Source organism: Rothia aerolata, assembly GCF_014635585.1.
GTDB classification, from domain to species: Bacteria; Actinomycetota; Actinomycetes; order Actinomycetales; family Micrococcaceae; genus Rothia; species Rothia aerolata.
Map to the genome: position 1 here is coordinate 229648 of NZ_BMDC01000003.1, position 57671 is coordinate 287318.

Here is a 57671-nt window from a genome sequence, read left to right on the forward strand (position 1 = left end):
ATGACCGCGATTTTCGTGGGAACCATTCTGGGTTTGATTCTGCAGCCGCTCCCCACCGCATCGGTGGCGCTGATTGGCCTGGCGGTTGCCATGATTACCGGCACCATGAACGTCAAGGACGAAGCGCTACAGGGCTTCTCTAGTTCATCGATTTGGCTGATTGTTGCCGCCTTCTTTATCGCCGATGGTTTCTTGATTACCGGCCTGGGCAGGCGCATTGCGCTGATTTTTGTGAGGATGCTCGGTAAGTCATCGCTGGGGCTCTCCTACGGCATGGCAATCACAGACCTGATTCTGGCACCTGCCACCCCCTCCAACACCGCCCGCGCCGGCGGCGTCGTCTACCCCATTATTAAATCGCTGGCGACCGTGAACGACTCCCACCCCGAGTCAGACGAGTCCCGTAAGCGCTTGGGCTCCTATCTCTCGCTGACCTCGGTACAGGTCAATACCATTACCTCGGCTATGTTTGTTACCGCTATGGCGGGTAACCCCATTGCGGTGGGTTTTGCCTCGGACGCCGGCGTTGAAATTTCCTGGGGCACCTGGGCAATTGCCGCTCTGGTACCGGGTCTGGTTGCGCTGGTGACCATGCCCTGGGTGATGAGCAAGGTCTACGCCCCCACCGTTAAGAAGACCCCCGAGGCTCCTTCACAGGCTGCCCAGCAACTGCACGAGATGGGCAAGATGAGCTCTAAGGAAATCATCATGCTCGTGACCTTCCTGCTGTTGCTGGTTCTCTGGATTTCCGGCTCTGCCCTGGGTGTGGACGCCACCGCTGCTGCTTTCGTGGGTATTGCGATTCTGCTCTGCACTAAGGTGCTGACCTGGAAAGACATGGCGGCTAACTCCGGTGCCTGGTCTACCCTGATTTTCTTCTCGGTACTGGTGGGCATGGCAACCCACCTCAACGACCTCGGCGTGATTGGCTGGATTGGCGATACCGCGGCAGCCGCGGTGGGCGGATTCTCCTGGCCGCTGGCCCTGCTGATTCTCGGCCTGGTCTACTTCTACGTTCACTATTTCTTCGCCTCCAACACCGCCCAGATCGTTGCCATGTACGCGGTCTTCCTGGGTACCGCTATCGCGGCGGGAGCCCCGGCTATACTCGCAGCCCTGGTACTGGGTTTCATCGGCAACCTGATTGGTGGTCTCACCCACTACGCCTCTGGCCCTGCCGGTGTTATCTACGGCTCCGGCTACGTGACCACCAGCGAGTGGTTCCGAGTAGGCTTCATCGCCTCGGTGGTGAACATTATCATCTGGGGCGTTGTGGGTACCGCCTGGTGGATGGTTCTCGGTTACGTCTAACCTGAAGATATGAAGAAGCAGAAAATTACGGTGATAACCGGTGGGGGCTCCCGCAACTCTGTCTCGGGCCTGTTGGCCGAGAAAATTCTCAAACAGACACTGGCAGAGTTAAACCAGCGGGGGATTGAGGCCCAGCACGTGACCCACCACCTGGGCGAATACGCCTATGACATGGCGGAGATGCTCTCTGACGACCTTCCCAGCACCACGCTGGCAGAGGTGTTTGAAGACGTGCGCTCAGCCACCGGAATCATCACCGTAGCCCCGGTTTTCAAGGCTAGCTACTCCGGTGTTTTCAAGCTCTTCTGGGACTTAACCGAAGACGGCGATGTAGAGAACACCCCGGTGCTCCTTGCAGCCACGGGAGGCTCAGCCCGCCACGCGCTCGTTCTTGACTATGCCCTGCGCCCGCTCTTTTCTTACCTGGGGGCAGACAGCATCTCGCGCGGGGTCTACGCCACCCCGGATCAGGTGAGCGACTACGATCGGCAGGGCCAACGAGTACAAGCTCGGCTGATGAAAGCATCAGCCGAGCTTGCACGGAAAGTTGCCGCGGCGGCGTCCTAGAAAATACCCTTATTCGGGTTTCCGAAATCGGTGAGGGTCGCCTGACGGGAATCAACCCGCTGGTCGTTGCCGCTGCTGGTGTCGCCGGCAATTCGGCCAACCTGGGTTACCTCGATGTAGTTGGTGAGGCGGCCCTCGCTGGTCAAACCGTCGCCAAAGCTCAGGCTACCGATCAACTGGCTCTCGCCCGCCTTGACGGGGTTAGAGAGGGTCACGATGAAGGTGCGGGTGGAGGTCTCGGTATTGAAACCCAGATCGCGCACGTAGGCACCGTTGTACCAGCTGGGGGTAATCAGGCGGTCAACACCCTTGGGGCCTGAAGCGGTTTTAACCTCAACCTTGAAACTGACCACCGGGAACTCGCCAAAGTAACGGTCGGTTCCCACGTTTTCTGCGTGAATCGCAACGGAGCCAGCGTAGCCCGGCGCCTTCAGAGCAGAGACGGTGTAGGCGGGCTTGAGGTCGTAGCGGGCGGTGGCTTCTGTTGAGGACGACGCCGTTGCGGCGGGTGCTTCAGCTGCTTGAGCGGGTGCCGCTACGGTCACCAGGGAAGCGGAAACAAAAAGAGCTGCGGCCGCCGCGCTCAGGAACTTCTTAGCCATAGGAGATTACCTCGCCGTCTTCGTCGTAGCTGGTGATGTAGGAGTCAGAGTTCTTGTCGTAGAGCTTGACTTGAACCTCGTTCTTGATGGGCACGTTGGCTCGCCAAGCGACGGGGTTAGACCAGGTGCCGTTGAGCTGGCAGTACTGCTGGGTGCCGGTAAGGTTCACCATCTTGAAGCCGTAGGTGGCTTCGCCAGTATAGCCTGCGGGAACATCGTAGGGACCAATGGTCTGGCCAGCTGACCAGGAGAGGCTGTAGGAGGCATCTCCGCCCACGGTCTTAGCCAGGGAGTAGGCAAGGCCGGCGTCAATGCTGCCCTTGCTGAGGTTGCCGGTTCCACCCAGGTTAACGTTGAGGCTCTCGGTGCGGGAGCCGTTGACGCTCAGGCTCACGGTCTGGGTCTTAGAAAGATCCTGGGTGAGAGGAATATCTTTCTGGGTCTGGTTCTTGGTGGAGATGGTACCTACCGGAGTAAACGATTCATCGGTCTGATAGACCACGGTGCGGTAGTCCTCCCAGGTATTGCAAACCGGGCGAGCGTTGAGAATGTTTGCCTTGAGGTGATCACTCTTGTGATAGGTGCTCACAATCGGCAGGGATTCGGTATTTTCAGGGGTCTCGGGAACCTGAGTTTGGAAAGTGTATGCGTTTGCGGGGGCTACTGTACCCAGAGCTAGCAGCGCTGAAGCGCCTGCTGCCGCACCAAGTTTCTTGGTCCACTTCATGGGAATACTCTTTTCGTGTGTATACCTGTTGTCTATTTTCCCAGGCATTTAGCCTAGTCAATAGGTTCTTGTGCGATTTGTTGGGTTATTTCGTTGTCTAACAGTCTGCTGTTGGACAGCAACAAGGTACTACTTCTTCTGCGGTATTTGAAGCTCGGAAAAATTTTTTTGTTAGCGGGGGTTAGTTTCGAGTGAAAGTTGTTCGGGTGAAAATTACCCTAACTGACTAGTAGCTTAACCAAACGTTTATCTTTTCTTTCACCGCTTTGGCACCGGAGAAAAAATTTTGTAAGAAATTTTTCTTTGATATGGCTCTTGTTTTGCCCTGTGGCGCCGTTGTATTTGCGCCGGAGGTTGAGCAACGATTTTCTCAGGGCCTGTAAGATAAGTGCTGGTTAGTATTGGCTTTGATTTCAGGCTCAGGGGAAATATGACGATTCGTAACGCGACCTCCATTACCGTTCTGGCTACGGGCGGAACCATCGATAAAGAGTACAACTTTGACTCTGAGATGGTGATTGGTGAGCCCTTTATTCGCTCGATTCTGGAGCGGGTAATCACTGAGGTATCTTTCGATATTCGCTCGGTGCTCAAACTGGACTCGCTGGATATGACCGATGCTGACCGCGATGTTTTAGTCTCTGCCGTGAATGCTGTGGAGGGGGATCGGATTCTCATTACTCACGGCACCGACACCATGCCGGAAACCGCCCGTTACCTACTGGAACACGCCTCAATCGAGGGCAAGACCATTGTTTTGTGCGGTTCTATTCAGCCGGCAATCATGCGCCACTCTGACGCCGACTTTAACGTGGGTGCCGCCGTCGCCGCCCTGAACCTGCTGGAACCCGGCGTCTACGTTTCTATGAGCGGCCAGATTTTTGACGGCGCCACCGTGCGCAAAGACCGTTCCCGCGGCCTGTTTGTGGAGCGATAGCTTCTTGGGAGCATGAGCGCTGACTAGCTTGCGGGCGGGTTTCGCTGAATCGCCGTTTCGGTTACATATCGCCGCTTCAGCGACATTTCGCCGGTTCGGAAACGGCGAAATGTCACTGAAGCGGCGACTCGGCGCAGTGAGGTGACAGGCAAGTTCGATAGGATGGTAAAAATGCCCCTCTTGTTGAGCTAGGAGTTCCCATGTCCGAGCAACCCTATGGATCCCAGAATCCCAACCCCAATGACCCGCGGTGGAAGTACGATCCCAACTCGGCGGGGCAGGCGGCAGAATCGGATACCGGTACTACTTCGGCTGGTCAGGATAATTATCAGGGAAGCTACCAGGGCAACTACCAAACCAACCCCACCAACTATCAACCCGGCTACTCTTCCCCCAACCAGCCGCCCGTTTATTCAGCTTACGCGCAGAATACCGGCTACGGAGTGCCTAGCCAGCCGGTAGATAAGCCTGCTACCCCTCAGGTTCTCAAGTATGCTGCGCTGGCTGTGTGCGGCATTGTTGGCGCCGGTCTGATTGGCTCGCTGGTGCAGTTGCTGAACCCGACGATTCTCAACGACCAGATCTTTAATGCTTTCGGTATGAATGCCAATGAGTTAGAGAGTGAGTTAGGCGCGGTGGAGAGTTCCACTCCCGAGCTTATCTTTGGCTTTGTATTTTCCCTGCTTCAGTATGCGGTCTATATTGTTTTCACCATCTTTATGTTGAAGGGCCATAACTGGGCGCGCATTGTGCTCACCGTGATTCTTGGCCTGACTATTGTGGGCGGTTTCTTTACCCTCGTTGCGATTATTTTCGTGGGCTTCCACTGGCTTTTCCTACTGAATCTGCTCGGTTCCGTGCTGTCGGCGGTGGCGCTGGTACTGCTATGGCTGAAGCCCGCTAATGATTTCTATTCAAAGATGAAGATGTATAACCAGTGGAAAGTGCATTCTCAGTACAGGTAGTACTATTTAAGTTTTAGATTCCCCCCCCCAACACACACATAATCCCCTCCCCACATGCACATTCTTCTTATCACTCATTACTACGCACCCGAAATCGGTGCGCCGCAGCGTAGGTTATCTGCGCTTGTTAGTCGTTGGCGCCAGCGGGGGTTTGATGTGACGGTGCTGTGCCCTCCTCCGCACTATCCTGAGAAGTTTTCAACCTGTCAGTTGCGAACCGAGAAGAATCGGGCTTTTGCCCGGGAGCATGGTGAGTTTGGCGAGACCATAGTGCGTATGCCCTATGTGCTACACGGTTATCGCGGTAGTTTTAGGGCACTCGATCAGCTGGTGACTGCCGCCGCGGCTACGGTCACGGCGCTGGTTTCCCGGGGTAAGAACTTTAATCTGGTGGTGAGCACGGTACCCGGGCTACCCAGTCTTTTTGCCGGGGTTCTTACCGCTAAGGTTTTGCAGGTTCCCCATATTGCTGAGATTCGCGATGCCTGGCCCGACGTCGTCACCGGCGACCTTAACGAGCACGTGAAGAAGATTTCCCCTCACAAGCTACTGGTTAAAAAGGCGATTTATCATGTGGTTACCGCCGGCCAAAAGGCTGCGGACTCGGTGGTGGTCACCACCCCGCGGTTTGCGCAGAAGCTCAAAGATCGCGGCGTGAAAAACGTGCAGTGGGTTCCCAACGGCGCCGAAGCGGAGTGTTTTGCTCGGTTGAAACCCCGCACCCCCGGCTTTATTCAGGAGCGGCAGAATCGGGCGGTGCGTCTTCAGTACCTGGGCACGGTGGGTAGGAGCCAGGGGTTGCAAGTGCTCGTTGAGGCGCTCGATCTTCTGAAAACCCAGGCTCCCGAGGTGCAGATTGAAACCCGGATTGTGGGGAGCGGTGCTGAGGTGCCGCGTCTGAAAGCTCTGGCGAAGCTGAAGAAAATCAGCATTGAGTTCCTGCCCAATATCCCTCGTTCTCAATTGGAAGATGCCTACGACTGGGCCGATATTGAGCTGGTTTCCCTGCGCCGCACCAGGCCCTTCCGCTGGACTGTTCCCTCGAAGATTTTTGAGCTGCTTGCTACCCGCCGGTTTGTTCTTGCGATGGTCGAGGGAAACGCTGCCGATTTGGTGCGTAGCTCCGGCGTGGGTTCGGTGGTGGAGCCCGAGAACGCTCAGGCGCTTGCCAACGAATTGAGGCGGCTTGCCGAAAATCCCGACCTGCTCACGGTGGGCAATTCTGGCGTGGAGCTACTCAAGAACTTTTATTCCTACGATTTGATGGAACAGCGCTACACCGAGGTGCTGGAGTCTTTAAGGTAGGGCTGTGGTCAAGATTCCGAACAAGGCATATCAGTCTCAAGACCTGCTGAAAAACCTGTTCTTGGCGGGGCAGGTAGCGGGTCGTCATCTTGCTGATGACCCCGTGCTACTGGCCCTTCAGATTACCCGCAAGCTGCCCTATCCGCTGGCGCAGCGGGTGGGCGCTTGTCTGGGTCGCCTGCCCGGTGCGGGTACTCGCGCTCTGGGGGCGCAGGTTCGTGGTGAGCGTGTGTTTCCGGACGACGCCGCCCGCCTCCTGCGCGAAAACCCCGCCGAGCGCGGGGCGGCGGGGGCTCATGGGGGCAGTCTGCTATCTATCTGGCAGGGCATTCAGCGCAGAATTGCGGCCGAGGTTGCGCTGGGTTTTGGTGTGCTCGACTGGCGCGATGAGAGCCTGCCGACCGTGACCCGGGCCAGGGCTGCTTGGGATGCAGGGTATGTCAGTGAGTCAATTGAACTTGCTGAGCGGGCTCGAAAGTCTGGTTACGCTAGCAGGCTCAGGGGAGAGGCTCTAATGCTGACCCCCGGCTGGCAGGTACCGCTGGAAAAACCGGGAACCAAAGCACCCCGGGCAAATCAAGACCGCGAAAACCCGAAACTTTCGGTTCTTCACCTGCTCACCAACTCCACTCCGGCAACCCAGTCGGGCTATACCTTGCGGAGCCAACGTCTCTTAGAAGCCCTGCTAAAAAAAGATATTTCCATTAAGGCATATACCCGCATCGGCTACCCCGTAATGATCGGCAACCTCACCGCGGGCGCTCAGGCCCAAGACGGCCCGGTGATTTATGAGAGGTTCCTCCCCGCCTCCCTGCGCGGCACCCAGCCGCAGCGACTGGCGCAGTGGGCAGGCGGCGTCCTGAAAAAACTGAGCGAATTACAGCCCCAGGAGCGGCCGCGACTGGTGCACACCACCACCAACTATCCCAACGGGCTGGTGGCGCAGGCGGTTGCCCGGCAGCTAGGTGTGCCCTGGGTTTATGAGGCGCGCGGGCTGATGGAAGAAACCTGGGTCAGCAACAAGAAAACCGAGGTCGCTCAGAGCGAGGCCGAGAGCAGTCAGCGGTTTAGCTTGATTCGCAACCGCGAAACGGAGCTGATGCAGCGGGCAGACCACGTGGTGACCCTGAGCGAGACCATGAAGGGGCTCTTTGTGGAACGCGGGGTAGCGCCTGAGAGCATTACGGTGATTCCCAACGCCGTTGACGAAAAGCTCTTTGACCAGAACCTTTCCCCCGAGCAGGCGAGGGCACAGCTGAACCTTCCTGCCGAGGGCTTCTGGGTTGGGTCGGTGAGCTCCCTGGTGGACTACGAGGGCTTCGATACCCTGTTGCGAGCCGTGGCTCAACTGCGCCGAAAGGGTGCGGACGTTCGCGTGCTTCTAGCCGGTGACGGCGTGGCGCGGGGCTCTCTTGAGACCCTGGCGCAGCGGTTTGCGGAGGATCCGGCGGTGGGGGAGTTTGCCGTCTTTTGCGGTAGGCTCAAGCCTGAGCAGGCATATATTGCCCACCAGGCATTGAATGTTTTTGCGGTGCCGCGGCGTAACGATCGGGTCTGCCGCTCAGTGACCCCGCTCAAGCCGATTGAGGCAATGGCGCTGGGGCGGCCGGTGCTGGCATCGGACATTCCTCCGCTGGCGGAGCTGGTGCACAACGGTATGACTGCCCCCACCGGCCTGCTGGCTAGGGCGGAAAGTCCAGAGAGTTTTGCTACCGCCCTTGAGGAGCTGATGCAGGACGACGCCGCTCGCGCCGCCTATGCGCGGGCGGGCAGGGAGTTTGCTCGGTCGAGAACCTGGGCGAAAAATGCTGAGAAACTAGAGAGCATCTACGAAAAACTGTGCGGTTTTTCGCACGAGGCCCCGAAATGAACAGATTAGACACCCCCTAATCTGTTCAAAATCTGCCCAAAACCGAAAAAGTGAACAGATTAGCTACCCCTTAATCTGTTCAAAAATTCTCTGTGAGCGAAAAAGTGAATAGATTAGACACCCCCTAATCTGTTCAATCTGAGGTTTTTAGATAGGTTCGTGGACGACAGTGTGTTGCGGGTTGTCGGCGCCGGTAGGTCGGCGCGCTATGTTGAGAAGGAGAACGGCTAGTGCCTGAAGAAGAAGGTGTAACTGAGTCCCAGGGTAGGCCCTGGTCTGGCAATACGCCGGCGGTGGCTGAGGGGGCTGTGGTGCGGTATAAGCCGGTGAGGCCCCTGGATACTCACCTGCTAGGTTACTCTAGCCATATCGAATCGGGCAGGCTCTACCCGGTGGGTGTTCGCACCTCTTTGCGTAAGTACCTGGCCGATACCTGGGAGAGGCGCTGGTATATCTGGAAGGAGTCTCGGGCGAAGGTCGAGACCCAGAATAGTGCGCACCGACTGGGTATGTGGTGGATGGTCATTAAGCCGCTTGCCGACGTCATTTTTTACTGGGTGCTCTTTGCCGTGGTGTTGAAAGCCTCGCGCGGGCTGCCCAACTACACCGCCTTCATTGTGATTGGTGTGCTGATGTTCCGCTACTTTTCGCAGGCACTAAACCAGGGGGCGTCGTCCCTGACACAGGGCAAAGCCATGATGCGCGCTTTTGCCTTTCCGCGGATTGCCATTCCCATTGCAACCCTGGTGCGGCAGACCATGAACATTGTGCCGGTGCTGATGGTGATGCTGCTGGGTATTATTTTTCTTCCGCCCCATGCTTGGCCGCACCTGAACTGGTTGCTCTTTATTCCGGCTTTTGCGCTGGCGATTATCTTTAACCTGGGCGTGATTCTGGTGGTATCCAGGGCAACTTTTAAGCTACCCGATGTTCAACCGGCACTGGGCGTGATTAACAGGGTGCTCATGTATAGCTCGGGCGTGATGTTCCCGATTGACCGCTTTCTCAACCACCCCGTCGTCCTGCACAGTATCCAGGCAAACCCCTACTACATTTTCCTAGATCTCTTCCGCGAGATTCTGATTTACGGGCACACCGGTACCTTCTACCACTGGGGCTCCTTGATGGTGTGGTCGGTTGGCCTTCTGCTAGTGGGCTTTATCTACTTCTACCGCGGCGAAGAGGAGTACGGTCGTGAACGAAACTAACCTGCACTTTCCCAATATCGTTGCCAGCAATATTTCTCTGGACTATAAGGTGCGCAACCGTGGCGGCTGGGGTAGTCGCACGCAAACCCACACGGTGCACGCCGTCAAACCCCTGTCTTTTGCCGCCCACGAGGGGGAGTTTATTGGACTGGTGGGGCGTAACGGCTCGGGTAAGAGCTCGCTACTGCGCGTGTTGGCGGGCTTGGAGACCCCTACCACCGGCGAGGTCTATGCGTCGTCAAAGCCCACTCTGATTGGTGTTTCTGCCGCTCTTAATCCGCAACTGACCGGTGCTGAGAACGTGGAGCTGGGCTGTTTGGCTATGGGGCTGAGCCCGGCCCAGGCCCGCGAGGCCTATGATCGAGTGGTGGAGCTTGCCGGTATTGGCGAGGCGATTGAGCGGCCCATGGCTACCTATTCTTCGGGCCAGGCTGCCCGTCTGCGGTTTTCGATTATGCTGGCTAACCGGCCCAAGATTATGCTGATTGACGAGGCGCTGGCTACCGGCGACGCCGCCACCAACGAGCGCTTTAGCCAGGCGATGAACGAGCTGCTGGATAACGCGGGCACCGTGTTTTTGGTGAATCACGCGGCGCAGACAATTGAGAACATGTGTAATCGCGCGATTTGGCTGGATGAGGGGGAGCTGATTATGGACGGCGACGCTCGGGAGGTCGCGCGTAAGTACCGCTGGTTCGCCCATCAGCTGGCGCTGGGCGACGAAGAAAAGGCGGCTGGCCTGCTGGCTGAGGCAAAGACCCTGGGAGCAGCGGGCTACGTGATAAACAGGGAAGGTTCGTAGTCAGAGTAGGACTCGAAAGGTTATGTGGGCTATTTAGGGTAAAATTTATTCGATTGCATGGCCTGTTAATAGACAAAAGGTGGTTCAAATGAAGCGGATTATGACCGTATATGGTACCCGGCCTGAGGCTATTAAGGTCGCACCCATCATTCGAGCCCTTGAGTGCTCTGAGAACTTTAAGTCTATCCCAGTGGTTACCGGACAACACAGGGAAATGCTTGACCAGGTCAATGAAGTTTTTGGGATTGAGCCCGAAGCCGATCTAAAAATTATGAAGCGGGGGCAGGGTCTTAACGGCATCCTCAGTAAAGTTATTGAGGGCGTTGACCAGGTAATTGACTCACATTACCCAGATGCTTTAATCGTACAAGGTGATACTTCAACAGCTATGGGAGCTGCGCTTGCTGCGTTTAATCGTGGAATTCCTGTTGTTCATGTTGAAGCTGGTCTACGTTCCGGTGACATGACCTCCCCTTTCCCAGAAGAAGCGAATCGCAGACTCGTCTCACAAGTTGCTAGTTTGCATTTAGCACCGACTAAGCGAGCCCAAAAGAACTTGTTAAAGGAAGGATTTAAACGTAAATCAATTATTATAACGGGGAACACTGTTATTGATGCTTTGATGAGTTCCCTTAATAATGATGCTCCTTTTGCTGACTATCGAATTCGGGAAGTCGTTGATTCCGGGCGGAAAGTAGTATTGGTTACTACCCATCGACGTGAAAACCTAGGAAAGAAAACTAGGAACATCGGCATGGCTGTAGCTGAGCTTTCACAGAAATATCCTGACCTTTTGTTTGTTCTTCCTTTGCACATGAACCCTTTGGTGAGAGAAACTCTGCAACCATATTTAAAGGCTGAGAATATTATTGCTACTGATCCTATTGCCTACGGTGACTTTACTCGATTGATGAGGCGCACCTTTCTGGTTCTAACAGATTCTGGAGGTATCCAGGAAGAAGCACCAGCACTTAATATACCTGTATTAGTTATGAGAAGTAATACCGAGCGTCAGGAAGGCATTAAAGCTGGAACTCTGAAACTTGTAGGAACAAAAACTTCAAAAATCGTGCGATCCGTTACGAATTTAATTGAAGATGAAAATGCATACCAGCAGATGGCGCAGGCAGAAAATCCTTATGGTGACGGAAATGCTGCGGCTCGTATTGTTGCAGAACTAGAAAACCTTCTACTCTAGCGCCAAATACCCTTGGTATCTACCACCTGCTTACCTGCCAGCGCAGTAGCCGGAACAGTCTTGAATTCATCGTGGTCAACCAGAAGAGCCACCACGTCTGCCCGCTCAATCGCTGACTCATAATCGGTGAACTCAATGTTGGTGTGGCCCTCAAGTTTCTTGGGCAGCTCCGAAACATTGGGCTCCACCGCAAGAATAGTGCCGTGGTTAAATTCCTCCGCCAACTTAGCGGTAATATCCATAGCCGGTGACTCGCGCAGGTCATCAATATTCGGCTTAAAAGCCAAACCGAGAGCCGCGACCACGGGCTCCGGAGCCGACCCAGCGGCGTCCTTCACCTTCTCAATAACCCACTCAGGCTTACCGTCGTTGACCTCACGCGCGGTGCGAATCAGGTTGGAGTTATCGCGGTCGGTAGAGACAATAAACCAGGGATCCACCGCAATGCAGTGGCCACCCACGCCGGGGCCGGGCTGCAGAATATTCACGCGGGGGTGCTTATTGGCAAGATTAATCAGCTCCCATACATCAATGCCCAGCCTGTCAGAAATCAGCGACAGCTCATTAGCAAACGCAATGTTGACATCGCGGAAAGAGTTCTCGGTCAGCTTTGCCATCTCAGCGGTAACATCGTCAGTCGGTGCCAGCTCACCGGTGCAGAAAGCACCGTAAATCTCAGAGGCAATTTCGGTTGCTTTGGGGGTCTGACCTCCGATAATGCGGGAGTTAGTAATGAGCTCTTCCATCGCCTTACCGGGCAGAATACGCTCGGGGCAGTAGGCAAAGTAGATAACCGGCTTACCCTCGGGGTTCTCGGTGCCGTCTGCCACCAGATCGGGGCGCAGTTCCAAAATCTTAGCAGCCAGCTTGCGGGTTGTGGTTGGGGGAGAAGTAGACTCCAAAATCACCAGCTCATCGCCCTGTAGCTGGGGAGCGATATTCTCAGCTGCGGACATGATGTAGGAGAGATCGCCCTCGTAGTTTTCCTTGAAGGGGGTGGGAACGGCAATCACGTAAACATCTGCGTGAACCATCTCGGTGGTTGCAGTCAGATTTCCTGAATCAATGGCTCGCTTGAGCTGTTCCTCAAGACCGGGCTCAACAATGGTAACTTCGCCGCGGTTAATGCGCTCAACGTTAGCGGCGTTAATATCAACGCCGGTTACCTTGAGGCCGTGGTTCGCCATAATAACAGCAGTTGGTAGGCCGATATAGCCAAGACCTACGAAAGCAACTGTACGGGAGATTTGCATAAGATAGCCCATCTAAATTGTGAGTTTAAAGATCTACAGTTATATTCCAGTAGTCAGTCTTAGGAATATCGTCACCGCTGTTTTTATACGGTGGATTTGTCAGAGACAGGTGAGGACGTTCCCATGCTATATTTCGTCTAACAATAGAAGCAGGAGTACCGGCAATAATACAATTGTTAGGAAAATCCTTCGTAACTACAGACCGTGCTCCTACTACAGAACCTTCACCGATACTAGAGCCACCGAACAGAATCGATTCAATTCCAAGCCAAACGTGATTTCCTACCGTAATATTCCTAGCTGGGTTAATCCGTTTATTGGTTCTTACATCAAAAATAGGGTGTCCATCATCCCCGCGTACTTTTACATCTCCTGCAATCATAACGTCATCGCCGATAGAAATTGTAGTTCCTTCAACGGCTGAAATCTGTACTGCATTTGTAGTAGAAACATTCATTCCTATACGAACGGTAGAATCTTGACCGATTCGAACGATGCCCTGAAAAGCTGCCACTTTTCCTTCGTTTTTATCGATTTCAAAGGTTCCGTTGTCTTGGTCAAAACGAATTGATAGCCTCTTAATACGGGCATTTTTGTTAACTATAAGAGTATTGTTTTTTCCTCTAAAAAGAACAGATATATTCTCTTCGATAGGTGTTCCGGAGAAAATAATTCTGTTACCATTTTTGTCTTCGTAAGTATCAATTTTGCGAATGTAAACCATTTCATAAATTTCTTGGTAATTTGATTTATTTAGCGGAACTAAGGATATTGAGCCGACGCTTCCTAATCCAGTTGCTGAATGGGCGTTTTGTGTAGTCTAAATCCTGAATTGGGTTTACCACGACAACCTGGAGATCAATCCAATCAGTTTTAACTAATTTTTTTAGATCTTCAGAACCCATTTTTTTAGAATGAACCACGATGCGAAGTTTTTGGCATTTCCCTACAATGACAGCTCGCAGCGCTAATAGGTGTGCGTAAGCGAATGAGTCCAGAGATTGCGTGACCATCAAAAATTTGGTGGGATAGGTTTGGACTGAAGAGGGGCGTACAAATGTAGAACGATTGATATCATCTACAACATGCACTTCCGCTGTAACACCATCAGGGTTGATAATTTCTGAACGGTATAAAAATCGTCCCAAAGAGTTTTCATCAACTATTGTGTAATGATTAATATTTTTTTTCTGTGTTGAGGCACAGCGGGGAGAACGATCGGTTAATTTGTTCCTGAGACTCAGAGTTATTCTCCAACTTATGTGGTAGCTTACCAATATAGGTAAGCCCGGTATCAAAGGAACCTATGATTTTATTAAAACTAGAAATCGGGTCGTAGCTGGGGAATATTGCCTGACTGGGGCTGGTATACTTTACGAAACCATAGGTATGGTTAGTCATAGCAACACGTAGAATAGTACCCCCGTCATTAGCTTCTAGATACCAGTTAGCAGGGTTGTTATTTTCAATATCATCTTGGATTCGTACTTGAGCGTAGAGTCTATCTTCGGTCTTGTAAGTAAGAGCATCTTCACAAATAATCTTTTTATTTGTTGCTTGGCCAAGAAACTCACGAATAATGTTTAACATAGTGGGCAAGGCAGCCTTAGCTACTTCTCCGTGTGTTCCATTAAACCTATATTTGGTTAGCCCCTTAACCCCGTGTGCTAGTTCGATAACTGAATGATTACTTAGCTCGTCGTTATTTGTGTAAAAATAGTCGATTCGGCGACCTTCAGTAAGATACTTTCTGAGGAGTTGCTCGGGCTGTATCATTTCGTGAAAAGCTTTAACTTCGAACAAGTTATAACGGAAGAATGGCTTGTTCATGTAATAGGGAAGGTTTAGCTGTGGAACGGCAATTAGCAAACGGGCGCGAGGAAATTCTTGGGCGTAATGTAGCGCGATAGATCCTCCCTTTGACGCTCCAAATAGCAGCATATTGTCGTCATCAATTGAATAAAGCCTCATGAAATGATCAATAACAGATTTCACCCTGGGGTACAGAGGACGCCGTGCACTATCGACCATCATGTATGATCCAGAAACTAGATAACGATCTTGAAAACAAATCATAAGAGTGTTCTGAAGATCATCCTCTGTTAGTGCTTTGAGGTAACTAATTGCATAAGAAATGCGGGTGGTTGAGGGGCCAAAACCTGGAAAAGTTATAAGAATTTTAGATGGATTGGTAGTATTACCTCGTAAAGAGTAGAAAACATCTCCATCTTGAATTATTTCGTATTTATCATCATAATTTCGTTGCTGAACGGTTGTAAATGACCCTTTACCAATTTTGATATCAAAATCAGCGTTGATATTAAGACGAAAATTATTTTTATTTAAAGAGCTGACCGGGATATTTCTATATTCAAGGGGAAATCCTTTAGCAGGAGCCTCTATCTGGTTTCCGTATACGAGCTTTCCATTTTGAAATAACTTAAATTTTTGATTCTTGAAATTTTCCCAATTGTGGATGGTTATTTTTGCGAAATATTTTCCATAGGGTAAATCTTCAGAAGCTATATTTTCAAGAATTCTTCTAAAATTTTTGTTTTCAAGGTATGTTGAATATTTTTCTGAAGTTCTTAAAAGATTAAGAGTCTTTCGAGCGGAGTTTCGACCCTGTGAAGAATAAAGAATGTTTTTAGCTTCATTCTTCAAACGACCTTTAACTGAATTGATGGATATAGCCATTAGAGAGCCAGCATCCTTTCTGCGATCGTTGAGTTAATTTTATCTGGATCTACACCTGCAAAAAATCTTTCCTTACGGAGTAGATATGTGCTATCTGAAATTTTATACTCTTCATTAAGAATATATTTGATAACTTCTTGATGTGTTGTTAAGACGGGACCAAGGCCATCTTCGATGTAATCCAATCTGCTACCGTAAGGCTGATCTTTAAAGAACTCTTCAAAATCCCAGGGGTAGTAAGCTATGGGTATATCAATAAAAGCAGCGTCAAGCACGACTGAACTATAGTCAGTTAAAACTATCTCAGATTTGGCTATTGCTTCAGCATATGTATAAGTTGAATTTACAACACGTTTGGAGAATTGGAAACAATCTGTGCGTTTTTTAAGATTGGGATGCAATTGGACAAGAAGTTTTTTATCTTTTTGTTCAAGATACTCTAGAAGCGCAGGGTCGGTAAGAAGATTATTGATTGTTTTGAAGTATTCGGACTCCATAAAATTTTCAGTTGAAGCTGTTTGCAAATTGAAGCGCCAGGTAGGCATGAACAATAGGTGTTCAGGATCAGAACTTTTATTTTTTGATAGAGCCTCAAGTCGAGGTATCCCGGAATTAAGAGTCTCTCGTGGCACTAATTTATGTAAATAATCAGATTCATTTCGTCCGGTGGCAACGAAAATATCGAATGGTTTTGAGAGAACCCAATCAGTCATATCGTTGAGTTGAATCCCATGCTGGAGATAGACAAAGCGAGAGTTTATAAGACTTTTACCCCGATATTCAAGATTGTATATTTGCGAGGCTACAACTAAATCTGATTTTAAGAACAGGTCATAAAATTCTTGACTGAAAAAGTGTACTAGATTGAATCCCTCAGTTTGAAGCCGACTCCAGTCCCTGGAATTTCGGTTAAGAGCAAAATATATATTGCTGTACTCAGGGTAGTTATTCATAAAATACCGATATAGATGTTCTGCATTATCGTCCGCCTGTAGAGGCCTATCAAAAAATAGAATTTTTGAATTAGGCGTAATGGGACGTTTGTAAAAATCGTAAGTTGCTGGTCTATAGTAGCCTGGGCGTTCTTTATTTGGTCGATATTCTTTCCCAATCTCTACATTTTCGTCTGAGAACTCTATAGTGTAGAGCGGGAAATAACTTTCTGTAACTTCATTTTCTGATGGAAAAACTAGGTAGCTATCTTCATCGGTGAGCTGTTTAAAGAGAAATAAATAGTCATTAGGGTCAAAAATCCAAGAAATGAACCCCACCTCAAATGTATTTGCTAGTTCAATCTTGGACTTGAGCTCGTTGAGCTCAAATAGTTTCGATATTTCACGAAGATGGGAAACAGAAATTTGTGTTTTTTTAGTTTCACGGAGTCCTCGTAAATATAGGACAACCAAACGAAGAACGTATAGACGAATTTCTTTGACCGAGCTTTGAATTTTTGGTAGTAAACGATTTGTAGATTCTTCAAGTATGCTACCAATCGCAACTTTCGTAACTGAGTTGACAGAGTAACCAGCTTCGAATATGGGTGCTGTGTCTACGGACCAGTAGAGTCGGTAAGCTATGTAGAGACTTTTGCGATCGAGGTCAGAAAACGTTTCTAATGCTTCTACAAGACGGCGAGTATTGAACGCCACTCCATAAATGTCTGTATCTCGCTTGTAGTAATAATCGTCTGTAAGTTTGGTTTTGGAAAGGTCTGCAGGGATATTCCCCATATATATTTTGGGTTCAAAAAGATACTGAGTGTCTTCGCTAAGACGTTGCAACAGGCCGCTCATGAAGTTGAGGGATAGCGAGTGGGTGTCCCGCATGAAGATTACATATTTAGTGTCCAAAGATGAACATATCTGGCGCATGGTTTCGCTGGTAAGAGGGCCACTGACTGGTCTGATTTCGTATCGATCTTCCCAATGCAAATTAGCAGCGATGAGACCGCGGTATAGTTCGGATTCGCGGTCAAGTGAACTTGACGATTCAACGACAACTGTGAGTAAATCTGGCGCTGACAAGGGCATAGGGGTGAAAATCCTTGGACGGTTGTGCGGTAGACCCGCTGTGCGGCATATGAATCTTTAGACAATACAATAGTAGTAGAGATTCAGTTATATCCACAAAAATATGGACAATTTACGACACGGAACCGCAAGTAGGTAACGGGAGAGGGTGGGGCACATTACTCAAACCGTGTCTCTAATATTAGGGAGACTAGTTTCTCACAGCTAGGTTCAGGAGGTAGGTCTGCAGGTTGTCTGAATCTAGTAACATCATCAGCCACTGCATGCTTCACTGCGCTGGGTAACTCAGCGAAATCATCGACTAGGATAAAGCCTGAATCTAGATATTTATCCCGTAACTTGAAAGAAAGAGGATCAGACTCCGGTGCTACCAGCACGCCTGGAACACCAATAAAATGGCCTTCATTAACTATCGATGATCGGTCAGTTACTACGACTGCTGCTCGGGCCAAGAACTCCTGAACCTGGTTCCCCCGTATAACTGGGATGGACGGGGTGATATTGGATTCTGCAAAAGCCTCCTCCATATTGGGGTGCAGAAAGAATACTGGTACCAGATTGAGCGTGCTGATATTCGCTACCCACTGAGTCCAATCGTTTATCCACGAATCAATAGTTGTACCAGGTATTTTGTGACGAATCTTTGGCGACCAAGTAGGGGCGATTAGTAGCACATCTTTTGGGGTAGACATCGCTCTTAGTTGTTTTAGAGCATCGTGTCTGGGTAGACCGGTTTGCCATACTTCGGGACTGCTTAGGGTGTAATGGGTCCCGTCGCCTATGATTTCAGCAGTCTCTCGATCAGTGCTGGTGAGAAGAACATCAATTCGACGGGAATTCAACCACCGCCATATTTGATTCCGTATGATGCCGTGTTGCAGAAATATAATCCTTTGTTGTAAAGAGACCTTGCTCAATAGTGGTGCGAGAGAGCTATCGCTGATATCGCTGACAAGTATTTCCTGCGCAGAAAGTAAGGTTTTCTCATAATCTGAAGATTCTGTTGAAACTAGCGTGAAGCCTTCTTTTTCTAGCCGATTCCAATCGGTTGAATCCGGCGAGAGGGCATATATATGGCGTATTTCTGGTAGTTTTTTTCCGCGTAACGGTAGAAAAATTCAGCATTATCTGAAGCACGGTGAGCACGATCCATGTAGAACCAAATGGGAGGTTCTTCTCCTGTTATGCCTGATAATCTAATTGTCGATTCTTTCTTTAAGAAATTATTATTAATTTGGAAAATATTTTTTCGAAGATGCCAGAGTTTTTTGCGTAAATTAGTTAAATTATTATTTTTCCTTATAACTTCTTTTGGTTTTTGAATAAAATTTTCTTTAGATTCTGAATGAGGAAGGCGAGGGTTTCCTCTAAAGGGTGCAACAATCTGGGGGTTATCATCTAATACAACTGGGGTTCCCTGCTGTGCCCAAAATATACGCTCTCGTACAAGTTCTACTCCAAAAAGCGTGTGGCTTACCCAGCGCATATGCTGAGGTTCTTTTTCTGTTGGAAAAGTTTCTAAGGGAAGCATCCCGGTAAAGAAATACGTATGCTTAACTAGTTTTTGCCAGGGCTTCTTATTGTAGATGATTATTTGGTTATTTAAAGGTGTAGCGACAAAGCCCGTTCCTGCTAGGAGCATCATGCGGCGGTCAAGGCTGAGCGGTGTAAGAGCGTACTCCTGGACTGCTTCTGGCCTGATACTTAGAAGAACCGTACGTATCAATTCGGTGCAACGTAATAATGTATCGGCAGCAACTAGTTGGCTAGGATGAATAACTTGGCGATCAGCCTCTATATACCAGGAGAGCTCATAGAGAAGCACATTTTCTAGCCACCGGGGAACATGCCCTAGTTTTTCTATCGCCAGCTGAATCCACGGTAGGTAGATTGCTGTGAAGGGTAGAACATATTTATCTGGATTTGCCCATGCGGTCGAAGTAGTTGAGTTAGAAGAGATGACATATCTGTAGGTGGCTTCAGCGCAGAATCCAACTTTGAAATCGGGGCGTAGCGCAGAAACTTCAATAAGATAACGCGATATGAAGTCAGCATCTTCGGACCAAGAGATCCCCTTAAGGAAACTAACTTCGGTTGCTTCTAAAAAACGTCTATTAAAGGCAGCTGCTGCTACGGATAGCCCAATCATATGAGGCTTTTCAAGTAAACTAACGACTTGGTTTCCACCATAGAATCGGTAGCGCAGTGGGTGATTATCCGTAACTTGTCCATTGACTTCACGAACAACGCAAGTGTGAATTAACGGTAACGAAACCGGTGCGGAGGAAACCATCTTCTCAAGCGCATCAAAATATCCTGGAGCGTATGTGTCATCGGCGTCAAGAAAGCATACCCAGTCAGCAGTAGCGTATGAAATTCCTATGTTACGGGCAACGCTCACTCCCGCCGGCAGGTCATGGTTGTTCTCAATAGAAGTAGTTTTTACTACTATCCGCTCGTCCTGCTCAGCGAGCTGTTGAGCTTTACTTAACGTACGGTCGCATGAATCTACTATTATAAAGACATTTTGCGTGAGTGGGGATAGCGCAGACTTCACGGCCCGAGCGAGAGTATGCTCAGCTTGATATGCAGGAATAATTACGTCAAAGCTAGTCACCCAAAACCTCCTGACGCCACCGAGTGCTAACTTGAGCGAAATCAAAACGGTAGGCGTATTGAGATGCTCTGTGGCTTTCTACTATCCAAGTGCGGTTTGTAACCGTTGAATAAATATAGTTAGCAATTTCCTGAGGGGAGTCAAAAAGCCACCGGTCAGTAAAAATCTCTTCGATTCCCTCGCGCGGTAGGAAAACCGGAACGGCGCCAGAAGCCATACCTTCTGCTGCTGCAAGATGAAAAGTTTCTCGCTCCGAAAGCGATAAAATCCAACCGATTTTGGAAAACCATCCCTCAACATTAGCGCCAGGCGATTCAAATACAACATGGGATCTTAAAATATCATCATTTGATACTAAGGAATAAAGATCTCGGTATGCATCGACCTCAGCTATATTCTGCTGCCATAACCAAGTATGATTCCAAGGATTTTCTCCCCGCAGGTGGAGCGTAAAACGCGTATCTTTCTTAACAAGTAAACGTAGAATCTCGACTGCTACTTGGGGACGTTTTAGCAGAGGGGTGAATCCCAACATGCCTAAATGAAACTCAGCAGAAGAGGTTTTTTTCCGATAAAAAGAACCGTGGTTAATTGAATTTCCTATTACTTCAATCTGGCTACTTTCCCAGCCATGACGCGCTAGTAGCTGATTCTTATAAAAGGCAGATACCGTAAGAACCTTCTCTACGGAATCCATATTGAGGTTATTAATCCATTCAGATTTACTTTCAAACCCGTGGAGTCGTATAAATAATCTTTTATCGCTTGATAAATGGTGTGAATACCACACTGCATTGCGACCTGCCCATTCACAAAGGATAGTATCTGCCCAAGTAATATCAGATTGGATATTTTCTGGTGGTGTCGCTGAAGCAAGCGGCCACTCCTGTAATCGTACTTCCACCCCTGGAAGCCTCTGAAACATATGAACCGTGTCTGCAATAAATCTAAAATCATGACTTGAAATCAGAATCTTCTGGTTTACGCCAGTGAGATTTCGGGACTCCTCAACGAGGTCTTCAAGCGCCTGGACTTGCTTAATCAGACGCACGCGCCCTGACATGCCTGCTACAAGGTATTCAAGTATAGACCTTGAAGGCTCATCAAGAACCATGACTAAGTCAGCGACAGCGGCAATTCCTTCGAGGTTCCTAAGTGCAGATTTATAAACAGTGCTGTAGTCTCCAGGAATATCTGGTAAAACCGCTACGAAAGGTATGTTTAAAGTGAAAGATTTTGATAAAAATACATTCGCACTATAACCAATGCACAAAACCACTCGTGGGCTATACCTATCGATAGAAGAGTTAAGCTCGCTTGTGATCTGTGAGTTAATACCTTTTTGCTTAACTATTTGAAAAGATAGAAGGGATTTTTCTAACCTGCCGATTAGCTTTGCTGTAGCGCGGTCAAGAACCTCCTCGTTCTGACCTTTTCCCTTGAACAGAAGAACATCACTGGCCATGAGTAATCTCCTCTGCTTCATAGCGAATCAGCGTTTGAATAAATGGTGAGAAAGGTGGAGAAAATGCATCACGCGAAAATTTATCTATTTCTCGTATATTCCCTGGTATAGCCTTGCGTAGCCGTGTCAAAGTACTTGTTATTGAGAAAGAGCGAGGGGCTTCGGAATCAGGGATTGTCGATTCTATCAAAATTGGGGTTACTAAATTTCGTTGTGCATTCTTAACCATTGCTAAAAGCTCATCAAAAAGATGTTCGCCTCCGGGCTCTAATGTGCCTGCCCAAGCTCCTTGTTCCAGAGCTGCGGTTTCGACGACAAAAAAACTTGCATCAATTTCTTGAGCTACTGCGTACCCCCATCCAGGCTCAAGCTGAACAAATGAGTTACCTGTATCGCAGAAGTTCTGGAGCCGTTCACTCACTACTCCGCAAGCATCGGCTTCACGCCACCAGCCAGGGAGTTTGGTCATGTGGCGACCAAAGAGTACTTTTGCTAAGGCTGAGGAACTTTCAGCTATTTTAGATTCTTCATATGATGTAATTACCCTACCTAAGGGAACAAGTAATGGTTCAGGAGCTACAGGGGTGGGTTTATTTGTGTTAAACTTGGGAAAGCGAAATTTACTTTTGTTCTCAGGCATCAGTGAGTTCTTTCTCTTGAGTGCTGAAAGAGTCCACTATGTCAGTAAGCTTGCGAGTCATTTCTTTATATACCTCGAGAGTGTAGTGGAAAGGCGCCAGTCCCCACTGATGCAGAGGCTCTGCATAGACTGGAAAGTCTGTGAGGTCAAGTATTTGTAGTCCTAGAGATTGCAAATAAGCGTAGTAACGTGCAAAGAGCTGATTCGCTTCAGAAGCGTTGAGCCCCATGCTTGAAGGAACAGTTTTTCCCTCTCTGGTGTGTTTAGCCCATGGAACTTTTACAACAACAGTTTTTTCAAAGAGGTCGTTCTGCCTAAGTCGAAAAGCAAATACATCGGCGGCGTGCTTCCAGGTTTTGAAATGAGGGCTAGTGCCAAACTTCAAGAATTGGCAGTTCTGAACTTCTTCTTCTAACGGGGTTCCAACAATTTCCGCTGTGCGTGTTACTACTTCGTTCCTGGTAAATCGATAGATACCGTGACGTTCATCGAAGAGGTCAACCAACAGTAAATCAATCTTATTCTTATAGGAGAAAATCTGACTCCAAGCATTGCCTGCCCAGTCCTCGTGCACCATTCTGTTCTGGAAATTTGATTTAAGACTGAAACCAGCAGGCCAATGTTTGCTCGCATCACGTCCCATCGAAGCCAACGATTGGCGCGCTTGGTACTTCAGAATAGGAAAGCTCTGACGAGGCAGGAGCTCAAACATGTCCCGTGATACGCAGGAACCGTAGATGAAGGTTTGTGTCGGTGAATTGATCAGTTTCGTTGCCGCCTCTCCAAGTTTAACTTGGTATCAGAACCACTTATCATAGTAGCTGAAACAAGTAGTGTAGAACTACTTGTTGCCGTGTACGGTAAGCGGACGAAAAAACTAGTCTTCTCGGATCCCATAAGGGAGTACGTCATTCCTGACGTGGAGGCTTGTTTTCTGCATTGTGTGGGATGATGTCAGCTAATATCTGGAAGCTTAATTTGTATCCGAGTAGCATGTACGAATGTAAAAGTGTTTGACGCTGTAGGTTTATATAGCTTGAAGCAGGCTATGCAGTATATAGATTTACTTTTGAGAATGTAATTTGAAAATGAGGATTTAAATAATGAGCAGTAACCGGTTCCGCGAGGTCATTTCCTATCTCCGTCGCGCTATGTGGCACTTGCGTGCCGGTGGTACCTCCCAACTCCGGACTTTTAGAACACGCCGAAATATGACTATTGGAGTTGACGCACGTGCCAATATAACTCAGGTTTCTCCTTTGCTTCGGCTCTTTAAACTAGGAAAAGCTGACTTGCAACTGGATTTCCCTGCAACGAACCCCGATGAAGCCAGCACCCCCGCCTACGGCCACCTCAAAGTCGCCACCATTCTTGATGACTTCTCAGCCGCCGCCTGGGGCCACGAATTCACCACCGTTCCGGTTACTCCTGGCAACTGGGAAAACGAAATTGCCGGCGGCATTGACATGCTCTTCGTAGAATCCGCCTGGGCAGGCAATAGCGGGGCCTGGCGCTACAAACTCACCGGCTCCAAAGCCCCCGCCCCCGAACTGCGCGCCCTGGTGGACTACTGCACAAACCACGGCATTCCCACACTCTTCTGGAACAAAGAAGACCCGCCCCACTTCGAGGATTTCCTGCCCACCGCAGTCCTCTTCGACCACGTCTTTACCTCAGACTCCAACAAAATCCCCGACTATAAACAGCGCCTAGGCCACGACCGCGTGCAGGCCCTCGCCTTCGCCGCCCAAACCGCAATCCACAACCCCATTCGCCCCCAGCACGGCTGGCACGAACGCGACGTTGCCTTCGCGGGCATGTACTTCGCCCACAAATACCCCGAACGCCGCGAACAGATGGACCTGCTGCTGGGAGCCGCCCACGCGGCGTCCTCAAAAATGGAGCACGGGTTAGAAATCTTCTCCCGCTTTCTCGGCGACGACCCCAACTACCAATTCCCCGCCCCCCTCGACACCCGCGTGGTCGGCTCCCTGCCCTACAGCAAAATGCTCACCGCCTACAAGGCATACAAGGTCTTTCTCAACGTCAACTCCGTGGTTGATTCCCCGAGCATGTGCGCCCGCCGCGTCTTTGAAATTACCGCCAGCGGCACCCCGGTGGTCTCCACCCGCTCCGAGGCAATCCCGCGCTACTTCAGCCAAGACCAGGTACCCGTAGTCGACACCGAAGCAGACGCTCAGGCAACCCTGCGCGCCCTCGTGCGCTCCCCCGAATACAACTCCCGCACCACCCACCTGGCCCAGCGCACCATCTGGGCAGAGCACACCTACACCCACCGCGCCGAACAGCTGCTTTCCGCCGCTCACCTGCTGCCCGCGCGTCCTGCAACTGCCCTGCCCACGGTCTCAGCGCTCGTCTCCACCAACCGCCCCAGCCAGCTCGAGCACGTGCTAAGAACCGTTGCCGGCTTTCGCGGCGTGGAGGTCGAACTCAACCTCCTCACCCACGGCCACACCGTCAACACCGCCGAGGTGCGGGCTTTCGCCCGCGATCTCGGCCTAGAGCACCTCAACCTGCTTTCCGCCGAGGACGACGTTCCCCTGGGTGAGTGCCTCAACCGCCTGGTTGCCGCCTCGGCTGGGCAGGTGCTGACCAAGGTCGATGACGATGACCTTTACGGCCCCGAGTACCTGCGCGATCTGCTCTACGCAAGGCGCTTTTCAGGTGCTGACCTGGTGGGTAAACAGGCCCACTACATGCACTTTGAATCATCGGGAGCAACTATGGTGCGCAACCCCGAGCGGGAACACCGCTGGACCCACTTCATTATGGGCCCCACTCTCACAGGCTCCCGTGATGTTTTTGAAGAAACCCCTTTCAGCGCCCTGGGCCGCGGCGAAGACACCGATTTTCTACAGCGGGTTATTGCCGCTGGCGGGCGTATTTATAGTGCCGACCGGTACAATTTCATGCAGGTTCGCTCAGCTTCAGCGGCTCACACCTGGGATATTAGCGACCGCGAGTTGATGGGTGGGGGAGTGATTTCTTTCTATGGAAAGGGCCTGGAGAACGTGATGATTTAGGCTCTCTGCTGCTGAGGTACTAGTTGAGCGCCGAGGTACTGGCTTGAAGCTAGTACCTCGGCGCTTTTCTAGTACCTAGATGCCCTATACATGCCTTGGCGAACCATAAATGCCACCCGCCCAGGATCTTGAACATCGCGCCACTCAACCCGAATAACTGTCCATCCCTCATTCTGAAGGGCGCGCTCGCGTTTACGTTCTGCTAAAACAGAACGTTCAGCATTGTCGCGGTACTTAACATCGCCATCAAATTCAAGCAACAGCTTGAAACCCTGAATCAAGAAATCAGCCCTAAAGGAGCCAGATGCAGTTTGAATCCACTGCTGCTCTACAAAATCTATCCCGGCTTGTATGAGCGCAATTCTGGTTAGAGTCTCGCCGGGAGACTCCGCCAGGGGACTCATGAGCTCAGCTACCCGCCTGCATGAACGTGCACCTCTTCCCGTAGCTTCGTTTAGGGCAGCAAAAGCCTGAGCGGGGGTTAGCTGTTTCAAATGCAAGGCACCGTCAGCAATGCAGAGAGCATCTGCCAGCGGCAATGATTTTGCGCAGTCAACCACGGTGTGCACTGCTGTGGTGAGCGTAATCCCCAGAATCTCTTGCGTTGCTGGTTGCTGGCTGTAGTAGTGCTTCTTTGCACCTTTGACCTGCCCCCTGCTGTGGGGGAGTGCCATGATATGTAATTCGCGAGGAACATGTAAAACCGGAAGACCCAATGCCAGCGCAGCAGACTCATGCGTAAAAACGTAATTGCACCGCTGGGATAATGCCTTCATCTGAAGCAGGTGTCGCTCTGACGGGTAGAGCCCCTCCCAGTGTTGCGTTTCAACATAGAGACCTTTTCGCAGCGGGAGCAGACGCTTTTGTTTTACCTCCTTGGCAATGAACTTTTTGCTGTATCCACGGTCTAAAAGAAGCTGCGTAGATAGTAACGGAATATCTTTCTTGTGATTCATGCACTCAGCTTGAGGCAATTTATGGCTAAAAGATATAGGTTAATTTTTATGACTGTGGATAACTTGCCTGAGGTACTAGAAAAGCGCCGAAATACTAGCTTGTAGCTAGTATTTCGGCGCTCAACTAGTACTTTGCGCTAGCCCTGCGCTACCTCACCAAAACGTGATGACAGCGCAGACGACCAGGATTCGCGCAGCTTATCCAGGGAGATTGAAGTCTCGCCCTGAATTTCAATAGCGTTAATCTCGTTATCGACCACACCCAGGCGGGCCACCGCCAGACCGCGGGCTGAAACCAGGTCCTTGAAACGTGCCTCAACATTGTGGGGCACAGAAACCAGCACGCGGCCCAGGGATTCGGAGAAGAGCAGGGTGAAGGTATCCAGACCATCACGCTCAGCAACCTCTGCCAGGCTCAAACGAGCGCCCACGCCAAAGCGCAGCGATGCCTCTGCCAGCGCGCCGGCAAGGCCACCGGCCGAAACGTCATGGGCTGAGGTAATCATCTGATCGCGGTTGAGAACATTGAGCACCGAAGCCAGAGTCTTCTCGTGCTGAAGGTCTACCTTGGGAGGCTGACCACCCAGGTGACCCTTGTAGCGGGCCCATTCGGAGCCATCGAGCTCATCGCGAGTAGTGCCCAGCAGGTAGATAGCCTGACCGTCCTCGGCAACCGACCAGCCCGAGGGAACCCGGGCGGCGACGTCGTCCATCACACCCAGCATCGCAACCACCGGGGTGGGGTTAATTGCCTTGCCCGAGGTCTGGTTGTAGAGCGAAACGTTACCGCCGGTCACGGGCACGCCCAGCTCCTGGCAGCCGTCGGCAATGCCGCGCACGGCCTCAACGAACTGCCACATCACATCGGGATCCTCGGGGGAGCCGAAGTTCAGGCAGTCAGAAACCGCCGCAGGACGAGCGCCCACGGTAGCCACGTTGCGGTAGGCTTCAGCCAATGACGCCCGCGCGCCTTCATAGGGGTCAAGGTAGGTAAAGCGCGGGTTGGCGTCGGTAGAAAGTGCCACGCCAGCGCCGGTTTCCTCGTCCACGCGAATCACGCCGGAGTCATCGGGCATAGACAGGGCGGTGTTGCCCTGTACGTAGCGGTCGTACTGGTTGGTAATCCAAGACTTATCGGCCATGTTTGCTGAGCCCATGAAGTCAATGATTGCCTGTCCCAGGTTGTCGCCGACGGGGCGCTCAGAGTCTGCCTCAGAGCCAACAAAGTGGTCTGCCTGTAGCCGATCCTGCCAGTCGGGGCGGGCGTAGGGGCGGTCATAGGTGGGGCCGTCGTGGGCAACGGTCTTGGGATCGACGTCCACAATCACCTGGCCGTCCCACTCAATCACCAGGCGGCCGGTATCGGTGACTTCACCCAGAATCGAGTACTCAACGTCCCACTTCTTCATGATGTCTTCAAAGCGGGAGAGGTTCTCGGGGGTGACCACGGCCATCATGCGCTCCTGGGATTCTGACATAAGAATCTCGCCGGGAGTCAGAGTGGGGTCGCGCAACAGAACCTTGGTGAGGTCAACGTGCATGCCGCCTTCACCGTTGGATGCCATCTCAGAGGTTGCGCAGGAGATACCGGCAGCGCCGAAGTCCTGAATACCCTCGATCACCTCGCCCTTGAAGAGCTCCAGGCAGCACTCAATCAAAACCTTCTCAGCGAAGGGGTCGCCTACCTGAACAGCAGGGCGCTTAGAGGGCTTGGAATCGTCGAAAGACTCAGAAGCCAGCACAGATGCGCCACCGATGCCGTCGCCACCGGTGCGGGCACCGAACATAATCACCTTGTTACCCACGCCAGAAGCGTTGGCCAGGCGAATATCCTCGTGGCGCATTACGCCCACGGCCAGGGCATTCACCAGCGGGTTAGCCTGGTAGGAATCATCGAACTCCACCTCGCCACCAATGTTGGGCAGGCCCAGCGAGTTACCGTAGCCGCCAATACCCGAGACAACACCGGGCAGCACACGCGCGGTATCGGGGTGGTCAATGTTGCCAAACCGCAGCGGATCCATTACCGCAACCGGGCGGGCACCCATCGAAATAATGTCACGCACGATACCGCCTACACCGGTGGCAGCGCCCTGGTAGGGCTCCACATAGGAGGGGTGGTTGTGCGACTCAATCTTGAAGGTCACAGCCCAGCCATTGCCAATGTTGAGCACACCGGCGTTCTCGCCAATGCCCACCATCAGATCTTTCTTCATCTCATCGGTGACCTTCTGGCCAAACTGCTTGAGATGAATCTTCGACGACTTGTAGGAGCAGTGCTCAGACCACATCACCGAGTACATGGCCAGCTCAGCTGCTGTAGGACGACGCCCCAGCAGCTTCTTAATGTCTTCAAACTCGTTCTCTTTCAGGCCGAGTTCAGCCCAGGGAAGTTCAGTCTCGGGAGTAGCCGCTGCGTTCTCAACGGTATCCAGATTAAACTGCTTGTCACTCATGTGTTTAGTCAATCCTTGCTTTCTGGCTACTTGTTGATAATCGCCTGTAGAGCCGAGGTGAATACACCCAGACCGTCGGCACCCGCTCGCAGAGCGACGTCCTCGCCCGAACCCACCGAAGAGGGGCCGAAGCCGGGCTCCACCGCGTGCTCGGGGTGGGGCATTAGACCCACCACGTTGCCGCGCTTGTTGGTGATACCGGCGATGTCGTTGCGGGAACCATTGGGGTTGAAGCCCACGTAGCGGAAAGCCACCCGGTTCTCCGCCTCAAGCTCCTCAAGGGTAGCCGGGTCGGCAACGTACTGGCCGTCCTGATTCTTCAGAGGAACAACAATCTCCTGGCCTTTCTCGTACTGAGAGGTCCAGGAGGTCTCGTTAGTATCAATGCGCAGCACCTGATCACGGCAGATGAACTTACGGTGATCGTTCTTAATCATGGAGCCGGGCAGCAGGTGAGATTCGGTCAGAATCTGAAAACCGTTGCAGATACCCAGCACCGGCAGAGCAGCCTCAGAATTAGCCGCATCGATGACCTTGCTCATCACCGCAGCCTTAGCGGCAATAGCACCGGCGCGCAGGTAGTCACCGTAGGAGAAACCGCCGGGGATAATCACGGCATCAACATTCTTTAGGTCAGCTTCATCGTGCCACAGAGACACCGGGGTGCCGCCGGCAAGTTTCACAGCCCGGGCTGCATCGCGGTCATCGAGAGTGCCGGGAAAAGTCACCACGCCCACACGAACATCTTTGAGGTCTGTCATCGACTAGTCCTCCAGCGCAGAAACGTTGACGACGTCTTCAATCACCGGGTTAGACAGCAGCTCCTCAGCTGCCTGGCGAGCCTGAGCAAGCAGCTCCTCAGTAACTTCGCCTTCAACAGTCAGCTCAAACCGCTTACCCTGGCGCACATCGGAGAAATTCTCCAAACCAATGCGGGGCAGTTCATTCGCGATTGCTTTACCCTGCGGGTCAAGAATCTCGGGCTTGAGCATAACATCAACTACAATACGGGCCATTTGGCAGGCACTCCTTGGTGTGCAGAAACTACAGTGAGCCGCTTATAAGTCTAACCTAGATCACCCTGGCCGTTGTCTGCTGGTGCTAGGTTATGCTGTCTAGTTCTGCTGAATACGTATTGACCACTTCAAGCAGGCGGTTTCTCAGCTGCACGCTGCGCTCGGCAAAGCCCCTTTGAATTCTGACGTATTCCGCCTTGCCCTCGGCGGTTTCAACCTTCACCGGCTCGTAACCCCAGTCTGTGAGGTCGTAGGGGGCGGCCTTCATATCGAGCTCGCGCACCTGCCAGGCAAGCTCGAAACAATCCATGAGCAGGTCAGAAGAAACCAGGGGAAGGAGCTTATAGGCCCACTTATAAACATCCATGTTGGCGTGCAGACAGGCAGGCTGCTCTAAGTCGCGCTGGGCCTGCCGGGTGGGCTGAAGCTCGTTCATGGGAGCCGCCTGCGGCATGAAGAAGCGGAAAGCATCAAAGTGAGAGCACCGAATACGGTTGCTCTCCACCACCCGGTCGGTACCACTGGCACCCAGCCGCAAATCGAGGTACTCGTGGCGGATGTTGTTCTCTTTGGACTTGTAAGCCATGGCCCACTCGTGCATGCCAAAGCAACCGAAAAAGCCCGGCTTAGCGGCGGTTTTGCCCAAAATTTCACGGGTGAAATTTAGGGCGGTAGCCCGGCGTTCTAGGAAGTCTTGCACATCTACAATTGCGGCGGTTTTTGCCCGGGCGTGCTCGCTTGCTTCTTCTTCGCTGAGCCCTGCCTGCCTCAACTCTGCCTCGGTTGCGGGGCGGTAGAACTTTTGTCGGGTCTGCTCCTCGGCATCGAGCAGAATCACTCCGGCACCGGGGTGCCAGCGCTTCATCTGGCCGGGTTTGAGCGTGTAGTAGGTAAAGAGGAAATCTTCAACCGGGTGCTTCTGGCCGCGGTGTCTTCTTTCCAAGAAAGGGTCTGCGTAACGGCCGGCCCGCTGCTCGTGTGCCTGGGCGAGGGGCTGCCACTGCTGGCGGGTAAGAAAAGTCATGGGCACCATTTTACGGTTGAGGGTTTCTGCCCACGAAACTTCTCCCTGGGGTTAGTGCCGTTTCCCTGGCGAAAATCGGCAGGGAAACGGCACTAACCCCAGGGAAAACCGGGCGGGTTTTCTGCCATCATGGTTTTTATGTTTGCTCTATCACCCATCTTGCCCGCCGGCCTGTCTTTCTCGGGTCCCTTTCGCCGTACCCGGGTACAGCTGCTAACCGACCTCACCTACCTCAGCGAAGGCAGCACGGTCACCGAGCAGAGCATCTTTGAGGCAATCTTTGAGGTGATCGAGGGTGCGCAGGCCTACCTTGTGCTTGATCTTTTTCTCTTCAACGGCGACTATCCTGCCGGCCGCGACTACCCGCAGCTCTCAAAGTCGGTGGTTGATACGCTGATAGCTCGCAAGCGCAGAAGCCCCGAGCTACCCATTCTCGTGATCACAGACCCCATTAACACCTTCTACGGTGCCTCAGTGCGGAGCCACTTTGCCCGGCTTGAAAAGGCAGGAATCGAGCTCGTTTTTACCGACCTCGACCGTTTGCCCGACTCCAACCCCGGCTATTCTTTTCTCTACCGGCGCCTGGCAGGCAGAAGCTCCGCGCTGAGCCGGTTCACCCTGCCCAACGTTCTGGCTCCCGGCAAAGAGCGCATGGGGCTTGACTCCTACGCCCGCCTGTTCAACTTCAAGGCCAACCACCGCAAGGTAGTGCTCAGCGAGCGCGAGGCGGTGGTTTCATCGGCTAATCCCCACGATGCTTCTGCGCCCAACGCCAATTTTGGTTTTCGCGTGGACGGCGCCGTGCTGGCCGACCTGCTCGCGAGCGAGAGAGCGGTCTACGAGTTCTCTGCGCCCGGAGGCACTTTCTTTACCGCCCTTTTGCCCGAGGACGGCGCTGTGGCAGGTACAGTGCCCGAGGTGGCGGCAGCGCCCGGAGCAGGGAACGGCGAAGGGCACCTGGCAGAGGTTTCCCTGCGCACCGAGGGCGGAATTAAAGAGGCTGTCCTGGAACTTCTTGCTCGCGCCCGCCCCGGCGACCTGCTGGTAATGGGCATGTTCTACCTGGCAGAGCAAGAGCTTCTGGCAACCCTGAAAGAAACCGCCAACCGCGGTGTTACGGTGCAGGTTATCCTCGATAAAAACAAGGATGCCTTTGGTCGCTCTAAAACCGGCCTGCCCAACCTGCCGGTGGCGTTTGAGCTGGCAGTGGCCAAGATTGAGGTGCGCTGGGCAGCAACCCACGGCGAGCAGTACCACCCCAAGTTCCTGGGCCTGATTGCAGAAAACCAGACCCAGATTCTGGCTGGATCGGGCAACTTTACCCGCCGCAACATCTCAAATTTCAACCTAGAAACCAGCCTGCTGGTGCGCTCAGAATCCCCCGAACTACAGCGGGAATTCCTGGACTACTGGCAGCGCCAGTGGAACAACCAAGATGCCCTCTTCACCGAGCCACTCAGCGCCTACAAGAAGCCCAAGCCCTGGGACTCTACCCTCTACAGGTTCCAAGAAAAAACAGGGCTGGGAACCTTCTAAAAGCGAAAGCGCGAGCACCCCAGCAGCGGGGTACTCGCGCTTTCGCTGTCAGCCGAGCCAGCGGCGTCCTAGCGGCCGGTGCCGCCGTAGACGGTGGCCTCGCCCTCGGTATCCAGCTCGAAGGCGGTGTGAACGGCGCGCACGGCTTCGTCGAGCTTCTCAAGCTCGGTGATGACCGAGATGCGGATTTCAGAGGTGGAGATCATCTGAATGTTCACGCCCGCATTAGAAAGTGCCTCAAAGAACTTGAAGGAAACCCCGGGGTTGGCCTTCATACCCGCGCCCACCAGGGAGAGCTTACCGATTTCCTCGGTGTACTTGATCTCTTCAAAGCCCAGCTTCTCCTTAGCCAGCGAGAGGGTAGCAACTGCCTTATCGCCCTGATCCTGGGGGAGGGTGAAGCTGATGTCGGTCACGTTGGGGCGGTCGGTTGAGATGTTCTGAACAATCATGTCCAGGTTAATGTTTGCCTCGTTCAAGAGGCCGAAAACCTGCGCTGCGGAGCCGGGAACGTCGGGCACACCAACAACGGTCACCTTTGCCTGGCTGCGGTCGTGGGCAACACCTGAGATGAGCGGCTGTTCCAAGGGAATCTCCTTCAAATTATTGGGCTTGAAATCCTCGGTGTTCTCCGGGATCACTACTGTTCCTTCAAGCTGTGAGAATGACGAGCGTACGTGCAGCTTCAGGTTGAACCTACGGGCATATTCTACGGAACGCAGGTGCAGAATCTTAGAGCCGTTAGCCGCCATTTCCAGCATCTCTTCGCTGGTAATGGTATCGAGCTTGTGGGCGCTGGGCACCACGCGGGGGTCGGCGGTAAAGACGCCGTCAACGTCTGAGTAAATCTCGCAGACGTCGGCATCCAGGGCAGCAGCCAGCGCCACGGCAGTGGTGTCTGAACCGCCACGGCCCAGGGTCGTAATATCGCCGGTCTGGCGGTTCATACCTTGGAAACCTGCAACAATCGCCACGTCTCCCTCTTCGAGGGCACGGCGAATTCGGCCGGGGTTTACCTCCACCAGGCGGGCAGAGCCGTGAATACCGTCTGTAATCATGCCAGCCTGAGAACCGGTAAAGGACTTAGCGGTTACACCCTCTTCAGCGTTTACGGCCATAGCCAGCACGGCCATAGAAATGCGCTCGCCGGCGGTCAGCAGCATATCCAGTTCGCGCGATGCGCCGGAATTCGGGGTCACTTCAGCAGCGAGGTCTAGCAGATCGTCGGTGGTGTCACCCATAGCGGAAACCACCACCACGACATCGTTGCCTGCCCTGCGAGTGTCCGCAACGCGGCGAGCAACGCGCTTAATGCCCTCGGCATCAGCAACGGAAGACCCACCGAACTTTTGGACAATCAGGCTCATTGAATTACTCCAGTCAAACGTTGTTGGCACCGGGCATGGGTTTTCCCGGCAATTTTTATAGTAGGGGCTGGGGCAAAGCGGGCGTTAAATTGTTTCACAAAGTGATAATGCTACGAGTATTACGACTTTATGACGGCGCGGGTGCGGCGTGGTGGTGAGCGGCGGTCTTTAGCGGGTGCGGTCGAAGCGCACGCCCTTGGCACGGGGCTTCCTCAGGTAAAGGAAGGGTGCTAGGCAGAGAACCTCGGCGGGCAAGAACCACCAACCGCGCAGGTTCGAATCATGCAGGCGGAGCACGCTCAGGGCAGTGTAGGGGAGGGCGGTTGCCGCCGCAACGCCAAGAGTCAACGGTGAAGGCTTGGACTTGGGTGCATTCGCACGCACCTTCTCGAATGCCTTACGGTAGGCAGCCAACTTGTCAGCACGAGAATCTGCCATAGCTAAATCACGGGTGAGCTCCTGACGAGCCTCGTCTTTCTGCTCTGCTTCGCCGCGCCACACCGACATGTGGGTGGCACCGCCACCCTTGGTGTTGTTCGAGTAATCCATCGCTATGCAGGTAGCGCCCGTGCCCAGAACGAAGGCGGCGTACCACCAGTACTCGCTGCGGGACGCGCGACCGGAGAACCGGAAGGTCTTGCCATAGGCACGGCAGACGGAACGCACCGGGCCAGCACCGTAGAAGGGCAGATCGGCAGGCTTGCTCTGCACAGCCTGGGGCAGGGCGGCACTCAGCAGGGGCAGGGACGAAGTGGGCTTGTTCGAGGCAACCTTTTTCACAGCCTGGCGACCCAGCTTGGTTTTGAGTACCATGCTGGCAACCTTAATCGGGGTACCTGCCGGGGTGTATTTGAGGGCTGCAAAGGCCAGCTTTTTCTTTGAGATGAGAGCCATGATTCTCCTTTGAATCGGTCGGTAGACGGGGTGTGCTCACCCCATTATCCCATAAAGACAGCAGACTTACTTCTTTGGCTCGCCCGGAGAAACCCTAGGTCCAGGGATTGACGTAGGTGGCACCGGGAATCGGCGGCACCTTGGGGGTGGGGGTGCGCAGCGGGGTTTTCTTCAGCTCTTCTAAGCGTTCTTCGTAGGACGCACGGCGCTTAGCCCGTTCTTCTTCCGAGGTGGAAACCTCCTGCTCCTCCAGGGTCTGCTCTAACAGCTCCTCGTTGAGGGAGCCCTGCTCGCCCGACTCTTCCTGCGCACCATCAATGTCATCGAACATTGAGCCTGACCAGCGTTTAGTGGGAGCAGGCTCCGGTGCAGACTCGGCGCGCTCGGCGGCCTCCTCTTCCATCGCCTCTTCAAAGTCGGCGGCGGCGTCCTTAGCTTCTGCCCGCATGCCCTCCGAAATCACCCGGCGTCCCTCGAGAGCGCGGCCCAGGGTAATTTCGTCGGCGTACTCGAGATCACCGCCCACCGGCAGGCCAGAGGCCAGACGGGAAACCCGAATGCCCAGCGGCACCAGCAGACGCGAGAGGTAGGTGGCGGTGGCCTCACCCTCAAGGTTGGGGTCCATAGCCAGGATAATCTCTTGAATGCGCTCGTCAGAGAGACGCGCCACTAATTCGCGAATACGCAGCTGGTCGGGCCCTAAACCTGCCATGGGGTTAATGGCACCGCCCAGCACATGGTAGCGGCCGGTGAAGGAGCGGGTGCGCTCCACCGCCACGACGTCCTTGGGCTCCTCCACCACGCAAATCGCCGAGGGGTCTCGGCGCTCATCACGGCAGATGGCGCAGAGCTTGGTTTCGGAGACATTGCCGCAGACCTCGCAGAAGCTCACGGTCTTTTTGACGGTAGAGATTGCGGTGGTGAGCTTCTCCATCTCGGCGGAGTCGGCGTTGAGAATGTAAAACGCAATGCGCTGGGCCGACTTGGGGCCCACGCCGGGCAGGCGACCGAGCTCATCAATGAGGTTCTGTACCGCTGCGTCGTACATTCTGACTCCTTAGGTGCTGTGGTTAGTTGCTGGTGTTCTCCGGCGATAATCGAGCACCTTACTGGCTGTGGGGGATTTCCTCAATCACCACGCCGCCGAGAATCTTCTCGACGGCCCGCTGACCAACGAGTATGGACGATTCCAGGGCCTCGTCCTCGTCTGAGACCGTGAGGTTCTCAGGCTCGCTGCTGCCGCCCTGCGAGCGGCTGCGGGCGGCCGCCTCCTGCTCGCTGGCGCGCTGACCCGCCTGTAGCTGCTCGGCGTAGCGCTCCCTGAAGGACGGCGCGTGCCCGCTACTCTGCGGAGCTTCGGTTGAAACTGAGGTGGGGGCTGCTCCAGCCGCCGCCTGCGAGTCAGCTGTCTCAGGAGCGGGATTATCGGTAAAGGTATGGCTGGGGTCAACCTTGCGGTCGCTATAGCCGTTGCCTCCACCCCAGTCTGAGTTACTGGCCCAGTACTTGAGGCTCTCCGAGGGCTCCTGGGCGGGGGCACCGGGCACAGCTTCGCCGTTTTCCCGAGCCGCCCGCTGCTGGGCGCGGATATGCTCAAAACGATCCCGGCCGGTCAGCTTCTGCGGATCCCTGTTGGCAGGGGACTCCTGTTGGGACTCCTGCTGGGGCTGGTTGGAGCGCTGGCCCTGCTCTGCCTGGCGGGACGGCTCAGGGTCAGCTGCCGCGCTGATGTCAGGCTTGCGCCAGCGCCCCGACGACGGATGGTTTTCCCGCGCCTGCTCCAGCGGATCCTTATGCTCGGGGGCTTCGCCCTGAATTACCCGTAGCTGAGGGCCGGTTTCTGGAGAGGGCTCCTGGTCGGGTTCATTGGCCCAGTCGTCCACGGGCTCGTTATCGAAACGACCGGTTGAAGCTCCCCAGGCGCTGTCGGCGGACTGGGAATCCTGGCTCTGCTGAGAGTCCCAGTTCTGGGCGCCCTGGTTCTGCGCAACGAAATTCTGCATGGCAGAGTTCTGGGCACCCCAGGCCGGTGCTTCGTTATTCTGCACAGCCCTATCTTCCGGCACACTCTGAGATTCAGCGGGCTGGGTAGAGCCTTGCTCAGGCTCAGCTTCGGGCTGGGTCTGCTCTGAGTTTTCGTTCTTGGAGCTCTCCTGCTCGGTGGGAATCGAGGCTACGTCCCAGCTGGTCACGGGATTATCCCAGTCTTCGGTGCTCCACTGGGGAGCCTCGGTGGTGCGGGGCTGGCCGTGGGTGCGCCAGGCATCCTCGCCCCCGCGGGGACCTTCGGCAATTGGCGCCTGCTGCACAGCCTGGTTCTGCTGGTCAGCCTGATTCTCGGTCATGCCCTGATTGTGAGCTTGGCTCTGCTGCGCCAGCGGCGGCGAGGCGGGGTTCTGCGAGTTGCCTTGCGAACCACCTGTGCCCTGACCGGTGGGCGCCGGGGTAGCCTGGTCTGCTCCCCTGGGAGCCTGGGGCTGCTTGGCCACCTCAGCATGAATGTCTACCCGCAGCTGCAATACCTCAAAGAGGGCAGTTTTCAGCTGGGGAATGTATTCCTTGACCCTGCGCAGGGTGTTAATATCGGCGCGGATGTAGAGCGCTCCGTTTTCAAACTTCGATGGTTCGCAGTTGCCAAACCAGTTGCGGGCGGTGGGCGACTGCACGTGACCCAGAATCTCCTGCCAGGAGTTGGCCACCATCATCACGGTGTTTTGCCCGTGCGCCGGTTGCTGCTGCGGAGCTTGGCTCTGCTGCTGTGCAGCTTGGGCTGGCGCCTGCTCGGGAGCCGGCGCAACCGGTTCGGGCGCAGGACGTCGCAGACCCGCTAACGGCGCGGACTGTAGCTTTTCGGGCTGGCGGGGCTGATTTTCCCCGCTGTTGGACTGACCGGCAGGATTCTCTGAGACCGCCTGCTCCGGGGTAGAAGCTGCTGGGGCAGGCTGAGTCGCCCCGCGGCGTCGTCCTGAAGAATCGCCAGCGGGAGCCGCGACCTCGCCCGAGGCCAGACGGCGTTCCAGCCGGTCCATGCGTGCACCCAGACCTGCAGAGGACTTGTCGGCGGCGGGCAGCAAAATTCGGGCGCAGAGTAGTTCCAGGTGCAGCTGCGGGGAGGTTGCGCCAGACATTTCGTTCAGCGCCTCGTTGGTAACGTCTGCGGCGCGCGAGAGCTCGGCACCGCCAAAACCCGCCGCCTGCTGTTTGAGGCGGTCGAGCTGGTCAGTGCTCATTCCGCGCAGAATAGACTGGGCAGAATCGAGCACCGCGCGCACAATAATAAGGTCGCGGAAGCGCTCCAGCAGGTCTTCAACAAAGCGGCGGGGATCCTGGCCGGTCTGAATCACGCGGTCAACGGAGGCAAACACCTCGGCGGAGTCACCACCGGCAAAGGCGGTAACTACCTCATCGAGCAGCTCACCGTGGGTGAAGCCCAGCAGGGCCACCGCGAGGTCATAGGTAATGCCCGACTCACCAGAGCCAGCCATGAGCTGATCCAGAATAGACAGCGAATCGCGCACCGAACCGCCACCCGCCCGTACCACCAGCGGCAGCACGCCGGGCTCGACCTGCACATTTTCCTCGTCGCAGAGACCTTGCAGATAATTCTGCAGAGTCTCAGGAGGAACCAGCCGGAAGGGGTAGTGGTGGGTGCGGGACCGAATAGTGCCCAGCACCTTGTTAGGTTCGGTGGTGGCAAAAATAAACTTGATGTGCTCCGGCGGCTCCTCCACGATCTTCAGAAGGGCATTGAAGCCCTCGCGGGTGACCATGTGAGCCTCATCGATGATGAAAATCTTAAAGCGATCCCGCACCGGGGCGAAGGTAGCGCGCTCGCGCAAATCGCGGGCGTGGTCAACACCGCCGTGAGAGGCGGCGTCCATCTCAATAACGTCGAGCGAACCGCCACCGTCGCGGGAAAGTTCCCGGCAGGAATCGCACTGGCCGCAGGGGGTAGGCGTGGGGCCCTGGGCACAGTTGAGGCAGCGGGCTAGAATGCGAGCACTGGTGGTCTTGCCACAGCCGCGGGGGCCGGAAAAGAGGTAGGCATGATTCACTCGGTCATGAGCCAGCGCGGTAATCAGCGGCTCGGTTACGTGCTCCTGGCCGATAACATCAGCAAACGTCTCCGGTCGATAACGACGATAAAGTGCAGTACTCACAGCTCAACCCTATACGTTCGTGGGGCGGATACAAATCTGTGAAATCAGTCTACTGACCCCCACTGACAAAATAAGCCAATTTTTCTAGGGGCTGGAAAAACAGGGCTGGAAAATTTGGGGTCTGGAGCCTTAAAAGAAAAGACCCCCTACGCACCCGTCAGAGCCCAGATACCCTTGCTGCCTTCCGGCCCTGGGGGAGTTCTCCAAGATAACGCCACGTAAGGGGCACATACGAGTGTACTAGGTTGGGCGACTTTTGTGAAATCGCTGAGGTGGGTCGGGTGAGCAGGCTATTTGGGAGCTGAATCTCTACCGGTTCACCAGGACTTTCTTATGCTTTCGCTACGGTGTGATGCAGCTATCTCTAGTTTTTGGGGTCTGGAATTGCGTGGTGGGAAAATCTTGGGTAAGCTCGTATCTGTTCGCTTTCGTGAAGCTGTGATTTTACAGCTAAGCAACAGCCTGGAGGATTCGCCTAGCGGCCTATGGCGCACGCCTGGAACGCGTGTTGGGTTCACGCCCTCGGGGGTTCAAATCCCCCATCCTCCGCCAGAGAAAAAGCCCCGGTTTCGAAAGAAGCCGGGGCTTTTTGCGTGCCCGGCGTTTTTGAGGTGCGGGCGTACTTTTAACCCAAAAGTTGCAGTTTTGGTTCTTAAAACCTCTGAATAAGAACCAAAACTGCAACTTTTGGGTTATGGGGCAGCTGTCCCCACAATCGCCAGTTCTGTCGCCATTGTTGTAGAGTCTTCCCTAGTCAGAGTCAAAGTGTTGTAGGTTTGATAACTGATCATCTCGCCCTGCATAGAGGTAAGAAGACCTTACTCCCTACTGCAAAGGCAACGCACACCACCATGGATTTCGTTTCTGCCTACCTCGCCGGTGAAAAGCTGAGCACCAGCGAGGCATGGTTTTATGCCCGAAAAGTAAACGTTGCAGCAACCCAGGACTGGGCTGATTATATTCAGAAGCGCGGCGTGAACAATTGGTTAGAAGAACAGCTAAACCCCGAGCGTATTCAAGAAGATCCCCAGTATGAGAAGGAACGCAAGGCGATCTTCCCCTCCACCTTCATCGACCCGCCGGGCAACATCACCCGCGACTTCAACTTCTGGAATACCTACCAGCCTAAAAATAAAAACCACCCCTATGACGTGAGCGTCTATGTGATCCAGTCTGCTCTTCACCGTATGTGGCGATCCAAGAAGCAGTTGCAGGCAACCATGGCGCTTTTCTGGGCAGACATGCTGGCAACCAACATCAAAAAGTCACCCGAGGGCTACCACGACTACGTGGCCCTGCTCTTTAACGGCGCCCTGGGCAAGTACCGGGACATGCTCTATAACATCACCACCTGCCAGACCATGTCTTACTTCCTCGACAACAACACCAACACCCGCTATGCCCTTAACGAAAACATGGGCCGGGAGCTCATGGAGTTGCACAGCTGGGGCGAGCAGAAGGGCTACAGCCAGGCAGATGTGGTGGCTGTGGCAAAGCTGCTCACCGGCGTTCGCGGCCACACTCAGCAGGAGTTCACCGAGGCCCGCCCTGATTTGCACGAGTTTGGCCCCATGACGGTTGCCGGTAAGACCTTTCAGAACAGCGGCTCCACCCCCGACGATGTTTATAAGACCGTGCGCGAGCTCACCGACTATCTTGCACGCGACCGCTATACCGGCCTGCGTATTGCCCGCCGTCTGATTCAGTTCTTCGTGGGTCAGGACGACCCTTATGAGTCCCTGGCGCAGCGGCTGGCAACCACCTACGTCAGCAACGACACTGATATTCGCCCGGTGCTGCGCGAGCTGCTGACCTCCGCCGAATTTAGGGCTTCTGGCGGTAAAACTATCCGCCGCCCCTGGACTGTGCTCTGCTCGCTAATGGCCAGTGGAAACCTCCAGCTGAATAAGGCGAGCAACAACCTCTCAAATACCGATACTATGCACAAGCCGCTCTACAAGATGTTTGTCACCCTCAAATACAGCACCGGGGGAGTGCCCTTCGACGCTCCCGCCACCAACGGCTACTCGCTCGATGCCGCCGACTGGATTAACTCTGTCACCTACGCGGGTCTGTCAAAGTTCAACCGCTACACCAACTACGTGAGTAAGTGGGACGGCGGCTCGGCAGATTCTCTGGCGCGCTGGGCTAGCCCGATTGACTGGGCGGGCAGAACCGGGGTCAAGATTGGTTCCACCAAGATGATGGACGCCGCCAAGATGGTATTCCGTTACCTGACCGGCTTTGAACTCACTAATACCGAGGTAGTCAATGCCATCGCAAGCTACGCTACCGCCCACACCGAGCAGGCGGCGCTGAGCGGTGCGCCCAGCGGCGGCGTCGTCGCTAATAAAGACCAGCTGAACCGCATGGTCGAGGCGACCCTCACCGCGCCCCACTTCTTAATCAGCTAACTCCGCGAACCACAGGCTAAGGAAATTTGAGAGATGAAACCTCTGGATACTTTTTATTTGAAGGACGACGCGCTGCACCAGGTGCACCACCACTCCGGCGATGACCGCCGCAATTTTCTGGTGGATACCGAAACCGGCGAAACGATTAGGTCAGTAGAGCAGGCAAACAGTATTGCCCTAGAGCGCATGAATCACCGCAGCGGGGTGGGCTCGCTGAGCCGCCGCACCCTGCTGGCAGGCGGCGCGGGCGTGCTGTCGCTTTCGACCCTGATGATGACCGAATCCCTGGCCCCGCGCTATGCCTACGGCGCTGAACCGCTGGGTGACGGAACGGTGTTCGTGATGATTTACCTGCGCGGCGGGGCAGACGGTCTTTCGCTGGTGACTCCCTATAACGACTCCTACTACAAGTCCCAGCGCAAGACCACCCGCAAGTCGCTGAGTATGCAGGGTGCCTACAAGCTCGATAACACCTTTATGCTGGCTCCCGAGATGGCGGGGCTGAAGAAGGCGTGGATTGCCGGTGACCTTTCCATCGTGCACTCGGTGGGTATTGATGAGAACACCCGCTCCCACTTTTCAAACTACGAGCGGGTAGACCGCTCAGCGCCGGTGCAGTACAAAACTGGGTGGCTGGCTCGTCTGCTGGATCTTACCCCCGATAATCGGTCGCAGTTCCGAGCCTTCTCCCATGCTTCCCGCATGGCGGGTGCCTTCTACGGGTCTGACCAGGATATTCTGGCGGTCAACGGCTTTGCCGACTTCAGGGTGAATTCCAACGCCACCGATAAAGAGACTATTACCGGGGCCGCCCGCCGCATCGCCAACTCGGTGGGAGGAATCCTGGGCCAGACCGCCTCGCAGACCCTCAATGCTATGGCTGATATTCAGGGCCTGGTCAGCGCCGGTTACACCCCCGCCAACGGTGCCAACTACGGCTCCTCAGAGCTGGGGCAGTCCATGAAAGACATTGCCCAGATTATTAAGGCGGAACGAGGCGTGCAGGTGGTCACCGTAGACCACGGGGATTGGGACACCCACCGCGAACAGAAGAGCCGACTCGGTACCTTGGCCAAGGAGCTCGGCGATGCTCTGGGCGCTTTCTATCAGGACATGGGCGCGGTGCGAATGCAGAAAATCGTGGTGATGACCGTCTCCGAGTTCGGCCGCACCACCGTTGAGAACGCTTCGCTGGGCACCGACCACGGCGCTGGCAACTTCTCCTTTATTCTCTCGGGCAAGGCAACCGGTAAAATCGCCGGCGGCTCCTGGGCGGGACTGAAGAACGCCCAGGACAAGGACAACGCCATTCAGACCGACTACCGCTCGCTGGCGGCTGAGGTAATGAAGAAGGGGCTGGGTGTGGACGATACTCGCATTCGGCAGGTCTTCCCCGAATTCACGCCGAAACCGGTGGGAGTACTCGCCTAGGCGGCGTCCTCACCCCTGAGTCCTAGCTAGGCGCTGACCGGCTTCGAGAGCTTCGACCAGTTGTACCAGCCGTAGACTGAGTTGAAGATGAAGGCGATGTACATGACCACAATGTCCAGAGAGCCGGGCTCGGAGCTGGTCAGCCACAGCACAATCTGCGCTAGGTTCAGGGTAATCCACAGCAGCCACTGCTCGCGGAAGCGGTAGACCATCAGAATCTGAGCAATTACCGCGATAACGGTGGTAAAGGAGTCGATAAAGGGCTGGTTGGAGTTGAGTTCCTGTAGAAGGAGGCCGTAAAGCCAGGTGCCGGCGGCAAGAATAGCGAGAATGGCCAGCCAGCCGACAATGCCGATTCTTCGGGTGAGGACGTCGCGGGGTTCGGTTTTCGTCGCTGAGTCGGCAGCGGCGCTTGAGGACGCCGCCGGGGTGAGGTTCTTGCGCCAGGTGTAGAGGCCCCAGAACTGGGTGAGCACGTAGAAGACCGAAATCATGACCTCGCCGTAGAAGACCGCCTGTAGCGAGAGCCAGAAATAGAGCACGTTCTGGATAACGCCGAAGAAGTAGTTGGAGATACGCCCCTTGCCCACCAGGGCCACACAGATGGTACCGGAAATAGCGATGATGGAGCCGACGATTCCTGTCGGATAGGCAATCGCAAAGACCACCTGCAAGAGAATCAGCGCGGGGTAGAAGATTTTTTCAAAGCGGGTGTAACCCAGAAAAAGATCTGCGTAGACAGCCCGCCAGAAACTTTGGGGAGCGGTGGCTGGGCCGGAAGTGACGGTCACGAAACTTTCTCCTTAGAAAGCGGGTATTTAGGGTTTGATGAGGGCCTGAAGAGCAGATTTGGCCTGCTCGTAGCGGTCGTAGTAGCCGGTTCCGCTGAGCATCACCAGCCGGTCGCTCAGACCGGCCGCTTCTACCTCCGCCAGCATCAGGCGGGAAATCTTGGTCAGGTAGGAGTCATCGTTGTGGGTCTCCGAGCGAAAACCGTCGCGCACATAGTCGCCCGCAGAGACCGGGGGAACAAAGAGAATCAAATCCCAACGTGCCTTGGCAATGAGCGAATCGGCCATGGGTTTAAGCGTCTCCCAGTCTTCGGGAGTCAGAGCTGAAGCGGAATCTTCGGCAGAGAGCTGGGCATAGCACTTGGTGACCATGGCATCGGTATCCATGAGTGCCAGCCCCCGGTTGCCGGGGCTTTCAATGGCGTTGCGGTTGACCTGGAACTGGCCGGTCAGCACATTCTGATAGTCCAGCAGGTCGTAGTCTTCATCTCGGATATTCGCCTCAAGCTGGTAGTGGCGGGCGTATTCAAAAGAGTAGGGAGCGGCAAAGAGCTTACCCAGGTCTTCAACCAGGGTGGTTTTGCCGCCGGAGGCAGCGCCCATAACCAGAACATTCTTGGTAAAGAAGCGGCGAAAGGTCGGGGCGATATAGTCCCAATAGCGCAGCGGATTCTGCCTGAGGTGGCTGGCAGAAACCCCAATGAGTGAATGGTCCAGCTGGCTGACCCGCTCGCCCAGCTTGGAATAGACTAAATCGGCGTACTCTGCCCGGGAACAGTACCAGTTTCTCTGGGGCGAACCCGCGGTGTTAGCTGCCCAGAGCTTCTCCACTTCAACCAGCCAGGAATCCCAGGTGCCCTCAGAAAGCCCCTCGGTGCGGTTGGGTAAAAAGGTCACGACCACCAGGGGATCATTCTTAAAAAATTCTGAAACGTAGCGGTAGCGCTTAATAAAGGGCATACCCGCCTGCTCGCCGCGGTCGCCAGCGTAACCGGAGAGAACCACCAGGGTGCCGCCGTCATTCTCTTTCTTGGCCCGCAGGATCTCATCAATATGCCCGCGGTGCAGGGGAGAGAAAGAACCAAAGACCAGCCCCACGCTGGAACCGGTCAGTTGTTTCTTGTACAGCACGGAAGCTCCTAGAGAAAAGGTCAAACTGTCTATAACTCTGTAGAAGAGGTTACAGCTATTCTCTCAGAAGCGGGGGTATGGGGATTTTATTACTTTTATTGCGCCCCAGGGCAACTGGCTAGGACACTAGGAGACAGCGCTGAGCTGAACCGTCTCGGAGGAGCCATCGAGACGAACCGGGTTACCCGCCTCATCAAAACGGGCACCCAGACCCATCTGAATGAAGCGGATGGTTGCCTCAATGTGGCGGTCGCGCGCCCGAGCATCAGCGGCGTCGTCCGTGCGGTTAGCACTGGCAGAGAGTGAGCCGTGAATCAGCTGGGCTACCTCGCGAATATCGTTTTCGAGAATATAGCCCTGGGCCATGGCCTCACCCACAATGCGGGAGAGAACAATCTGTAGCTCAGCAACGTGCTTGCCCAGCTTGGTGTACGACTCGGGGGAGAGTACCGAGCGCATAGCGGGGCCGGGAGGCATGTGGTGCAGGGAAAGCCGCTCAATCTCTAAGCGGATATACACCGCCAGCTTATCGATGGGGTTGGTGATTCCCTCAAGTTCCTGGTTGAGGTCGGTGAGGAACTTGTCGGTCTCATCCATAGCGTAGGCAACCAGAAGTTCACCCATGTCAGCAAAATAGTTATAGACAGCGGTGCGACCAATACCGGCGTTCTTAGCAACGTCTGTCATGGTCAAGCCGGGCAGGCCCTGGTGGTAGAGCAGGCGACCGAAAGAATCAAGAATAGCGCGCTTGGTGTTCTCGCGCTGGGCTGCGTTAGAGGCTGCTGAAATTCGAGGCATAATGACACTTTATACCAATCCGTCACCAATTAGTGACACTTTGTGGGCATCTGTCAGCTACCTCTCAGGTTTCAACTCTCGGCGACTCAACCCGCCCCAAGGTGATACACTGTTGCCCGCCTGGGTGGCAGACGGGCAAAAACAAACACCTAAGAGTCATATTTAAAAGGTAGGGTATCCAGCCCGAGCGCGCTGGCCAACCTCCCTTAAACGCCAGCCCCGATGCCAGTTGGCCAGCGCGCTCGGGCTGTCTTGAGGGACCTTTTGAATAAGTCTCCCTACCTTTTAAGGGAAGAACTATGTCTTCACACGCCCCCAATCACCGCGCAACCGACGGGCAGCAGGCTCAGCCGACCTACGCTCGTCCTGCGCGAACCTACTACGACCTACTCCTCGGCGCCACCGCTGTGCTACTGATTCTCTCCAACATCGGAGCCACCAAGGGCGTGGAATTCGGGCCGATCATTGCCGACGGCGGCTTCTTCCTCTTTCCCCTCGCCTACGTTATCGGCGATATTATGAGCGAGATTTATGGCTTCGCCCGCGCTCGCAAGGCAATTGTTTTCTCCTTCGCCACCGCCCTCTTCGCCTCCCTGTGCTTCTGGATCATGATTAAGCTGCCCGCCGCCAGCTTCTACGAGGGTCAGGCAAACTTCGAGGCGGTACTCTCTCCGGTGCCGCTAATCGTGGCGGGCTCCCTGCTGGGCTTCTTGACCGGCCAGCTGCTCAACGCCTGGGTAATGGTGGCCATGAAAAATAAGACCTCCGGCAAGTTCCTGGTGGGCCGGCTAGTGGGCTCCACCGTGGTGGGGGAGCTGGCAGACACCCTTATTTTCTGCGCTATCGCCGCACCGATTCTGGGAATTGAAACCCTGGGCCAGTTCCTCAACTACGCCCTGGTGGGTTACTTCTACAAGGTGGTGGTTGAGGTGGTTCTCATGCCGCTGACCGTGCCGCTGATTGGCTGGTTCAAGCGCAATGAGCCAACTTATCGACAAGATTCGTGTGTTTAAGGATTAAATTCCGCATTATTATTGCGAACCGGGTAGCATAAGCACAGCACAGTTCATCCTTTTAAGCTGAAAATAGGTTCGCACACATGACCTCTCAGACTCTGCAGAAGAACTCCGGAGAGCTAGACCGCTCCCTGGGCCACGGTCAGATGACCATGATTGCCCTGGGCCTGGCGGTGGGCACCGGCCTCTTCCTGGGTTCCGGCGGCGCTATCGCGATTGCCGGCCCCGCCGTGATTGTTTCCTACGCCATTGGCTCCCTGATTGCCGCTATCATCGGTGCCTGCGCCGGTGAAATGGCGGTTCGCTACCCGGTGCGCGGCGGCTTCGGCACCATCGCCGCTAAATTCCTAGGACCCTACGCCGGCTACCTCACCCGCTGGGCCTACGTTGCCACTATGGTGCCCCTGGCCGGTGCAGAGCTCGTGGCGGTGGGCCAGTACATGATGTACTGGTACTCTGAGATTCCGCTCTGGGCCTGGGTTGCTGTTTTTGCCCTGGTGATTGTGGGGCTGAACGCTACCACCGTGAAGAACTTCGGCACCCTCGAATTCTTCCTCTCCTCGATCAAGGTCATCGCCGTGATCGTCTTTATTCTCTTCGGTCTGGTTCTGGTCTTCTTCGGCCTGCCCGATGCGCCTGCCTCTGGCCTGGGCAACCTGACCAATGACGGCGGCTTCATGCCTAACGGCCTCGGTTCAGTCTTTCTCGCCCTGGCTGTGGTGATGTTTAGCTTCGGCGGTATTGAGATGATCTCCATTTCGGCAGCAGAAGCCAAAGATCCGGTGCGCTCGGTGTGCTCTGCCGCCAAGGCAATGATGTGGCGCCTGGCCTTCTTCTATGTGCTCTCCCTCTTTATCATTGTTGCCCTCATTCCCTGGGCAGATGCAGCCAAACTCCAGGGTGAAATTGAAACCTCACCCTTCGTGATGGTCTTCTCGCAGATGCACATTCCCTACATCGCCGGTATCACCAACTTCGTGGTTCTCATCGCCGCCCTCTCCGGTGCCAATGCTGCTCTCTACGGCTCCACCCGTCAGCTGCACGCCCTGGCCCACGACCGCATGGCACCGGCTGCCCTGGCCCGCACCACCGCCCGCGGCGTACCTGCCATGGCACTTGCTTTCTCAACGCTGGGAGCCGTTGCCGCCGTCGTCCTCGCGATCACCGGCGTGGGTGGAATCTTCACCAAGATGATGGCGCTGGTAACCTTCTGCGTGGTGGTCACCTGGTTCATGATTATGTTCAGCTACCTCAGCTTCAAGCGCAGGGAGGGCAACGCCTCGCCCTTCCGCGTGTGGGGTGGCTCGGCAACCGCAGGCGTGGCGATTCTCGGTCTGATTATCACCCTGGTCTCCCTCTTCTTGGTGGGGGATATGGCAACCTCTGCCACCATCGGCCTGCTCTTCTTCGCTATTATTTCCGTTGTCTACTTTGTTGCTGTGCGCAAGGTGCAAACCGCTGATAACTCCGCCTTTGACGAGGTACGCAGTGTCACCGAGCAGCAGCCCCTAGACGCCGAGCAGCGATAACCACAAGCGAGGATAACCGTGGCAAGTTCTATTACTTCACGCCAACAGGATAGCGAGCACACCCTCAAGCGCTCGCTCTCCCACGGCCAAATGACCATGATCGTGCTGGGCTCAGCGCTGGGCACCGGCCTGTTTTTGGGTTCCGGCGGTGCCATCGCGATGGCCGGGCCCGCCGTCATTCTCTCCTACGCGATTGGCTCCCTGCTCGCCGCCGTTATTGGCGGTGCCGCCGGTGAAATGGCGGTGCACACCCCGGTGCGCGGCGGCTTTGGCTCCATTGCAGCCAAGTACCTGGGCCCCTACGCCGGCTACCTGACCCGCTGGGGCTACTGGACCTGCACCATGGTGATTACCGGTATTGAGCTGGTGGCGGTGGCCACCTATCTGAAGTTCTGGTGGCCGCAGCTTCCTCTCTGGGCGGGCATTGCGGTTTTTGGTGCGCTGATTATCGTGCTCAACATCGGCAGCGTGCGCTTCTTTGGTAGCGCTGAATTTATCTTCTCCTCCATCAAGGTCATCGCTCTGATTGCCTTTATTGTGGTGGGCCTGTGCCTGGTCTTCTTCGGCCTGCCCGGCCATGAGGCCTCGGGGGTTTCTAACCTGACCAATGACGGCGGGTTTATGCCGGGCGGCTTCACCTCCGTGTGGCTCTCGCTGGCGGTGGTGATGTTTAGCTTCGGCGGTATTGAGATGATTTCCATTTCGGCAGCAGAGGCGAAAGATCCCGCCCGCTCGGTGCGCTCGTCTGCCAAGGCGATGATGTGGCGCCTGGCGACCTTCTACGTGCTGGCCATGTTCGTGGTGGTTGCGGTGATTCCCTGGCAGCAGGCCGCCCAGCTGGACGGCTCGGTGCAGACCTCGCCCTTTGTGCTGGTTTTCTCGCAGCTGGGTATTCCGGCGATTGCCACCATCACCAACCTGGTGGTGCTGATTGCAGCTCTCTCGGCGGCGAACGCCAACCTCTATGCCGGTACCCGCCTGCTGCACTCGCTGGCGCACGACTCCATGGCTCCCTCGGCCCTGGCGAAGGTGACCTCTGCCGGTGCCCCCGCCCGCGCCATGTGGGCATCGGCCCTGGGTGTTCTGCTGGCTATCTGCCTGGCGGTATTTGCCCCCGAGTCTGCCTTCGGCACCATGATGGCGCTGGTGATGGTCTCGGCCCTGCTGGTCTGGATTCTGATTCTCATGACCTACCTCGCCTTCAAGCGGGTGGAGGGCAATTCTTCTGCCTTCCGGGTACTGGGCGGTCGGGTGACCGGCGGCCTGGGTATTCTGCTGCTGCTGGCGATTACCGTGGCGCTCTTTGTGAACGAGGGTAGCTCCACTCCCGCTATCGTGGGTGCGGTCTACTATATGGTGCTCACGATGGTCTACTTCGCCGCGGTGCGTAAGGTTCATACTCCGGACGACGCCGCGTTCGCCGAGGCGCGGGCGGCAAGTTCGGGTGAGCTGTAGAAATTTTTTCTGAGAATGGTTTGCAATTGAGAATCGTTTTCATTTAGACTGGATGTATCGAGCGCATGTTCTTCTCATGCATTCAATGTCTGTGTGTTGAAAAATCCCCCGGTGGTGCCACCGGGGGATTTTTGTATTTACCCTAACTTTACATGAGAATCATTATCATATACTCTTTGGGTTATGCCGATTTCTGTCATTTCCTCCCTGAGTTTTTGGGCCCGTAATGCCGCCATCGAGCAATTCCTCAGCGCTCGATCAGAGGTGGGGGAGCAGCCCCTCCTGCTCACGATTGACCTTCTCGATTCTCAAGAAGACGGGGAACTCTCCCTGAGAATCACCCGGCAAGCCCCGGCTAGCACCGCCTCCTCCACGATCTCCTGGGAGGGGAACTGCGCTTCCTACGCCACGCTTGCCCTGCTGAGCGACTATTTTGACCACAGCTTGGAGGAGAGGGAAATCATTGTGGTTCTCCCCGTTGGGGTCTCCCTGAAAACCTGTATCTCCGCCGCCGAACAGGCACAGGTGCCGGTTAAAAACGCCCTGCTTGCCCTTGACCCCAGCACCCTAGAAGATGACCTCTGGGACTCGGGCATGATGTCCTCACGGGTCAGCTCGGGCGGCTGCGACGACGAGCGAACCCCCGGCGAGTTCCTCGTGGGAGAAGTGGGCTGGGCAGACACCGCCGTGCTGGCAGAAATACCCCTGACCCACTCCACCGCCGCCGAACGCGAACGAGCCGAAGAGCTGCTTGAGCACATCGGCCCCCACCTTGCCCTCCTGCGAGGGGAAGCAACCAGCTGCGGTTGCTTCGAGCGCCAGCTTGCCTTTCAGCGGAGCCAGGCCGGCTACCTGCCCACAGAACCCCTGGCTGACGGCAAGAACTTCCGCACCGTCGTCCTCACCAGCCAGAAGCCCATCAGCCAGGAGAAACTCGCCGAGGCCTTACCCCGCATGGTAGAGGGTGCCTGCCGGGTGCGCGGAACCGTGCAGCTTGAGGAATTTCCCGGCGAAGAGATAGCGGTGGAGGGAATCGGCCCCGCCGTCTGGCTCGCCAGCCAGGGCGAAACCAAGCGGCCCCTGACCACCACCATTGCCATTACCGGCGATGACCTCGACCCCCAAGAACTCCAGGAGCTCTTCGACTCCTGCCAAACCACCGACCAACCTGCTTAGCCTTGCAGGAAACCTAGGAAAGGAAACACCATGAAGGTACGCAAGTCCCTCCGCTCGCTCAAGAACCAGCCCGGTTCGCAGATTGTGCGCCGCCGCGGCAAGGTTTTTGTTATCAACAAGAAGAACCCCAGGCTGAAGGCCCGCCAGGGCTAGGAGGCCACCGCGTTGGGGTGAAAAGCCCAGCCAGAGGGAAACCCAGCCTGCGGAAAGCCTCTAGCGCCTGATTCCCTCAAGACCCCTGCAAGCCCCTAGAGGGCTTGGAGGGGTCTTTCAGTCCATACGGCGCGTCGCGGCTTCCCTCCGGCTGGGCTCTCGCTGCTGAAAGCCCGCCCTCAGCTGTGACCAAGCCGAAAAGCCCCGCGGGGGTTCACCCCGCCCCTGCCGGAGTAAAATCGCTTCTATGGACGCGCGCGCAGACACCAAGGTTTTTACAGTCGATATTCCCCTGCGATGGGGCGATATGGACGCCTACGGGCACATCAACAACGTCACCATGATGCGCATACTCGAAGAGGCGCGTATCGCGGTGCTGGGCCCGCCGCCGTCCTCGGGGGAGCCGACCGAAAACTCACCCCGCGCCCTGCTACCGATTTTCGAGACCTTCCCCAGCGGCGTCCAGGCACTGGTGGCGGAGAACCACCTCAAGTACCGGGCGCCCCTGCCCTATCGGGGCCAGCCCGCCCGCATCAAGGTCTACCTGGCCAAGGCTACGGCGGCCTCGCTGACCATCGCCTACGACGTCTACGATGCCGAGACTGGCCAGCACTGCGTGAGCGCCTCGACGGTGCTTGCTTTCTTTATGCCAGAAGCCGGTTCCATCGTGCGCCTGAGCAAAGACCAGCGCCAGATGATCTCTGAGTTCATCGCCGACTAGTCACCCCGTCCAGCAAAGTTCAGCCCCACCATGAGAAGGAGTTTTGTGGGTATTCGCCAGCAGTCGTACCAGCAGATGTTCACCTTTGCCCCCAGCCAGAAAGACCACGTGGCTGCCACCCGAATTATGATTTCGGTGGCTGTACCCCTGGGCATTCTGGTGCTTTTGGGCAGGGAAGATCTCACTATTTTCGCGGCTTTCGGCACTTTCACCTCTATCTATGCCCGCCTGGAGAAGCCGCAGATGCGCTTTAGGCACCAGAGTCAGGCGGGGCTGATTCTTAGCTTTGCCACCGGAGTGGGTCTGCTGCTGGGCAATTTCGGGGCCAACCCCTGGGTGCTGATTCTTACCTGCTCCCTGGTGGGGGCTATCGGTTCTATGCTGGCAATCCGCTGGAGCCTGCGCCCGGCCGGCGGAATCTTCTTTATCTTTGCCACCGGCGCTATCGGCTCTATTCCCCCGAACGGGATTCCGTTCCAGTCCCTGCTGCTGACGGTTCTTGCCGCCGGTTTCTCAGTGCTGATGGGCTTTGTCTTTGGCTGGTTCGGTGAGGGCACCCGGGGCATTATCTTCAGTGAACCACCCAACCACGGGCTCACCAACCGGCAGGTTCTCGAACGCGGACTCTACTTCTTTCTCACCACCCTGGCGGCCGGTGTGATCGGTGAGCTCTCCGGTCTTTCGCACAGCTACTGGGCGCAGGTTGCCGCAGCGGCTGTCTTGCTGGGAGCCAACACCGTTGCCCGGGTGGTGCGCGGCATTAACCGCGTTCTAGGAACCTTCGGCGGCATTCTGATCACCGCCTTCTTCATCTCTTTGCAGCCCGATACCTGGCACGTGCTGGTGCTGGTGGTGCTCTCACAGTTTCTGGGGGAGATGTTTGTGCTACGCAACTACGGCTTCGCCATGCTCTTCATTACCCCGCTTGCCATGTTCATGATCTACCTGGCCAACCCCTTTACCAACTACGAGCTCTTGACCGCCCGCCTGCTTGAAACCGCTATCGGTTCAGCGGTGGGTATGCTGGGAGTTATCATCACTCCGGCCCAGGAGCTGGTGAACAAAGATACAGTGGCGGTACCGGTACTTCGCGTTGCCCGCACCCTCAAGAAGTAGGGCCGGGTTAGTCCTCTAACTGCTCGCACAGGCTCAGTGCCGCATCGAGGTTGGCGACCGCCAGCGAGGGGCTGGTGCGCGCCAGCGCCAGGGCTGAGACGTTCAGGGCAACCAGCGCCTGTGCCCTCGCCCGGGCCTGCTCTTCGGAAAGTTTCGACGATGCCGCGCGCACTCCCGCGGTGAAGGCCTCAAGCAGTTCATCGTAGTAGCCTGTAATGACGTCGGCGACCACCGGGTCTGCGCCAATCGGCGTGTTAGCCGCGGCAATGAGCAGGCAGCCGGGGTGAACTTTTTCTGTCAGGACGCCGCCGCGCACCTTCTTAAAGTAGCGGGCGAGAGTGTCGGGGGCGGCGTCCGCATCTTTCATCTGAGCCAGCAGCGGCCGCACCCTGTCATTGAGGTAGCTCTGCACGGCTTCGTCGAACAGACCCTTCTTAGAGCCAAAAGCGTGGTAGAGGCTGGAGCGTTTAAGCCCGGTTGCCCGTTCGAGGTCGGGCACGGCCGTGGCGTCATAACCCTGCGCCCAAAAGAGGTCACGGGCGCGCTCAACGGTGGCTTGCCGGTCAAAGGTGGCTGTTCTGCCCATGTGCTTTACCCCATAGCTTTCGTGCTTTTTTGTAACAGTTGTTCTAGTATATATTAGAACGACCGTTCCAAAAACCATCTGAAAGAGACCCCGTGATTCTCACCGGCCTAATCATCGCCCTGCTCGCAGCAGCCCTGCACGTCTTCATCTTCTACATCGAATCTTTCGCCTGGACCACCAAAGGTATCTCGGTCTTCGGCCTCACCCCCGAAAGTGCTGCCCAGACCAAAGAGATGGCCTATAACCAGGGCTTCTACAACCTCTTCCTCGGTATCATCGCCGCCGTGGGTGCAATCTTCTTTCTGGCTGGCTCCTCCTCCGTGGGCCTTGCCCTCATGATTGCCGGGGTCGGCTCCATGTTCGCAGCCGCCGCTGTGCTCTTTCTTTCTTCACCCGATAAGCGCAGTGCCGCTCTCAAGCAGGGCACCCTGCCCCTGCTGTCCCTCATTTTTCTCGCCCTGGGCGCACTGATCTAAAGCGCCCCGGGAATATCAAGAAAGGAACAACCAATGACCCAAGCTCGAGAAATTCGCCTTGCCTCCCGCCCCGAGGGCTGGCCCACTGCCGAGAACTTTGAGTTCGCCACCGTTGAGCTGCCCAGCCTGAATGACGGCGAGGTGCTGGTCAAGAACGAATTTATTTCGGTAGACCCCTACATGCGCGGCCGCATGAATGACACCAAATCCTACGTAGCCCCCTACGAGATCGGTGGCCGTATCGAGGGCGGTGCTGTGGGCCGCGTGGTTGAGTCCCGCGCAGACTCCCTGCCCGAGGGAACCCTGGTGTTGCACTATCAGGGCTGGGCAGATTACGCCCAGGGCCCTGCCCAGGGCTTCACCGCCCTGGCAGAACTACCCGGCGGCGCGCCGTCCTCCCTCTACCTGGGCATGCTGGGCATGACCGCCATGACCGCCTACACCGGGCTGACCCGCGTGGCCAAGATGAAGGAGGGGGACGTCGTCTTCGTCTCGGGTGCCGCCGGTGCGGTCGGTACCGCCGTGGGCCAGATTGCCCGCCTGCTGGGTGCCTCCCGCGTGATCGGCAGCGCCGGTTCTGAAGCCAAGGTCAATCTGCTGACCGAAAAGTACGGCTATGACGCCGCTATCAACTACAAGCAGGAACCCATTCGCCAGGCCCTGCCCCAGGCAGCCCCCCAGGGTGTAGACGTCTACTTCGACAACGTGGGCGGAGACCACCTCGAAGCTGCCCTGGACGTGATGAACCGCGGCGGCCGCCTGGCTCTGTGCGGTGCAATTTCGGTCTACAACGAAAAGGGCCAGCCCGCCGCCGGCCCCGACAACATGGCCAACCTCATCAAGCAGGGCCTGATGATGCAGGGCTTTACCCTGGGCGACTACGTTCAGGATGTTGCCGGTGAGTTCCGCGAGAAGATGACCGGCTGGTTCGCCGAAGGCAAGATTGCCTACGACGAGACCGTCTACGAGGGCCTTGATTCCACCATTGACGCCTTTATCGACATGATGAAGGGCGCCAACACCGGCAAGATGGTGGTCAAGCTCTAGCCCTGCGGGGTAAGAACCTTCTCCAGGTTGGAGAAAGACTGGTGCCAGGTCTCCCTCGCCTGCTCGTGAACCGATTCAGGCAGGGGGCCCTGCTCCAGCACCAGATTGGTTCCCTGGCCCACGCCAGACTCGGTCACCACGGTGCCGGGGGTAAACCGCAGGCGCCAACCAATCAATTGGTCAGTGGGCTGGCCGGTGGGGCCAGCAATAGACTCGGTAAATTCAATAAGACCGTCGGTAATCGACTCAAACCGCAGGTAGATGGGAGCCTGCACGCCAATACCTGCCTCGTGCTCCATGAGAAGCTGAATCCTGCCGCCGATTCTCGGCTCAAAGGTAAAGTGCTCGTCCATAATGCGCCAGCCCTCTGGCGCATACCACTGTTTAAAGACCTCACCGGCGGTAAAGGCCGCCAGCAGCTCATCGGGACTCACCGCAAAATCCCGCTTGACGGTCAGCAGCTCGGACTTATGAACGGAGTCGAGGGGAAAATCTGCCATTTAGTCTTCTTCCTTCTGATCTGAGGACGACGCCTGCTCAGCTGCGCGCGCCTGTTCGGCCCGGCGGGCCTCGGCTTCTGCCTTGGCCTTCATGTTTGCCTCCCACCGCGCCTGGGCGGCAGCCGCCCGCTCGGCGTCCTTGGCGGCCTTGCGGGCTTTCGCCTCTTCCTGGGCCTTTTGCTGGGCGAGCTTCTTGGCGTAGTACTTACCTAAGAACTCATCGCGGTAGTCAAAATATTCCCCCGAGTCGATTGCCGCGCGGGCGTCGTCCACCATTTTCACAATGAAGCGCTCGTTGTGGATTGACGCCAGGGTGGCGCTCAGGCGCTCGTCGGCCTTGAAGAGGTGGTGCAGGTAAGCGCGGGTGTAGTGGGTGCAGGTGTAGCAGTCGCAGCCCTCAAAGATGGGGGTGAAGTCGGTGCGGAAGCGCGCGTTGGTCAGGTTAAAGCGGCCATCAGGGGTGTAGACGGCGGCGTTGCGGGCCACGCGGGTGGGGGAGACACAGTCGAAGGTGTCCACACCGTTCTCGATGCCGGTGAAAATATCGTCGGGCTCCGAAATGCCCAGCAGGTGGCGGGGCTTGTTCTCGGGCAGCTCCTCGTTGCACCAGCGCACGATGGTACCGAGATTTTCCTTCTCCAGGGCCCCGCCGATGCCGAAGCCGTCAAAGGGCATAGCACCCAAATCACGGCAGGCCTTGCGGCGCAAATCTTCATACTGGGCCCCCTGAATCACGCCGAAGAGGGCCTGGTAGGGCTTGTGCTTTCTCTCCTCGGTCAGGCGCTGGTGTTCGGCGATACAGCGCAGGGCCCACAGTCGTGTGCGTTCCAGGGCTTCCTCCTGGTAGGCCCGAGAGTTATAGAGGGTGGTCAGCTCGTCAAAGGCGAACATCACGTCCGCACCAATCTGGTGCTGCACCTGCATGGAGACCTCGGGGGTAAAGCGGTGCATATCGCCGTTGATGTGGGACTTGAAGTTGACGCCGTCGTCGTCCACGTGCGCCATGCGCTCCTTACCGGCGGCGACGTCGTCATCACCCAGCGGGCGGCCGTCAGCGCCGGTAGCGCCCGCCACCGTTCCCATGTCGATAACCTTCTTGAAGCCGGAGCCCAGGCTCATCACCTGGAAACCGCCCGAATCGGTGAAGGTGGGCCCCTCCCAGTTCATGAACTTTCCCAGACCACCGGCGGCATCGAGCACGTCGGGGCCCGGCTGTAGAAAGAGGTGGTAGGCGTTAGAGAGCAGTGCCTGGGCGCCGAGATCCTTCATGGCCTCGGGGAGCACCGCCTTGACCGTCGCCTTGGTGCCCACCGGGGTAAAGGTGGGCGTGGTGATGTCACCGTGCGGGGTGTGAATCACGCCGGTGCGGCCGTGAAACTGCCCGCCGTTTTGTTCGACCCGCTCCTGGCTGGGGCTGGCGGTCTCGGTGAGGCGGTTTTTGATCTCGAAAGAGAAATTCTCGTTGGGAAAGTCTGTGTTAAGCACGGGCACCAGTCTACTAGGTCAGGGTGGGGCAGGGCCCGTTTGGTTTTGACCGGCAAAAGGCCCCGGTGGGTACCAAGTGGTGGCCACCGGGGCCTTTTGCCGGTCACTCATCTAGCCTGAAAGCTGCTCAGATATCCTGTCCAGCTCCACCTTGAGCTGGTGGAGATCCACCCCCTCGGTGGCGCAGATGGAATAGATCTCTTGGGGAATGGACTGCGCTTTCTCCCGTAGTTTCTTTCCCTCCGGGGTAAGGGTGAGGACGGCGCGGCGTTCGTCCTGCGGGTCTCTCGACTTGGTGAGCAGACCCAGGGAGGTCAGGCGCTTAATCAGCGGGGTCAGCGTGCCCGAGTCGAGGTCGAGCCGGGCTGCCAGCTCTTTCATGCCGACTTCCTCTTTTTCCCAGAGCACCAGCATCACCAGATACTGGGGGTAGGTGAGGTTGAGCTTCTCAAGAAGGTCGTGGTAGGTGCGGGTTACTAGCCGGGAGGCTCGGTAGAGTGAAAAACAGAGTTGGTTTTCAAGGGCAAGCTGGTTGGTGGTCATAGAAATAGCCTACCTGAAAAAGATTGTGCAAAATTTTTTCTCCAAAGTATTGATTGTGCACAATCTAATTGTGTACTGTTGAAAACAACCTATCAAGCATAAGGAGAAATCATGGAAGCTCTTTACACCACCGAAGCACTGGCAACCGGCGCTGGCCGCGACGGCTTTGTACGCACCTCAGACGGTTCTTTTGAAGCTGATCTGGCCATTCCCAAGGAGATGGGCGGCTCCGGCAAGGGCAACAACCCCGAGCAGCTCTTTGCTTCCGGTTACGCAGCGTGTTTCCACTCTGCACTTCAGATGGTAGCTCGCCAGGCAGGTAAGAAGATTGACGGTTCCTCTGTAGGAGCAAAGGTTTCCATCGGCAAGCAGGGCGAAGGCTTTGGGCTGGCCGTGGTTCTTGAGGTTGTTATTCCCGAAATGGACCACGATGAAGCCCAGCAGCTGGCGGATAAGGCCCACGAGGTCTGCCCCTACTCCAACGCAACCCGCGGCAACATTCCCGTAGACGTAATCGTTACTGACGATTAAGGCGGATACAACCCAATAACTCAATAATTAGAACCACCTAGGCCACCAGCGCCGACGGCGCCCGCATCAGAATTAGGGGTCTGATACGGGCGCCGCTCTTTCGTGCAAAACCAGAACTCCGCGGC

At 55.2% G+C, this 57671-nt stretch carries 52 protein-coding genes, 1 tRNA gene and 1 other RNA gene (2 of these 54 only partly in view); 24 read left to right on the forward strand and 30 right to left on the reverse strand.

Annotated features, from left to right (window positions below):
- Both IEV00_RS08995 and IEV00_RS09000 read left to right on the forward strand, forming a co-directional pair.
- On the forward strand, positions 1-1311 hold the 3' portion of the coding sequence (locus IEV00_RS08995; RefSeq protein WP_188360026.1) for a DASS family sodium-coupled anion symporter. The gene continues 168 nt to the left of window position 1, outside the view; the window shows 1311 of its 1479 coding nt (coding positions 169-1479); the start codon falls outside the window, past its left edge; its stop codon occupies positions 1309-1311.
- 9 nt (positions 1312-1320) lie between these two features.
- Positions 1321-1878 carry an NAD(P)H-dependent oxidoreductase gene (locus IEV00_RS09000; protein WP_188360027.1) on the forward strand — a complete coding sequence of 186 codons (558 nt, stop codon included), beginning with the start codon at positions 1321-1323 and terminating at the stop codon, positions 1876-1878.
- On the opposite strand, the gene IEV00_RS09005 is transcribed toward IEV00_RS09000, so the two are convergent.
- Entirely contained in the window at positions 1875-2480 is a 606-nt protein-coding gene (locus IEV00_RS09005; RefSeq protein ID WP_188360028.1) for a hypothetical protein, read from the reverse strand. The two genes, IEV00_RS09000 and IEV00_RS09005, sit on opposite strands and share 4 nt — an antisense overlap.
- Positions 2473-3207 (reverse strand): hypothetical protein, encoded by a 735-nt coding sequence (locus IEV00_RS09010; RefSeq protein ID WP_188360029.1) that lies wholly within the window; start codon positions 3205-3207, stop codon positions 2473-2475. Before IEV00_RS09010 ends, IEV00_RS09005 begins: the two co-directional genes overlap by 8 nt.
- A 430-nt stretch (positions 3208-3637) precedes the next feature.
- On the opposite strand from IEV00_RS09010, the gene IEV00_RS09015 reads away from it, so the two are divergent.
- The 7 genes from IEV00_RS09015 (at position 3638) to wecB (ending at position 11492) form a co-directional block, all read left to right on the forward strand.
- The gene (locus tag IEV00_RS09015) at positions 3638-4144 is read left to right on the forward strand and encodes an asparaginase domain-containing protein (RefSeq protein WP_188360030.1); all 507 of its coding nucleotides are present in this window, start codon (positions 3638-3640) and stop codon (positions 4142-4144) included.
- A gap of 200 nt (positions 4145-4344) precedes the next feature.
- Entirely contained in the window at positions 4345-5109 is a 765-nt protein-coding gene (locus IEV00_RS09020) for a hypothetical protein (protein WP_188360031.1), read from the forward strand.
- A gap of 54 nt (positions 5110-5163) precedes the next feature.
- Positions 5164-6414 (forward strand): glycosyltransferase family 4 protein, encoded by a 1251-nt coding sequence (locus IEV00_RS09025; protein WP_188360032.1) that lies wholly within the window; start codon positions 5164-5166, stop codon positions 6412-6414.
- Between the two features lie 4 nt (positions 6415-6418).
- Positions 6419-8284 carry a glycosyltransferase family 4 protein gene (locus IEV00_RS09030; RefSeq protein ID WP_188360033.1) on the forward strand — a complete coding sequence of 622 codons (1866 nt, stop codon included), beginning with the start codon at positions 6419-6421 and terminating at the stop codon, positions 8282-8284.
- Positions 8285-8514: 230 nt separating this feature from the next.
- Positions 8515-9492, forward strand: a complete 978-nt coding sequence (locus IEV00_RS09035; RefSeq protein ID WP_188360034.1) for an ABC transporter permease — start codon at positions 8515-8517, stop codon at positions 9490-9492.
- A complete protein-coding gene (locus tag IEV00_RS09040; protein ID WP_188360035.1) occupies positions 9479-10294 on the forward strand; it encodes an ABC transporter ATP-binding protein in 816 nt (271 codons plus the stop codon). The genes IEV00_RS09035 and IEV00_RS09040 overlap by 14 nt, the downstream gene beginning before the upstream one ends.
- Before the next feature lie 88 nt (positions 10295-10382).
- Positions 10383-11492, forward strand: a complete 1110-nt coding sequence (gene wecB / locus IEV00_RS09045; protein WP_188360036.1) for a non-hydrolyzing UDP-N-acetylglucosamine 2-epimerase — start codon at positions 10383-10385, stop codon at positions 11490-11492.
- Here the strand turns inward: wecB and wecC are convergent.
- The 10 genes from wecC to IEV00_RS09095 all read right to left on the reverse strand — a co-directional run bounded on the left by wecC (position 11489) and on the right by IEV00_RS09095 (position 22960).
- Entirely contained in the window at positions 11489-12745 is a 1257-nt protein-coding gene (gene wecC / locus IEV00_RS09050) for a UDP-N-acetyl-D-mannosamine dehydrogenase (protein WP_188360037.1), read from the reverse strand. The two genes, wecB and wecC, sit on opposite strands and share 4 nt — an antisense overlap.
- A 25-nt stretch (positions 12746-12770) precedes the next feature.
- Positions 12771-13469, reverse strand: coding sequence for an acyltransferase (locus IEV00_RS09055; protein WP_188360038.1), 699 nt, complete (start codon positions 13467-13469; stop codon positions 12771-12773).
- A 25-nt stretch (positions 13470-13494) separates the two neighbouring features.
- The gene (locus IEV00_RS09060; protein ID WP_188360039.1) at positions 13495-13893 is read right to left on the reverse strand and encodes a hypothetical protein; all 399 of its coding nucleotides are present in this window, start codon (positions 13891-13893) and stop codon (positions 13495-13497) included.
- 28 nt (positions 13894-13921) lie between these two features.
- On the reverse strand, positions 13922-15442 hold the full coding sequence (locus IEV00_RS09065) for an alpha/beta hydrolase family protein (protein WP_188360040.1): 1521 nt from the start codon (positions 15440-15442) through the stop codon (positions 13922-13924).
- Positions 15442-17472 (reverse strand): CDP-glycerol glycerophosphotransferase family protein, encoded by a 2031-nt coding sequence (locus IEV00_RS09070; RefSeq protein WP_188360041.1) that lies wholly within the window; start codon positions 17470-17472, stop codon positions 15442-15444. Before IEV00_RS09070 ends, IEV00_RS09065 begins: the two co-directional genes overlap by 1 nt.
- Before the next feature lie 158 nt (positions 17473-17630).
- Entirely contained in the window at positions 17631-18590 is a 960-nt protein-coding gene (locus IEV00_RS11270; RefSeq protein WP_188360123.1) for a CDP-glycerol glycerophosphotransferase family protein, read from the reverse strand.
- Positions 18503-20089 carry a glycosyltransferase family 2 protein gene (locus IEV00_RS09080; RefSeq protein WP_188360042.1) on the reverse strand — a complete coding sequence of 529 codons (1587 nt, stop codon included), beginning with the start codon at positions 20087-20089 and terminating at the stop codon, positions 18503-18505. The genes IEV00_RS11270 and IEV00_RS09080 overlap by 88 nt, the downstream gene beginning before the upstream one ends.
- Positions 20082-21554: a glycosyltransferase family protein gene (locus tag IEV00_RS09085; RefSeq protein WP_188360043.1), complete on the reverse strand. Its 1473-nt coding sequence runs from the start codon at positions 21552-21554 to the stop codon at positions 20082-20084. The genes IEV00_RS09080 and IEV00_RS09085 overlap by 8 nt, the downstream gene beginning before the upstream one ends.
- Positions 21544-22194, reverse strand: a complete 651-nt coding sequence (locus IEV00_RS09090) for a hypothetical protein (RefSeq protein WP_188360044.1) — start codon at positions 22192-22194, stop codon at positions 21544-21546. The genes IEV00_RS09085 and IEV00_RS09090 overlap by 11 nt, the downstream gene beginning before the upstream one ends.
- The gene (locus IEV00_RS09095; RefSeq protein ID WP_308936405.1) at positions 22187-22960 is read right to left on the reverse strand and encodes a DUF6270 domain-containing protein; all 774 of its coding nucleotides are present in this window, start codon (positions 22958-22960) and stop codon (positions 22187-22189) included. Before IEV00_RS09095 ends, IEV00_RS09090 begins: the two co-directional genes overlap by 8 nt.
- 526 nt (positions 22961-23486) lie before the next feature.
- Here IEV00_RS09095 and IEV00_RS09100 point away from each other — a divergent pair.
- On the forward strand, positions 23487-25238 hold the full coding sequence (locus IEV00_RS09100) for a glycosyltransferase family protein (RefSeq protein ID WP_229723160.1): 1752 nt from the start codon (positions 23487-23489) through the stop codon (positions 25236-25238).
- 68 nt (positions 25239-25306) lie between these two features.
- On the opposite strand, the gene IEV00_RS09105 is transcribed toward IEV00_RS09100, so the two are convergent.
- The 5 genes from IEV00_RS09105 to IEV00_RS09125 form a co-directional block, all read right to left on the reverse strand.
- The gene (locus IEV00_RS09105; RefSeq protein WP_188360046.1) at positions 25307-26194 is read right to left on the reverse strand and encodes a DUF559 domain-containing protein; all 888 of its coding nucleotides are present in this window, start codon (positions 26192-26194) and stop codon (positions 25307-25309) included.
- Positions 26195-26331: 137 nt separating this feature from the next.
- Positions 26332-28650 carry a phosphoribosylformylglycinamidine synthase subunit PurL gene (gene purL / locus IEV00_RS09110; protein ID WP_188360047.1) on the reverse strand — a complete coding sequence of 773 codons (2319 nt, stop codon included), beginning with the start codon at positions 28648-28650 and terminating at the stop codon, positions 26332-26334.
- A 26-nt stretch (positions 28651-28676) separates the two neighbouring features.
- Positions 28677-29411, reverse strand: coding sequence for a phosphoribosylformylglycinamidine synthase subunit PurQ (gene purQ, locus IEV00_RS09115; protein ID WP_188360048.1), 735 nt, complete (start codon positions 29409-29411; stop codon positions 28677-28679).
- A 3-nt stretch (positions 29412-29414) separates the two neighbouring features.
- Positions 29415-29666: a phosphoribosylformylglycinamidine synthase subunit PurS gene (gene purS / locus IEV00_RS09120; protein ID WP_188360049.1), complete on the reverse strand. Its 252-nt coding sequence runs from the start codon at positions 29664-29666 to the stop codon at positions 29415-29417.
- A gap of 85 nt (positions 29667-29751) precedes the next feature.
- A complete protein-coding gene (locus IEV00_RS09125) occupies positions 29752-30690 on the reverse strand; it encodes a 3-methyladenine DNA glycosylase (RefSeq protein ID WP_229723161.1) in 939 nt (312 codons plus the stop codon).
- A gap of 138 nt (positions 30691-30828) precedes the next feature.
- Here IEV00_RS09125 and IEV00_RS09130 point away from each other — a divergent pair, with 138 nt between their 5' ends.
- Entirely contained in the window at positions 30829-32226 is a 1398-nt protein-coding gene (locus IEV00_RS09130; RefSeq protein WP_188360051.1) for a phospholipase D-like domain-containing protein, read from the forward strand.
- A gap of 68 nt (positions 32227-32294) precedes the next feature.
- Here IEV00_RS09130 and IEV00_RS09135 read toward each other — a convergent pair whose 3' ends face one another.
- From IEV00_RS09135 to ffs, 5 genes are all read right to left on the reverse strand, one after another.
- Entirely contained in the window at positions 32295-33593 is a 1299-nt protein-coding gene (locus IEV00_RS09135; RefSeq protein WP_188360052.1) for an aspartate kinase, read from the reverse strand.
- Between the two features lie 168 nt (positions 33594-33761).
- Positions 33762-34487: a DUF805 domain-containing protein gene (locus tag IEV00_RS09140; RefSeq protein ID WP_188360053.1), complete on the reverse strand. Its 726-nt coding sequence runs from the start codon at positions 34485-34487 to the stop codon at positions 33762-33764.
- 94 nt (positions 34488-34581) lie between these two features.
- A complete protein-coding gene (gene recR / locus IEV00_RS09145; protein ID WP_188360054.1) occupies positions 34582-35535 on the reverse strand; it encodes a recombination mediator RecR in 954 nt (317 codons plus the stop codon).
- 58 nt (positions 35536-35593) lie between these two features.
- Positions 35594-38647, reverse strand: coding sequence for a DNA polymerase III subunit gamma and tau (locus tag IEV00_RS09150; RefSeq protein ID WP_188360055.1), 3054 nt, complete (start codon positions 38645-38647; stop codon positions 35594-35596).
- Between the two features lie 134 nt (positions 38648-38781).
- An RNA gene (gene ffs, locus IEV00_RS09155) (signal recognition particle sRNA small type) lies at positions 38782-38878 on the reverse strand.
- Between the two features lie 233 nt (positions 38879-39111).
- On the opposite strand from ffs, the gene IEV00_RS09160 reads away from it, so the two are divergent.
- The 3 genes from IEV00_RS09160 (at position 39112) to IEV00_RS09170 (ending at position 42492) form a co-directional block, all read left to right on the forward strand.
- A tRNA-Ser gene (locus tag IEV00_RS09160) sits at positions 39112-39199 on the forward strand.
- A gap of 299 nt (positions 39200-39498) precedes the next feature.
- Positions 39499-41061 (forward strand): DUF1800 family protein, encoded by a 1563-nt coding sequence (locus IEV00_RS09165; RefSeq protein ID WP_188360056.1) that lies wholly within the window; start codon positions 39499-39501, stop codon positions 41059-41061.
- A 33-nt stretch (positions 41062-41094) separates the two neighbouring features.
- A complete protein-coding gene (locus tag IEV00_RS09170; protein ID WP_188360057.1) occupies positions 41095-42492 on the forward strand; it encodes a DUF1501 domain-containing protein in 1398 nt (465 codons plus the stop codon).
- A 26-nt stretch (positions 42493-42518) separates the two neighbouring features.
- On the opposite strand, the gene pnuC is transcribed toward IEV00_RS09170, so the two are convergent.
- The 3 genes from pnuC to IEV00_RS09185 all read right to left on the reverse strand — a co-directional run bounded on the left by pnuC (position 42519) and on the right by IEV00_RS09185 (position 45212).
- Positions 42519-43283: a nicotinamide riboside transporter PnuC gene (gene pnuC / locus IEV00_RS09175; RefSeq protein ID WP_188360058.1), complete on the reverse strand. Its 765-nt coding sequence runs from the start codon at positions 43281-43283 to the stop codon at positions 42519-42521.
- A gap of 27 nt (positions 43284-43310) precedes the next feature.
- The gene (locus IEV00_RS09180; RefSeq protein WP_188360059.1) at positions 43311-44414 is read right to left on the reverse strand and encodes an AAA family ATPase; all 1104 of its coding nucleotides are present in this window, start codon (positions 44412-44414) and stop codon (positions 43311-43313) included.
- A 126-nt stretch (positions 44415-44540) separates the two neighbouring features.
- A complete protein-coding gene (locus IEV00_RS09185) occupies positions 44541-45212 on the reverse strand; it encodes a TetR/AcrR family transcriptional regulator (protein WP_188360060.1) in 672 nt (223 codons plus the stop codon).
- Between the two features lie 299 nt (positions 45213-45511).
- Between IEV00_RS09185 and IEV00_RS09190 the strand changes: the two genes are divergently transcribed.
- The 7 genes from IEV00_RS09190 to IEV00_RS09220 all read left to right on the forward strand — a co-directional run bounded on the left by IEV00_RS09190 (position 45512) and on the right by IEV00_RS09220 (position 52378).
- The gene (locus tag IEV00_RS09190) at positions 45512-46225 is read left to right on the forward strand and encodes a queuosine precursor transporter (protein ID WP_188360061.1); all 714 of its coding nucleotides are present in this window, start codon (positions 45512-45514) and stop codon (positions 46223-46225) included.
- Positions 46226-46311: 86 nt separating this feature from the next.
- On the forward strand, positions 46312-47757 hold the full coding sequence (locus IEV00_RS09195) for an amino acid permease (protein ID WP_188360062.1): 1446 nt from the start codon (positions 46312-46314) through the stop codon (positions 47755-47757).
- 18 nt (positions 47758-47775) lie between these two features.
- Positions 47776-49212, forward strand: a complete 1437-nt coding sequence (locus IEV00_RS09200) for an amino acid permease (protein WP_229723162.1) — start codon at positions 47776-47778, stop codon at positions 49210-49212.
- Between the two features lie 183 nt (positions 49213-49395).
- Positions 49396-50388 (forward strand): CobW C-terminal domain-containing protein, encoded by a 993-nt coding sequence (locus tag IEV00_RS09205; protein WP_188360063.1) that lies wholly within the window; start codon positions 49396-49398, stop codon positions 50386-50388.
- A 30-nt stretch (positions 50389-50418) separates the two neighbouring features.
- Positions 50419-50541: a type B 50S ribosomal protein L36 gene (gene ykgO / locus IEV00_RS09210; RefSeq protein WP_188360064.1), complete on the forward strand. Its 123-nt coding sequence runs from the start codon at positions 50419-50421 to the stop codon at positions 50539-50541.
- A 247-nt stretch (positions 50542-50788) separates the two neighbouring features.
- Positions 50789-51262: an acyl-CoA thioesterase gene (locus tag IEV00_RS09215; protein WP_188360065.1), complete on the forward strand. Its 474-nt coding sequence runs from the start codon at positions 50789-50791 to the stop codon at positions 51260-51262.
- A gap of 30 nt (positions 51263-51292) precedes the next feature.
- Complete coding sequence (locus IEV00_RS09220) at positions 51293-52378, forward strand: FUSC family protein (RefSeq protein ID WP_188360066.1); 1086 nt, start codon at positions 51293-51295, stop codon at positions 52376-52378.
- A gap of 7 nt (positions 52379-52385) precedes the next feature.
- Here IEV00_RS09220 and IEV00_RS09225 read toward each other — a convergent pair whose 3' ends face one another.
- Positions 52386-52964 carry a TetR/AcrR family transcriptional regulator gene (locus IEV00_RS09225; protein WP_188360067.1) on the reverse strand — a complete coding sequence of 193 codons (579 nt, stop codon included), beginning with the start codon at positions 52962-52964 and terminating at the stop codon, positions 52386-52388.
- Between the two features lie 92 nt (positions 52965-53056).
- Here IEV00_RS09225 and IEV00_RS09230 point away from each other — a divergent pair, with 92 nt between their 5' ends.
- Positions 53057-53440: a DUF1304 domain-containing protein gene (locus IEV00_RS09230; RefSeq protein ID WP_188360068.1), complete on the forward strand. Its 384-nt coding sequence runs from the start codon at positions 53057-53059 to the stop codon at positions 53438-53440.
- 33 nt (positions 53441-53473) lie between these two features.
- Positions 53474-54487, forward strand: a complete 1014-nt coding sequence (locus IEV00_RS09235) for an NADP-dependent oxidoreductase (protein ID WP_188360069.1) — start codon at positions 53474-53476, stop codon at positions 54485-54487.
- Here the strand turns inward: IEV00_RS09235 and IEV00_RS09240 are convergent.
- The 3 genes from IEV00_RS09240 to IEV00_RS09250 all read right to left on the reverse strand — a co-directional run bounded on the left by IEV00_RS09240 (position 54484) and on the right by IEV00_RS09250 (position 57015).
- Complete coding sequence (locus IEV00_RS09240) at positions 54484-54987, reverse strand: SRPBCC family protein (RefSeq protein WP_188360070.1); 504 nt, start codon at positions 54985-54987, stop codon at positions 54484-54486. The two genes, IEV00_RS09235 and IEV00_RS09240, sit on opposite strands and share 4 nt — an antisense overlap.
- Positions 54988-56472 (reverse strand): tRNA guanosine(34) transglycosylase Tgt, encoded by a 1485-nt coding sequence (gene tgt / locus IEV00_RS09245; RefSeq protein WP_373868239.1) that lies wholly within the window; start codon positions 56470-56472, stop codon positions 54988-54990.
- Between the two features lie 111 nt (positions 56473-56583).
- Complete coding sequence (locus IEV00_RS09250) at positions 56584-57015, reverse strand: MarR family winged helix-turn-helix transcriptional regulator (RefSeq protein ID WP_188360071.1); 432 nt, start codon at positions 57013-57015, stop codon at positions 56584-56586.
- A 111-nt stretch (positions 57016-57126) separates the two neighbouring features.
- Between IEV00_RS09250 and IEV00_RS09255 the strand changes: the two genes are divergently transcribed.
- The gene (locus tag IEV00_RS09255; RefSeq protein ID WP_188360072.1) at positions 57127-57546 is read left to right on the forward strand and encodes an organic hydroperoxide resistance protein; all 420 of its coding nucleotides are present in this window, start codon (positions 57127-57129) and stop codon (positions 57544-57546) included.
- Between the two features lie 124 nt (positions 57547-57670).
- Here the strand turns inward: IEV00_RS09255 and IEV00_RS09260 are convergent, their stop codons facing one another.
- A protein-coding gene (locus IEV00_RS09260) for a SulP family inorganic anion transporter (RefSeq protein ID WP_188360073.1) crosses the window boundary here: on the reverse strand, position 57671 shows a 1-nt sliver of it. It continues 1517 nt past the right edge of the window; just 1 of its 1518 coding nucleotides falls inside the window; the start codon falls outside the window, past its right edge; the stop codon is cut by the window's right edge — 1 of its three bases falls inside, at position 57671.

Excerpts from the sequence above, each read along its gene's own strand:
- IEV00_RS09235 (WP_188360069.1), top strand. The coding sequence starts at position 53,474 with ATGACCCAAGCTCGAGAAATTCGCCTTGCCTCCCGCCCCGAGGGCTGG.
- IEV00_RS09065 (WP_188360040.1), bottom strand. The coding sequence starts at position 15,442 with ATGGCTATATCCATCAATTCAGTTAAAGGTCGTTTGAAGAATGAAGCT.
- IEV00_RS09240 (WP_188360070.1), bottom strand. The coding sequence starts at position 54,987 with ATGGCAGATTTTCCCCTCGACTCCGTTCATAAGTCCGAGCTGCTGACC.
- IEV00_RS09185 (WP_188360060.1), bottom strand. The coding sequence starts at position 45,212 with ATGCCTCGAATTTCAGCAGCCTCTAACGCAGCCCAGCGCGAGAACACC.
- IEV00_RS09190 (WP_188360061.1), top strand. The coding sequence starts at position 45,512 with ATGTCTTCACACGCCCCCAATCACCGCGCAACCGACGGGCAGCAGGCT.
- IEV00_RS09125 (WP_229723161.1), bottom strand. The coding sequence starts at position 30,690 with ATGACTTTTCTTACCCGCCAGCAGTGGCAGCCCCTCGCCCAGGCACAC.
- wecC (WP_188360037.1), bottom strand. The coding sequence starts at position 12,745 with ATGCAAATCTCCCGTACAGTTGCTTTCGTAGGTCTTGGCTATATCGGC.
- IEV00_RS09195 (WP_188360062.1), top strand. The coding sequence starts at position 46,312 with ATGACCTCTCAGACTCTGCAGAAGAACTCCGGAGAGCTAGACCGCTCC.
- IEV00_RS09105 (WP_188360046.1), bottom strand. The coding sequence starts at position 26,194 with ATGAATCACAAGAAAGATATTCCGTTACTATCTACGCAGCTTCTTTTA.
- IEV00_RS09255 (WP_188360072.1), top strand. The coding sequence starts at position 57,127 with ATGGAAGCTCTTTACACCACCGAAGCACTGGCAACCGGCGCTGGCCGC.
- purQ (WP_188360048.1), bottom strand. The coding sequence starts at position 29,411 with ATGACAGACCTCAAAGATGTTCGTGTGGGCGTGGTGACTTTTCCCGGC.
- ykgO (WP_188360064.1), top strand. The coding sequence starts at position 50,419 with ATGAAGGTACGCAAGTCCCTCCGCTCGCTCAAGAACCAGCCCGGTTCG.
- wecB (WP_188360036.1), top strand. The coding sequence starts at position 10,383 with ATGAAGCGGATTATGACCGTATATGGTACCCGGCCTGAGGCTATTAAG.
- IEV00_RS09140 (WP_188360053.1), bottom strand. The coding sequence starts at position 34,487 with ATGGCTCTCATCTCAAAGAAAAAGCTGGCCTTTGCAGCCCTCAAATAC.
- purS (WP_188360049.1), bottom strand. The coding sequence starts at position 29,666 with ATGGCCCGTATTGTAGTTGATGTTATGCTCAAGCCCGAGATTCTTGAC.
- purL (WP_188360047.1), bottom strand. The coding sequence starts at position 28,650 with ATGAGTGACAAGCAGTTTAATCTGGATACCGTTGAGAACGCAGCGGCT.
- IEV00_RS09025 (WP_188360032.1), top strand. The coding sequence starts at position 5,164 with ATGCACATTCTTCTTATCACTCATTACTACGCACCCGAAATCGGTGCG.
- IEV00_RS09020 (WP_188360031.1), top strand. The coding sequence starts at position 4,345 with ATGTCCGAGCAACCCTATGGATCCCAGAATCCCAACCCCAATGACCCG.
- IEV00_RS09215 (WP_188360065.1), top strand. The coding sequence starts at position 50,789 with ATGGACGCGCGCGCAGACACCAAGGTTTTTACAGTCGATATTCCCCTG.
- IEV00_RS09090 (WP_188360044.1), bottom strand. The coding sequence starts at position 22,194 with ATGCCTGAGAACAAAAGTAAATTTCGCTTTCCCAAGTTTAACACAAAT.
- IEV00_RS09225 (WP_188360067.1), bottom strand. The coding sequence starts at position 52,964 with ATGGGCAGAACAGCCACCTTTGACCGGCAAGCCACCGTTGAGCGCGCC.
- IEV00_RS09205 (WP_188360063.1), top strand. The coding sequence starts at position 49,396 with ATGCCGATTTCTGTCATTTCCTCCCTGAGTTTTTGGGCCCGTAATGCC.
- recR (WP_188360054.1), bottom strand. The coding sequence starts at position 35,535 with ATGTACGACGCAGCGGTACAGAACCTCATTGATGAGCTCGGTCGCCTG.
- IEV00_RS09170 (WP_188360057.1), top strand. The coding sequence starts at position 41,095 with ATGAAACCTCTGGATACTTTTTATTTGAAGGACGACGCGCTGCACCAG.
- IEV00_RS09070 (WP_188360041.1), bottom strand. The coding sequence starts at position 17,472 with ATGCCCTTGTCAGCGCCAGATTTACTCACAGTTGTCGTTGAATCGTCA.
- IEV00_RS09165 (WP_188360056.1), top strand. The coding sequence starts at position 39,499 with ATGGATTTCGTTTCTGCCTACCTCGCCGGTGAAAAGCTGAGCACCAGC.
- IEV00_RS09085 (WP_188360043.1), bottom strand. The coding sequence starts at position 21,554 with ATGGCCAGTGATGTTCTTCTGTTCAAGGGAAAAGGTCAGAACGAGGAG.
- IEV00_RS09135 (WP_188360052.1), bottom strand. The coding sequence starts at position 33,593 with ATGAGCCTGATTGTCCAAAAGTTCGGTGGGTCTTCCGTTGCTGATGCC.
- IEV00_RS09005 (WP_188360028.1), bottom strand. The coding sequence starts at position 2,480 with ATGGCTAAGAAGTTCCTGAGCGCGGCGGCCGCAGCTCTTTTTGTTTCC.
- IEV00_RS09055 (WP_188360038.1), bottom strand. The coding sequence starts at position 13,469 with ATGGTTTACATTCGCAAAATTGATACTTACGAAGACAAAAATGGTAAC.
- IEV00_RS09250 (WP_188360071.1), bottom strand. The coding sequence starts at position 57,015 with ATGACCACCAACCAGCTTGCCCTTGAAAACCAACTCTGTTTTTCACTC.
- IEV00_RS09130 (WP_188360051.1), top strand. The coding sequence starts at position 30,829 with ATGTTTGCTCTATCACCCATCTTGCCCGCCGGCCTGTCTTTCTCGGGT.
- IEV00_RS09010 (WP_188360029.1), bottom strand. The coding sequence starts at position 3,207 with ATGAAGTGGACCAAGAAACTTGGTGCGGCAGCAGGCGCTTCAGCGCTG.
- IEV00_RS09000 (WP_188360027.1), top strand. The coding sequence starts at position 1,321 with ATGAAGAAGCAGAAAATTACGGTGATAACCGGTGGGGGCTCCCGCAAC.
- IEV00_RS09015 (WP_188360030.1), top strand. The coding sequence starts at position 3,638 with ATGACGATTCGTAACGCGACCTCCATTACCGTTCTGGCTACGGGCGGA.
- IEV00_RS09220 (WP_188360066.1), top strand. The coding sequence starts at position 51,293 with ATGAGAAGGAGTTTTGTGGGTATTCGCCAGCAGTCGTACCAGCAGATG.